Below are 42437 nucleotides of genomic sequence, written 5' to 3' on the forward strand. Positions count from 1 at the left end.
CTCCGCGTCCCCGCGTCCCCGCGTCTGGAGCGTCATTTCTCACCCTGCTCCTAATTTTCCCATCACTGGGAGTCGATCGCCACATTCCATAGTTGCACGTCGAAATTTTCCGTCAAGGCGAGGGTTTGGCTATCGGGACCGAAATAGAGGCTGCCGTAACTGTAGCGCGGTTTGACGATCGATTGATTTTTCCAGGTTTCCAGATTCCAAACGCCGATGCTGGAGTTGCCGTCGTCGATGGCGATGAAGCGAGAATCCGGGCTGAACGCCGCATCGTAACCATCAAAGGTGGAGACCGTCAAACCGTCTAAATGCCACAATCGCACTTGACCGTCGCCACCGGCAGTGGTCAGCCAGCGCCCGTCATTGCTGAACTCGAGGCGATTCACCCGGTCGTCGTGACCGTTAATCTGGGCGATCGCTTCTCCCTGGCGACTCCACAGAAAGATGGTTCCATCATCGCTGGTGGTGGCAATGCGATCGCCGTCGGGACTGAAGCGAACGCGAGTGATGGGGACTTCGTGGGAGATTTCGAGAATTGGGCGCAGAATCCAACCGCCGACCTGCCACAGGGTAACGGTTCCGTCGGTTCCGGTGGTGGCGATAGTGCGACCGTCGGGGCTAAAGCTGAAATCCTCTCCGGAAACAGTTTTGAGTTGCCAGCCGTTGAGATTCCACACTTTAATGGTGCGATCGCGGCCAACAGTGGCGATGGTTTTACCGTTGGGGGAGAACTCGACTTTTTCCACCCATTCTCCGTGAGGAAGGGATCGGAAGGGTTGGAGTTGTTCGCCGTCAAACTGCCACAGTTCGACAGTTCTGTATTCGCTGGTAATCAGGGAATCAAAAGATTCATCGGGGGTGTTCAAGGCGGCTGCAATCAGGCTGCCATCGGGACTGAAGCGAACTTGTTCGACGGGCAAACTGTTATCGTCAAATACCGAAGCGATGGGAGTTCCGTCTCGATGCCACAGAGACAGGGAATCGGAAGCGGTAGCGATATATTTACCGGTGCGATCGAAAGCTACATCGGAAATCGCATTGCCATCGGCATCGAGGCGATCGCCTTTTTGGAATAATACTGTTGGATCTAATGGATCTAAAGGTTCTTGAAGAAACGCACGATTAGTTTGAGAAAGCTGTTGGGAAAGGGTCGAAACCGTTGCCGAAAATGCCACTTCGATCGCACAAATTGCCGTCGCACAAAAGCCAAGAGAAAGACCTAAAATGAGAAGCGATGATTGTTTGGATCGATTTCGCATGATTGAGAGTTGGAGAAGTTTCTAGGATATCTCTAGAATACGAAGCATTTCAAATTCTCAGTGATTTTACAGTGTCAATTTCGCGATCGGCTACTTTATAGCGGTTTGCATAAACATTGACCCCATACAGAATTGCTATACAAAATGTAAGCATCAGCAAATATTTCAACTTGGGTCTACCTTTGTGAAAATTGTAACAATCCTTTCTGAATTGATTTTTAATTCGCCCTTTTAAAGTATAAAAAAATAATATATCGTTTCTTGAATCTAAAGCTTGTAAAAATAAGAACAGTTAATCGACGAACAAAAAAGTTGAATTATTTCCATAAAGAATGTCTACTCGAGCGTCGATTGCGATGGATTTACAACGTTCTAAAGATTGCTCTTCCAGCAGCCATCGAAAAATTGAGTTTGGGTTGATAGTTGAATACTTTTTTATCTCTACGATAGAATCAAGTTAATTTGTTTACACTAGTTAAAAACCCAAGGTCTCGAAAGTCATATTACAACTCAGATCGGTACCCATGACCTTTGCACTTGAAAAACGAACTTACACGACCCAGGAATACCTCGACCTCGAAATCCAAGCCGATACCCGGCACGAATACTGCAATGGAGAAATTCTCGAAATGACAGGAGGAACCCCGAACCATAACCGAATTGCAGTTAACCTTTGTACGATTTTGTGCTTCGGTCTCAAACGCCAGCCTTACGATGTTTTCGTTACCGACCAACGCCTTTGGATTCCTACAGTTAATCGTTACACCTATCCGGATGTAATGGTGACTCGCGATCCGCTGCAACTTCAAGAGGGACGTACTGATACGATTATCAATCCCTTGCTGATTGCTGAAGTTTTATCTAAATCGACTGGCAACTACGATAAAGCTGAAAAATTTAGCGCTTATCGGACGATTTCTAGCTTTGAAGAATACTTAACGATAGACCAATATACAGTTCATATCGAACATTATACTCGAACTAATGAGGGCTGGTTATTACGGGATTATTATGAGATGGAAACATCGTTTACGCTCAGTGCCATCGATCTAGAAATTACCATTGCCGATCTGTATGATAAAGTCGATTTTACTAGTTCCAACCCAAATTCAATTTAAATGCAAATTTAACAGACCCTAAAAGACTCCATGACAGGCAGTTTGATATGATTCTATTAAGTCACCGTTTTGGGCAATACAAATTTAATCGCTTCACCTTCGATTTCAGGCGATTTAATTTAAATTTCATCGATCGCCCGACGACACGCCCGCCGAAATTGGAGCATCTCTAAAAACTCATTTACGGTTTGCGCCCAATAGGTTCTGGGTTTCGCGACATTTTGCAGACCAGCGATCGCCTCATCCACCATCGCCGGATCGATAACATCGGCAAAATCGAGAAACGCCGATCGCAAACCCCAATTATAATTATCTTTACTCGTGGCAATTTCATTGGAGAACCGATCGAGAACGGCACGGGTCAGTGTCGCACTCCAGCAATGCTGACACCGGCGCAACAGGCAAACAGCTGGGTGATTTTTGCTGAGGCGACTACCATCGAATTTCACGAGATTGACGATCGCCCCTTCGAGAACTTCGACAGGGAGAACCCGCATCAACGCCTCGAGCGAATTTTCGCCACCGATGGCATACCCTTTCAAACCCGGTAACACCTTCAGCAACGCCCGCGCCCATTCTACATCTTGATGCCGCGCCGCTGCGATCGCCCATCCTTCCAGTAGTGCGTTTTCATACTCCTCTCCCTTCACCGCCTTTACCCACGCAGCCGGGGATGCAAACTTACCCCACAAATCTGGAGGAACCGCCGACACCATCTGTAACAGCCACCAAGGCTGGGCTTTAATCCCCGCCGGGGGTTGGGGAACGATGCCATCGCGGGTGGCTTCTTTCGGACAGGTTTTGGGCAGTTCGATCTCTAATTTGATATCTAGCTGTAGGGAGGGGTTTTGAGAAATCGTGACGTACTTCAGCAGTCGCTGGCGCGATCGATCGCAAAATCCTGATTGCGGCAGTCTCGCCAGCAAGTCCGCAGCCGCCGCGCGAACCAGTTTGCTTTTATCCGCCAGCGCCAATTCCAGTAGGGCAACGTCTGCCAAACTCAACCCTACCGCAAACGCCGCCAAAAACTTTGCTCGATCGGGGGCCTTATCCTTTTTCCAAGACGATTTTACCCATTCGGCAGCTAAACTCGGATCGGTGGCACGCAGCCGTTGCAACACCTGCTGGCGCATCCCACTCGTTCCCTGCTGCCACATCTGGGCTTCCGTTCCCGGTTCGATATTGAAATCTCGAACGTAGTCCCAATCGGGGTTTTGCTGTGCCAGCCAGCATCCTCGCTTGCCGAGAACCGGGAACAGAATCGCGCGAAATTGGGGATGTTGCCGTCCCCACTCCAGCAACGGCGGCAAGCATTCTGACGGAACCCGTTGTTGGGCTTTTGTCACCGCCTCCAGCCATTCGGGAAGTACTTTGGCAAACGCATTGGCAAATTCATTAGCCGACTCACCCGCGAGCATTTGTTGCAGGTGTTGCGCCGCGCGAGGAGAGCAAAATGGGAATGGATCGGGGACACAGGGAGCAATGCGATCGCCTGCTTTGACAGTTGGTACGTGCCCGGCTTGCTGGTGTAAGCCCAGAATTGCCGCCGCACTCAGTAGCGATCGTTCCGAATCAGCGGTGTCGAGTTGCCCCAAAAGCTTGCTAACGTTGCTCTCCGTCTTGGGTAAAAGGAGAGATTGGCGATCGAGTCCGAGGGATGCCAATTTTACGATATCGTGCCATCCATTCACAGCTGATTTTCTGGAGTTCAAACAAATTTTCGATAACTGTCGTTGATGAATTTTGGCATTTTACGCCATGTGCAACTTGTTTATCCAAAACCTGACCGCACGGGGGAATGGGGAATGGGGAATGGGGAATGGGGGATTTTTCGACTCGCTCACCATATGGCTTGACAAAAAGATTGCACACCGCGTACTCTTAAAAATCTTCAAAAAAGAAAATAAAAAATGTTGTTGTTAATACAGCGTTTCGTCGAAAAATGATTGATTTGAAAAATTCACGATCGAGATCTGAAAATAGATAATGCGCGATCGTCTATTTTTTCTGATAGTATCTACATCCCTGACACGGTCCTTCTGGATTCACCGCACAACGGAGTAATTCAGAACGAGCGTTGTAGAGACAATTCGCATCGCCAATCACCCAACGACCTTCGATGAGACTTTTCTCATCGGGACGGCGGGCGGATTGAACGTAGAGAGCAATTTTGTGGAGGCGGTAGCGACCGGCTTTAAACTGATATCGGTGGCGGCGTTCGAGAACGGTGTAGGTCTTGCCTTCGTGTTCGAGATAGTGACCCGGTTGGGGTTGCCAGTCGAGGCGCACTTTACCCAGAGACCGAGCGGACTTGGAGAGTATAATCTCCGTCGATAGCGAGTCTGGATCCATAGCGTTGATGTCGTACAATTTACATTTTAAATTACTGTACTCGATCGCGGCGGCTGGGAATTCTGAAGATGATATTAATAGATGGGGGTGTGAGACCGTGGCAGTGCTGCTTCTGCGCCCCCCTGTCTCCCGATCTCCTTATTCAAATCCATTTATCTCAATGACCGTACTTGTTTTCGCAACGGGTAATCCCGGCAAACTCAAAGAAATGCAGCCCTTTTTGACGGGACTCGATTGGGAACTACAACTCAAACCGGCAGATTTAGAAATTGAAGAAACCGGAGTCACTTTTCTCGAAAATGCCCGCCTGAAAGCCTCAGAAGTCGCTAAAGCCACCGGACAATGGGCGATTTCCGACGACTCGGGGTTATCCGTCGATGCCCTCAATGGCGCGCCGGGTATCTATTCCGCCCGTTACGGCAAAAACGATCGAGATCGCATCGCCCGCTTGTTGCAGGAGTTGGAGGGAGAAACCCAACGTCAGGCGCAGTTTGTTTGTGCCATTGCCCTGGCACGTCCCGACGGAGAAATTGCCCTAGAAGTGGAAGGGATTTGCCCTGGAGAAATTCTCGATGCCCCTCGAGGAACGGGGGGTTTCGGTTACGATCCGATTTTCTACGTTCCCCAGCATCAAATGACCTTTGCCGAGATGCCCCCAGAACTCAAACAGCAGTGCAGCCATCGGGGGAAAGCTTTTGAAATGTTGCTGCCCCAGCTTTCCCAACTCGCTCTCAAGTAACGCCACGTGCAACCGATCGCGGTTTTGGTTTTGGCTAAAGGTAGACACCTCTGGAGGGGTGGGTGGGCAGTTTTTGGTGCGGAGGTTGCACTTTTACTTTTATACAAGCGATCGAACTGCCCACCCTACCGATGACACTTGTGTCAGGCAGTCAGGATGACAGGTCCTAGATTTGAGAGTGGCAATAAATATTTGGGAATTTGATGCCAAAAAGCTTTCCCAATCAGGCTTCTAGCCTTTGCGATCGAAGTTGGGTCTCAACTCCAATCAGAAACAGAGGCAAGATTTGTATATTTAAGTTCATAAATCCAAGAGTGAAACTTTTTATAGGTTAAACTTTCATTTCTTAGTCTTGATTTCATTGCCTAAATTCACTAAATTAAGAATTGAAGCAAGTAAAGCTTCCCTGACAGATACCAAGCCACTTCTTGGAATCGTTAAAACAGGAGGTTTATCTAACTGTCTCATTCATATCTGTCTCGTTCACCAGTAGTAGCAGCACTCACGAAAACGCTAATATTTCCTAATTGGTAGAGAACGTGGGAGCAATGCACTGAAATAATATTCCTTCATATTATTAGGTGTAACTCTATTTAAAATTACGTTATCAAGGAAATTCCTTAGCTAGTATTGCCAGAGTGTTGCTATTACTAATTTAAGGGAGTTTTTCTCGCTCCACTCCTTTCTCACCCAAAAGAATCTAACGTCTCTCGATCTCAAGTACGCAAAGGTCACAAAGTGAAAAGAAAGGTGAGAAGAAACAGACACTTTTTTTCCTCACGAGACTACGCCCCCATTCCCGAATATTGCTTGAGTCCTTGCCGCCACAACCAACGATTCAAGACCCAAAAGATTGCCATCCAGGCTAAAATCACCAGCAACCCTCGCCCGAAATTCACCGGTAAGTCCATGAGTATTGAAGCGGGAAAATAGACAAAGTAGGGAAACGGCGTCCACATCACCACTTGACGAACTGCATCGGGAAACATTTCCAGCGGTGCGACCAAACCCGACAGAAAGAAATACGGTAACAGCCAAAATTGCTCGATGGCACTAGCCCGTTCGAGCCAAAACGCAAACAGAGCAAAGGTATATTGCACCAGAAAGCGCAGCAGAAACACTAGGGGGACGATCGCCATCAATCGGAAGACATTCTCCACCGTCGGGAACCACAACGCTTCGGGATAGAGGGTGAAGAATAACAACACCAGCCCGAAAATAAACGGTATCCGAGCGACTCGTTCTGCGCTATGACCGGCAAGATGGTGGGAAACGGGGTCGATGGGTTGCAGCAGTTTCGGGGAGAGTTTCCCTTCTACGACCTCTTTCTCGAAATCCCAAATCACCCAGACGACATTGAATTGCCGGACGATAAATGCGGCGAGGAAGTAGCGGGCAAATTCGATCGAGGATAGTCCGACCTGTCCCTGGTCTGCTGCTTTCATCCAAATCCCCATCAAAATAAACGGCAGGGAACCTGAGAGTACCCAGAAAAATAACTCTGCCCGATATTCGAGCATATAGGCGTAGTAGGTCGAGAGGAAGGTTGTGACTTTTTTGAGGATACGACGCATAGTGGATGGAGATAATTTTAGATTTTATAGCTGTATTTAGTGAGGTTAGGACATCTGACAATGCTACAAGGTCTCAGTAGCAAGGCTTTGCTGAAAGCTGACTGCTGAAAGCTGACTGCTTACGGCTATAGAGTTTAGATTTTAGATTTTAGATTTTAACGTCAGTTCGGGTTCAGGATACTTGAAAGTCGAGCGTACTGATGTGGATTCGAGTCATGAGTAGAAAAACCTTTCACCCCACTGGTTCTAATCGACTCTAAGCACTCGCGATCGCCCCCGACTCTACCCCCTACACCCTACACCCCACCCCCAACCGACAGTTTTTATCCCGAACTGACGTGATGTTAGATTCTCAAAATTGCCCTGACGAGCAATAGAGCTTTAGGATACGGGAAAAGAACTCATCAGCCCTCGGAGTCAACGACCGTATCGCCTGTCATCCCGGCTGCGCGCTAACCCCCACCCTGTATTTTGGCAGAGGTCGGTATTCGATCGCCGGAATTTCACCCATGGGGTTGGTTGCATCAAAGAACGTTAACCCTTCACAATGAAGAGCGGTCGCATTCTTAAAAATCTAATTTCAGACAACTATTCAAACAATTCTATTTCTCATCTCTCAATGTGCCATTTGGGTAACTGCACCCTGACCTCGATCTATCTGCAGCTCGATCGACCGAAGGTAAAACGCCTTGCGTCTAGGGGATTGGGAGCGATCGCGCGCTCGAACGCGATTTCCTCTAGCTCGGTAGACGATCGAGTAAGTTCGACGGTTTCCCCTTTTTTCCTCCGATCCCTACCGACACAATAAACCTAGACGAACGCAAGTTACCCCTCTCCATCCAATAAACTCATGATGACAAACAACGCAGTCCGCATTCACCTCACCGCTTTCGGCATTACCCTCCTCTCGGCCATCCACGCTTTGAGTCCGCTACCGGGAACCCCGGCCAACGCCCATCACAACCCCATCGATCCCCTCAATCCCGGAGATACTGAAGTCGCCACCATCAGCATCGACACGATCGCATATCAAAACGGTAATTCCGGGGACAGTAGTTCCCAACCCCCTGGCAGTTCTCGCCGCTAATCCCATCCGCTCTATTCGATATTTAGAGCGGCTGTGGGGTGTAGAGTGTGGGTAGAGTGTGGGGACAAATTGTCCCTTTCTCCCTTCCCCTCTTTTCCACGCCTAGAGCGAAGGCTCTAAAATTATTGCGCCAACCACTCGATGGTACGAGCATTCTCTGGTAAGTGCGCCTCTCGTTGCCCCTTCTCTCGCGCTCGCGCCGTAAATAGACCCAGGGGTCCGGCAAGTAACTGGGCACCACTGCCTCGACCGGCGATCGCTTTAAGGGTCTGTTTCGGTAACTCTTTGACAAACCACCCGGCCAACCGGAACCCATATTCTTTCGATGTTTTCTCAGGCATCAAATCGACACCGTGAAGTTGGTGCAAGTATCGATTCGATTCTCCATAGCGCCGCCATTGGCTTTGTAATTCTTTCAGGGTTGCCCGATGGCGGTGTTGCACCACGGCATCTTTAGCAAATTTCAGTTGCCAGTTGGTTTGTTTGAGGATGCGCCAGCACAAATCTGCATCCCCTCCAGTGGTGAGATAGGGTCGAAATAAACCCACTTCCAAGAGAGATTGTCGGCGCACTGCGAGGTTGGCGGTTTGACCGTACGCACAGAAGGGGTGATTGAGGGTATGTTTTTGGGAGAGAGTTTCTTGCCGTTCGGCATGGCGTTCGAGGAGAGTGCGCGCTGGCAGGGCTTGTATTTCCCCAGCAACTAAACCCACCAGAGGATTGCTGAAGGGGGCGATGAGGGCTTCAAGCCAATGGGGTTGGGGACGACAGTCGGCATCGGTAAACGCCAGCACCTCTCCTTTGGCGGCGCGAATTCCGGCATTTCGGGCAGCATAGGAACTTTGGATATTCACTTCGCGAATTGGATGCAGGGCGATCGAATTCTCTCGGGCAGTTGCTTGTAATATTTCCAGAGTTCGATCGCGACTGTTATTGTCTGCAATCAGATATTCGACGCATTCCTTGGGATAAGTTTGCGATCGCAGACAATCGAGCAAGTCGGGCAAATCGGATTCGCCGTTGTAAACGGGCACGATAACAGAAACGCGAGGATACATAGATTCTCAGATAAATTCTTGGGGGATTCTCGGGCAATGAGTCGGGGTAAATGCTGATTCGATCGGACTTGGCTCGATGGTTGTGGCTTCTCTTTGGAGACGATCGAGAAACGTTAGATCGCGCGCGATCGACCTCCCAAGTAAGGTAACGGTAGATTTATCGTCGACGGGGAAAGACTGATGCGTTCGCGAAGCCTCTCCTGGGGAGAATCGCGACCATCGCGCACCCGGCAGACGCTTCTCGATTGGAGTGGGCATCGATAATTGTCGCTTCTTTTTCGATGTTATTCGATCGAGTCGTTAAAGTTCGATGGGTGTTCCTGGATGCACCGGCGATCGCGCTCTGTTTTAGCGAGTATCGCGGTATTCAGACGGGTTAGAAGATTTTTCATTTTTTTGCGCGATCGATTGGTGATGCGAGCAAGATGTTTGCGATCGCGCGCACGCAAACGCACTAAATTGTCCTCACGTCATTTTCCTAACATCATTAGACATAGGCGCGAAAATCAAAAATCCGATCGATATCTATGGTTCAGTCATGAATTTCTTCCCCCTTAACCCTTAACCCTTAACCCTTAACCCTTTTCCTCCTCCAGGTCTATTGAATATAGCTATCTTTTCGGTCCGATCGCCGCACCCAATTCTTCTGCGAGCAATCCCGAATAGTTTCGGGTGCGCAATGTGATTTGATAAGATGGTAAGTCTGCAAATCGACGCCACCCCTATTGGAAGGAGATGCCCTATGGCCCGGATGTACTACGACGAAGATGCCAATTTAGACCTTTTAGCCGATAAAACCGTTGCGATCGTCGGCTACGGTTCTCAAGGTCACGCTCACGCTCTCAATCTCAAAGATAGCGGCGTCAATGTCATTGTCGGGTTGTATCCCGGCAGTAAATCTGCCCCGAAAGCCAAAGATGCGGGGCTGGTAGTACATACCGTTGCCGATGCGGCCAAGGCAGCAGATCTGATTATGATTTTGCTGCCGGATGAAGTGCAGAAATCCGTTTACCAAGAAGAAATTCTGCCCAACCTCGAAGATGGCAATATCTTAGCCTTTGCCCACGGCTTCAACATCCATTTCGGTCAAGTGGTTCCTCCGGCTGGCGTTGATGTGATCATGGTTGCCCCCAAGGGCCCCGGTCATTTGGTACGGCGCACCTACGAACAAGGGGAAGGGGTTCCTTGCCTGTTTGCCGTGTACCAAGATGCCACGGGTCAAGCGCGCGATCGGGCGATGGCCTATGCTAAAGGCGTTGGCGGCACCCGCGCCGGTATCCTCGAAACCACCTTCCGGGAAGAAACGGAAACGGATTTATTCGGGGAACAAGCCGTGCTGTGCGGTGGTTTGAGCGCGCTGATCAAGGCCGGATTTGAAACCCTCGTCGATGCGGGATACCAGCCAGAATTGGCTTATTTTGAGTGCCTGCACGAAGTGAAGTTGATTGTCGATTTGGTTGTGGAAGGGGGACTCGCGAAAATGCGCGATAGCATCTCGACAACAGCCGAGTACGGCGATTACACTCGCGGACCTCGAATCGTGGACGATCGCACCCGCGCCGAAATGAAGAAGATTTTGAGCGAGATTCAGTCGGGAGCTTTCGCACGAGATTTCGTCCTGGAAAATCAGTCTGGCAAGGCTGGATTTACCGCCATGCGCCGTCAGGAAGCCGAACACCCCATCGAAGAAGTGGGTAAAGATTTGCGGGCGATGTTTAGCTGGCTGAAGAAGAAGTAGGAAATTTTCATCGGTAATCAGGTGAAGGAGAAAAAGAGAATCGATCGTTCGTGAGTTGTGATTCTGCCTTCTTCTCCTGATCTGCCTGTTTCCGGAGTCCCCCTTCCTCACCAGAAGGGGGTTCAATTATTGATTTGGAAGTGCTTATCTGGCTGGTTGAAGGTTCTACTACCGTGCTGCAAAAACGGTCATTTTTTTATTCGTCGATCGCTAAATTTGGCTCGATCGTTTTACTGAGTCTTGTCGCTTGGAATTCCCCAGCATTCAGTCACGATAATCCATCTAAAAATGATGCCAAAATCTCGCTCGGTGATGTCGTCTCTACCATTGGTACGGGAATTGCCTTAGCAACATTTGCTCTGGGGGTGTATCAATATGCCGAAGCGCAAAAGTGGAAGCGAGCTGAGTTTGTTGCGGAGAAATTTAAAGAGTTTGAAGCCGATGCGCAAATCAAAAATGTCTTATTGATGTTGGATTACAACCGACGAAAAATTCGCTTTTCCGAGGAAGAATGGATTGAAGTGAGCGATGACGATCTGTGTCGCGCCCTGGATTTAGGAAACGGTCAATTTACGGAAAAGCAAGGCTATATTCGCGATGCCTTCAGCCAATTTTTCGATCGCCTCGAATATTTTGAATCGTTTATCGAAGCCGGACTTGTCACCCCAAAAGAGATTGCACCCTATTTGAGCTATTGGCTTAACATTATCGGCAATCCCAAATCCGGTCGAAAACCCGATCTATTTTATCAAAGTCTCGATCGATTTTTACGCGATTGGGATTATGTGAAAGTCCTAACGCTGCTCGGTCGCTATGGATACTCGCTGTCGGGAAAAAGATAAGGTCAAGTTCGATCGCAATTGTTTTCAAAGCGTAACGCAGGAGAATCGATCGAGCTAAAGATGTCACAATAATAAAGTCATCCAACCATCGAGGCATGACATGACCGATCGCCTTCGCTCTCGAATCTATAGCTCGATCGTTTGGGTTATCGGGCTGGTGCTGGCGATCGATTTGGGCGCGCACCTGGTTGCCGATAGCCTTTGGTTTCAAGAACTTGGGTATTGGAATACCTTTGTCGCCCGCGTCACCACCCAATTTTCCGTCTGGGCGATCGCTTTTGGCAGTACCCTAACCTTTTGCGCTAGCAATTTTTGGCTTGCCCGCCAGCAGCGATACGCCCCCAACGAATGGCCCAGAGAGAAACTCGATGCAATCGACCCGAGATCGGCCCCCCCGTCAAAATTAACCGAGACCGGCGATCGGGTTCCAGCCACCCCACCCCTGGCACTGAGGTGGATTTTAATACTTGGAATCGGCTTGGGATGTCTGATTGGCTCGATTTTGCTCCATTACGGTGGAGTGATGGCGAGTTTGTGGCATCCGGACCTGACGCAGCTCGATATTTCTGCCCCCCTGCCGCCGCGCCTAAACGCCGAAACCCTTTTAAATTGGGCGATCGCTCTCCCTCAAAACCCCTGGCACATTGCGGTTCTGGTGGCCGTTCCCAGTGCCTTTCTCTACTCCACCCGAGTGGGGGCCAGTGCGATCGCCTTAATTCTCAGTTTGGGCTTCGGGATGATTCTCTCGGCACATTGGGCTAAATTCTTGCAATTTCTCAATGCCACTCCCTTTGAAAAGGTCGATCCCGTTTTCAAGAAAGACCTAAGCTTTTATATTTTCAGTCTGCCCATTTCCCAACTCTTTGAATTTTGGCTGTTCGGGCTGACGGTTTGTACCTTGGCTGCGGTCACCCTCATTTACCTCTTCTCTGGCAATTCCCTCAGCGAAGGTCAGTTTCCCGGCTTCTCGCAACAACAGCAGCGACACCTGCAAGCCCTCGGAGGAGTGGTGATGTTGGCCATCGCCCTGCGGTACTGGCTGCGTCGCTACGAACTCCTCTATTCCACCTCCGGCATCATCTACGGGGCCAGCTATACCGATGTGAAGGTGCGCTTGCCGGTTTACGGTATCTTGAGTATCGCGGCATTGGTGGCGGCGTTTCTCTTACTGCGAGAAGCCATCTTCCCCCCCAACCGACCCCGAACGATCCTTCCCCTGCAACGACGCAAACCCAAACGCCCCATTTCCCTGGTTTACCCCATCGGCGGCTACTTCATCGCGGCGATCGTTCTGGGTTGGGGTGTGCCGGGTTTGGTGCAGCGAGTGGCGGTACAGCCGAACGAACTGGCGGTTGAAAAGCCCTACCTCGATCGCAGTATTCGTTGGACGCGCGCCAGTTTCAACCTCGATAATATCGAAGTTCAACCCTTCGATCCCACCGGAGAACTCACTCCGGAAGTCTTGAAGGCTAATGCCCCCACCCTGGAAAATATCCGCCTGTGGGATACTCGTCCTCTCCTCGATGCCAACCGCCAACTGCAGCAAATTCGACTGTACTACCGATTTAACAGCGCCCACCTCGATCGCTACACCCTCCGCCGCAACCCTACCCCAGAAAATCCGAGATCGGTCACTTCGCAACAAGTCGGAATTTCCGCCCGCGAATTGGACTTGAGCGCCTTTCCCGAACAAGCTCAAACCTGGGTAAACCAACACCTCATCTACACCCACGGTTTTGGATTTACCATGAGTCCGGTGAATGCGGTTGCCTCTAGCGGGTTACCTCAATATTTTGTCAAAGGAATCGGAACCGGACCGGCTGGGAACGAGAAGACCGATAGCCCCATCGAAACGGCCGATGCCAATATTCGATCGAGTATTCCCCTCGGTTTTCCCCGAATTTATTACGGCGAACTAACCAATTCCTACGTGTTAACTTCAACGGATACCCTAGAGTTCGATTATCCGGGGGGCACCGAAAATATATATAACACCTACAACGGAGAGGGAGGCATTAGCGTTAAAAACCCGTTACGGCGATGGCTGTTGGCGGAATACTTGCAGGATTGGCGATTGCTGTGGACGCCGGTGAAACCGACAACGAAGTTACTATTTCGACGTAACATTGCCGATCGCGTTCGCTACCTCGCCCCGTTTCTGCGTTACGACAGCCAGCCGTATCTAGTGGTAGCCGATGCTAATTTGGAGAACCCCGAAGAACGCAGCGCCTCCCCTCACTATTTATATTGGATAATCGATGCCTATACCACCAGCGATCGCTATCCCTATTCCGACCCTGGGGAGAATTCATTTAACTACATTCGCAACTCGGTGAAAGTGGTGGTGGATGCCTACAACGGAACGGTGAAGTTTTACGTTGCCGATCCCGACGATCCCATCGTCCGCACTCAGCAAAAAATCTTTCCCAACCTCTTCCAACCCCTCGACACGTTACCCACAACCCTGCGCAGTCATATTCGCTATCCCGTCGATATTTTTAAAGTGCAATCAGAACGGTTGCTCATTTACCACATGACGGATTCCCTGGTTTTCTACAATCGCGAAGACCAATGGCAGATTCCGAAGGAAATTTATCGCGACGAACCCCGGCAAGTCGAACCCTATTATCTCATCATGAAATTACCCACAGCCGGTTCGGAAGAATTCGTGCTGCTCAATCCGTTTACGCCTCCCAATCGCAGTAACTTAATTGCATGGCTTTCAGGTCGATCGGATGGTGAGAACTACGGCAAATTACTCCTGTATCAATTTACCAAACAAGAACTTGTTTACGGTCCCGAGCAAATCGAAGCCCGAATTAACCAACAACCCCCGATTTCCGAGCAATTTTCCCTCTGGGATCAGCAAGGTTCGCGGGTCGTGAAGGGGAATTTGTTGGTGATTCCCGTTGAGAGTTCTTTGCTTTACGTCGAACCGATTTACCTTGAAGCGGAACAAAATAGTTTACCGACACTCGTTCGCGTCATTGTTGCCTATAAAGATGAAATTGTGATGGCACCGACGTTGGAAGAAGCCTTGGATGCGGTGTTCGATCCTCAAACCATTTCCACTGAAGAAATTATCCGCACGACGGATACCCTCGTTCCAGCTTTGGAAACGGACTTAGACGCACAAGGTGAATGATATTTGAAAAATTGCGGGTTGTTCTAAGCTAAGTATTCAGGTATTCGCTGTCATACCGTTTCTCCATGAAGCTGCGCTAAATTTTTTCTGACCCAGTAAGCTTGTGAGCGCATTTTTTTGAGGCCGCTTCACATAGAATTGGTATCAGTCGTTTGCTGAAAACAACGCACTCGATTTTCCCATCTAAAAATTATAGCCGTTTGTGCTCTTTTTCTTAAAATTTTTGAGTAATGTGAAACGGGCAATGGGGAATTAAAAAGACCTATTTTTTTAAGTAAGTCTTCATGTCTCAGCCATCAGTCGCTGATTTCAGAGTGTTTTGCACTCAATATTGACCTCGATCTATTTTTTCGATCTACCCTCAATATTAGAAATATCTCATCTTAAGTTCACCTTCGATCATCTATTTTTCACTTGAAGTTCATATATAGATCTCATATTTAACAATAGCCTTAAGCTATCGAAGTGTTAAGTCGAGTATCAAGGTGAATTGCCAACTCAAAGAGGTGAATGCATGAAACCATTCCGATTCTTGTCAACCCTGCGAAAACAAGCTCAAACCCAATTACCTATGCCCCTCGATCGCGCACCTCCCGATCGAGCTTCAATTTGCGAGTCGATCGGGCTTTGAAAACGGGTAAGGTGCAGACTTTGTTCCTCTTGTCCCCTGACCCCAATTCAGTCATTCGATCGAGGCTAAAATCCTCAGTTCTGTAACCGAATGTAAATCCACCCAACTCATCATCTGGTGAAAACTGGGGTTGATTTACAAATCTCAATGTCATTCAGCTTTTCTGCACCCAGATCTTTAATGGGTGTACCCCACCAATCCAACCACTGCAAAATTCAATATCCGTGAGTATCTCAGATCGGTAATTTTCCTCACCAGAGAAACACGTGGGAATGCGATCGGGTTTCTTTACCCTTAAGAAATCACGATCGCCCTGCAGCCACCCGCACCGGAAAACTCGCCCAATCTCGATCGCCGATTTCCACTCATAGCAACAGTTCTGGGAAAAAAACTGGGGAATTTACGGGGGCGACCCCAAACTCGTAAAGACTACAGTGGAAATAGAGGTAGGCTAATGTCTGCACGCACCGCATTGGAATAATCCGGAGAAGAGAATACCATGCGAATTCTCAGCGTACACAACCGCTATCAAATTCGCGGCGGCGAAGATGAATCCCGCGAAGCAGAGGAGCGTCTACTTCGAGAGAGAGGACATCAGGTTGATGTCTACGAGCAAAATAACGAGAAAATTGCCGAACTGAACAAAGTGCAAGTCGCGGCTAGAACGATCTGGTCTCAAGACACCTATGGCTCGGTTCGCGAAATCCTACAAAAAGATCGATACGATCTCATTCACGTTCAAAACTTCTTTCCGCTGATTTCACCTTCGGTCTACTATGCCGCTTCCTCAGTGGGGGTTCCGGTCGTTCAAACTCTGCGAAACTACCGGCTTTTGTGCCCGAACGCCCAATTTTTTCGGGATGGCAAAGTTTGCGAAGACTGCATGGGGAAGGGAATTCCCTGGCCGGGGGTCGTGCGCGGTTGCTATCGAGGGAACCGGGCGGGGTCGGCAGCCGTCGCGGCAATGATAGCCACTCACCGAGGTCTGGGAACCTGGACGAAAATGGTCGATTGCTACATTGCCATCAGTCAATTTGCCAAGGCAAAATTGCTCGAAGGCGGCTTGCCAGAACCCAAAATGGTCGTCAAACCCAATTTTGTTGCCCCCGATCCGGGGGTCGGGACTGGCAGTGGCGGTTACGCGCTGTTTGTCGGTCGCCTCAGCCACGAAAAGGGATTGGGAACCCTACTCGATGCTTGGAAACGCCTGAAGGTTTCCGTCCCGCTCAAAATTGTCGGAGAGGGACCTTTAGCCGATGAAGTCCGACAACTGAGCCGAGATCTTCCCCAAGTCGAGTGGTTGGGTCGTCAACCTCTGCCCCAAGTGTATCGACTGATGGGAGAAGCCATGTTTTTGGTTTTTCCTTCGGAGTGGTACGAAACCTTCGGTCGCGTTGCCGTTGAGGCCTTCGCGAAGGGGACTCCCGTCATCGCGGCGAATATTGGGGCGATTTCTGAATTGGTCGATTCCGGTCGGACGGGGTTGCTGTTTCAACCGGGAGATAGCGCCGATTTAGCTCGACAAGTGGAATGGATGTTAGCCAATGTTGAAGAGGGCGCGAAAATGCGAGCTGCTGCTCGGCGGGAGTTTGAAGCTAAGTATACTGAAGAAGAAAACTATCGCCAGCTGATCGGCATTTATCGTACCGTTCTCGCATCTCGACAAAATCGAGGTTGTCGTGCACTCGAAGTTATTTCAAATTAAAGATTGCGATCGCATGACTCACGAGCGACTCACAACATAATTTATAGTGGGGTACATTCTACCAATTGTCTACCGGACGATCGTATCTCGTTCGGTGATGGTTTACCTTAAAACCGTTGGAGAAAAATTTTCAGATCCCATGAACGTTAAAACATTACTCCCACCTCCACACAAAACCAGTGTTTTGGGTATTGGAGTCAGCCGAACCAACTACCGAGACGCGACGGAATTCATCATTCAAAACGCAAAACTGCGACAATCTTGTACTGTTGCTCCAACTCCCGTCCACGGGATTATGTCTGGGTACCTCGATCGCAACCATGGTCGTTATCTGAATCAATTTACGATGGTGACCCCCGACGGACAGCCCGTGCGTTGGGCGCTGAACCTACTTCGCCAACCTGGAGATATGCCCTTGCGCGATCGCGTTTGCGGTCCGGTTCTGACCTTGCACCTGTGCAAGCGTGCCGCGGAGGAAAACTTGAGCGTCTTTTTTTATGGGTCGACCGAAGTGGTTTTAGAGAAGTTGCACAGCAACCTCCAGCGCCAATTCCCCAACCTGAAAATTGCAGGCACCATTTCTCCTCCGTTTCGTCCCCTGAGCGATGCAGAACAAGCAGAATACATCGATCGCATTCGCGATTCGGGCGCGAGTATTGTTTTTGTCGGCTTGGGCTGTCCCCGACAAGAAAAGTGGGCTTTCGAGCATCGCCATCAGTTAGATTGTCCTCTGATTTGCATCGGTGCGGCTTTCGATTTCCACTCTGGCAATCTTCCCGTCGCACCTGTTTGGATGCAAAATGCGGGTCTCGAATGGCTGTTTCGCCTCACCCAAGAACCGATTCGTCTGTGGAAGCGGTACTTGCTGCTCAATCCGCTCTACCTGATGCTTTTAGCGGCTCAGATTTTGGGTTGGCTTCCCGGTGGAGAATCTGAGGAGGAAGGCTCGCGACCCGAGCGACGCCGTCACGATCCAAATCTGGGCAAACGACAACTCGTCTCGACCTCTGTCGATTCCGGATCGCGACCCTAACATCATCGAGAGGTTTACAATCGATTGATGGGAGAAGGCACGCCCCAGTTTCCAATATAATTTAAAATGTTCAGTGAACTGCTCGACTTAACACACTTCAAACTTATGAATCCAGATGTCAAAGTTGTTCAACCAACAGGTCTTTTAGACGGTTCTAAAGCTAATCAGGTTCGTCGAGAAATTAATGACTGTTTGGAAGCTGGGGCGGAAATTGTTCTGCTTGATTTAAAAGATGTGACATTTATTGATAGTTCGGGTTTGGGGTCTTTAGTCTCCGCACTCAAAACGGTTCGTTCTTCAGGAGCGAAGTTATTTATCTGCTCGATTAGCGACCAGGTGAGAATTTTGTTCGAGCTAACCAGTATGGACCGCGTGTTTAAAGTTTTTGCCAATCGAGAAGAATTCGATCGCGAAGTGCATAAGGTCACCTAGTTCGATATTTTAGAACTCGATGCAGGGGTCGAGCGTACTGGGATTAACATCGAACCTTCTTAAAACGTGACTCTAATGCGAAAAAAGGAATCAACGAGAAAACGAGGTTTCTAACTCGTCGATCGAACTCTTTTTTTCAATTGAAAAATCATAGAACGATCGGCATCAATACACTCGACTCGGAGTCAATTCAGTTAGAGAAATGTGAGCTGAAGTAAAGAGAGATCGTCATCTAAAACATCGTTGGGATTTAGAGCGCGCACGTAACTCAGAAGTCGATCGAGAGTATCGCCATTACCGATTGGGTAGCTTGCCAGTAAATCTGTAAAAGCATTCAATCCCCAAACCGTTCCATCCGGTTGTTGAATTTCATAGACGCCATCGCTAAAAATATACAGCCGACTGGCTGCCGAAATTTTGCATTCTTGGGAAGAATACTCGGATTCGGGAAACATCCCGATGGGGATGCTTGGGGTTTTGAGTCGATCGATCTCAAGACCCTCGCCCACCGAAGGCATCACTAAGATGGCTGGGGGATGCCCCGCACTAGCGTATACTAGTTGACGGGATTTGATGTGATAAACGCCATACCAGATTGTAAAATACTTATCATCGTAAAACTCACTGTTGCTGCTCCTTTGAAAAGTTTGATTGAGCGCGTTGAGAACTTCACTTGGTTTGTAAAAGCTGGTATTGGGTAAAGAGCGCGAGCGTAAGATATTCAAAACCGAAATCGACAGCAGTGCCGAACCCACCCCATGCCCCGAGACATCGAGTAGATAGATTGCTAAATGATTCGGATCGAGCCATTCAAAATCGTAGCAATCCCCCCCTAGCTGTTTGGAGGGAATAAATCGGGCGTCAATGGTGACGGGAGCATCCTGGATCGAAGTCGGGAGAATCGAGCGAACGTAATCTGCTGCTTCGTTCAACTCCGTTTCTAGCATTTGCTTTTGTCGTTGCAGGTCTTGGCTGAGCTGATGGATGCGCAAACCTGCCCTGACCCGAGCCTGTAGCTCGTTAATTTCGATCGGTTTGGCCAAAAACTCATCAGCCCCCGTATCTAATCCCGTGACCCGATCTTCAATCGCTCCACGGGCAGTCAGTAGAATAAAGAAAGTTGTGGATAACTCCGGATTCGCTTTGACTCGCCGACAAACTTCTAGCCCATCCATAACGGGCATCATCCAGTCACAAATAATCAGACCGGGTCGTAATTCCTGGGCGGACGCGACCCCTTCCTCGCCATTCGGTGCTACGGCGACTTTATACCCTTGCTTTGTTAGCGCCCGCTTCAAAACTAGCCGAGTCGTGGGGTCATCATCGATCAGGAGAATTTGAGTCATAAAGCCAGAGAAGCTACCACAAGCAGATTAGCAAAAAAAGGATGTGAGCGAGTTGAAAGATTCGAGTAAGTTTCCATCTCACCACCAAGCATTCCTACGAGTTGGCACCAATCTGGCCGATCTCGCTCGCGTTTTATCCTGGTTCGATCGGTTCGAGTCTCCTTACGTCTCTCAACGAATTTGGTTGCAGTGTAAGACGGCTTTAGCAGAAGGTTTTACGAATGCCGTGCGTCACGCGCACAAGAACCAGCCTTCCGATCGACCCATTGAAATTGAAGTCACCCAGTCCCCACAATCTCTAGAGATTCGTATTTTAGACTACGGACCGCCTTTTAATCTAGAGGAAAAGCTCAAGACACTGCCGGCGGAGATCGACCTCGAAGCCACGGGAGGACGGGGTTTGAAAATTATGAATAGCATTGTCGATCGCCTCACCTATACTCGCATCGCACCCGATCGAAATTGTTTGTTGATGGTGAAGTATTATACCTAGTTTTCATCTCTATATTTTTATTCATCGAGCAGCCAAGAAAATACTAAAATTGCTACTGAAATCCCTAACCAATTTGGCAGACTGAGCCAGCTTAAAAACTGTAACGGAATAATTAAAAAAATATCGGTAAAAATCCAGCCGATAAAACTAATTACAATCACTATAACGAGCGCCATCTCGACTCCTTGACTGATAGGTTTTCGATTGCTATTTTTTTTCCATTTCCGTCATGCAACGGACTCAATTAGATGGCAATGGGTCAATGTGGCAGAGTAAAAATTGTCACTTTGACAACTCGATCGCCGCACCAACTTTAGTATGGTGGAGATACTTTCCTTCGGGTCTTACGACTCTTGATACTCGCCTCGTTGCCCGATGGCTACTCGTTTCTCAAGGCACCATCGCGATCGTGAACACTTCCTCCTCAACGGCTGTCAGATATTGTATAAAATATTGCATTTTGGGTTTGTCTGCTGCCTGGGTGGCGATCTTCCCCAGCGGGGCCCAAGACTCCCATTTTGGTTCGATCGCATTCCCCGAGCAGACTTCTGCTCAAGGATATACGGGAGGTACGACGTCCCTACCTGCGGTGTTGGGTAACAAAGATGAGAATGAGAATCTTTGTTTGGGATTTGGCGACCCGATGCCCGACTATATTCTCATTCTAGATCGCGATGTCGATCGACTCCAGCTTCAAGTCGATAGCGGTGGGCGCGACACCACTCTGCTGGTTCGGGATATTGAAGAAGAAACCCTCTACTGTGCTGACGATACCGATTCGGGGGTGGACGCGGGTATGACTCTCGACCATGGCTCCTCCGGTCGTTATAAAATTTGGATCGGGACTTCAGAACCTGGAAAACGCTGGGATTACACCCTATCCGTGCAACCGTAACGACATCATCACTCGATGGCTTCTGTCCCCTCTGATGAGACGATCGTCCGTAAGTTTGCAATATGTTAAGCTATACTGTGACTCTCTATACGAAGTCGTTACGAGTTTAAAACAATGAGCGCTCCAACCGTCGAAAATCTAGTCATTATCGGATCGGGTCCAGCGGGATATACCGCAGCCATTTATGCCGGACGTGCCAACCTCAAGCCCCTCGTCTTTGAAGGTTACCAAATGGGAGGAATTCCAGGGGGTCAGTTGATGACGACCACCGAAGTGGAGAACTTTCCCGGCTTCCCCGAAGGAATAACCGGTCCGCAGCTCATGGATCGGATGAAAGCCCAGGCATTGCGATGGGGAGCGCAATTAATCACCGAAGATGCGATCGCCGTCGATTTGAACCAGCGTCCCTTCATCGTTCGATCGGAAAATCGAGAAGTGAGAGCGCACAGTCTTGTTATCGCCACTGGGGCAACGGCGAAACGACTGCACCTGCCTAGCGAAGCGCAATATTGGAATGCGGGAATTTCCGCCTGTGCGATTTGCGATGGGGCAACGCCGATTTTTAAAAACGTCGAATTAGCCGTCATCGGGGGAGGGGATACCGCTGCTGAAGAGTCCCTGTACCTGACCAAATACGGCTCGAACGTTCATTTGCTCGTCCGCAGCGACAAAATGCGAGCCAGCAAAGCCATGCAGGATCGAGTCCTCAACCACCCGAAAATTACCATTCACTGGCAAACTGAAGCCGTTGACGTTTACGGTGAAAGCGGCTTTCTGCGAGGGCTGAAAATCAAGAATAACCTCACCGGCGAAACGGGAACCCTAGAAGCACGCGGTCTGTTTTATGCCATCGGACACACCCCCAACACCCAAATTTTTCAAGGACAAATCGAGTTAGACGAAACGGGGTACGTTGTCGTAAAGCCCGGTTCGGTGGAAACGAGCGTTGAGGGGGTTTATGCTGCCGGAGACGTGCAAGATCGCGAATTCCGCCAAGGGATTACAGCAGCTGGGACGGGATGTATGGCAGCTATGCTTGCCGAACGCTGGCTGTCAGCACGGGGGTTAGCCCAAGAGTTCCACCAATCCCCCGAGTCGGAGAATTACACCGACCAGACGGATGCCCAAGAAGCCAAAGCCGATACGGAAGCCACCTTCGATCCAGCAGTGATGCGCCATCGAGGTAGCTATGCCCTGCGCAAGTTGTATCACGAGAGCGATCGCTTGCTGGTGGTGAAGTACGTTTCTCCCACCTGCGGTCCCTGTCATATGCTCAAACCGATTTTAGATAAAGTCATCGACGAGTTCGACGAGCGGATTCACTTTATCGAAATCGATATTGAAGAAGATCCAGACATTGCTGAAGCAGCGGGTGTGATTGGAACCCCCACCTTACAATTTTTCAAAGGGAAGGAAAAAGTGAGCGAACTCAAAGGGGTGAAACCCAAAAGTCTCTATCGGCAGACTATTTCCGAGAACTTGTAGATATCTTGGAGAAGGGACATGGATCGGCGGATTGCTACAATTCAGAAGACTCAGCCGGACAGGACGGCCGCTCGTTAGCATCCTTCGGAGGTGCAGGCATTTCTGGGGGAGTCATCGAGGTTGTGTCCGTTTCGCAAATAATGGAAATGGTACTACCAGTCTCAATGACGAACACAGCTCCCGTATAGCTTCGCAGACCTTCTTCCTTGGCACGAGCGGTTGTCATGACGCTGAGACCAGGATCTGGTTGAGACTCGATCGCGTAACTGTAGAGATAGGTTTCTGAAGGCAGTCCAACTTGTAAGTCTTCGAGGGTTGCGGCAAAGTCTATATTCTCTAGTCGATAGGCTTGCTGAGCGCGATTGATGGCTCCGATCCAGCTCTTAGCTTCCGATTCCCGGGATCTGGAGGCTTGACTTCGAAAATATCTCGCCTCCCCAACGCGAAAATCGCTCCCCGCCCAAACGGCGGAGGCTTGACTCCTAAAATCTCTCTCCACCCGAACGGTAAGTTGCTCCAACAAACCCGCCACATCGTCCACGGTTCGCAACGCACCCTCCCAGGTTGTCGAACTTGCTTCCGGAAGCTCGGCATCCAGCAGAAGAGCATAACTCAGGTCGGCATTATTCAGCTGAGTGCCGGTTAAAGTCGCCCCTCTCAAATCCACGCTACTCAAGTCCGCACCATCGAGATTTGCACCGCTGAGATTCGCACCTCTGGCTAAAGTTCGGGAGCGTCCCAGGAGAACGAGATCGACTAGCATCGGGGAAGAGCATAACGTCAGCCAATTATTTTGAGCCGTCGCCGCCTCACAAAAGTCGAAACCCATCAGTTTTCCTAATTCGATCGAATCCGATACAAAACAGAGCGCGGAGTCATCAAACTCTCGTATCTCCCATTCTTCATGGCTCTGGTAAATTTGGCTGCAAGTATCTCGATTGAGGGCATTTGTGAGATCGGCATTGGTAAGATTGGCTCCGGTTAAATTAGCGCCGGTTAGGGTGACCCCTTGGAGGTTCGCACCGGCAAGATTGGCTCGCAGCAGAGTCGAGTTGCTCAAATTCGCACCTGCCAGGTTCGCACCACTTAAATCAGCTTCCGTTAAATTGAGATCGCGCAAATCGGCATCGGTGAGATCGCAACCGGGACAGCCATTGGTTTGCAAAAGTTGTCGGATGAACTCGGGATTGGCGGCTTTTGTTGGAGATGTTGCTCCGAATGCGATCGCCACGATCGTTCCCACGATTTTAAATTTTCTCATTGTTGCTCGAAGGTTTTGCCTCCGATTGTAGTTGAACGATAAGTTGGCGATCGCTACACTAAGAATTAGGTCACCTGAGAGTTACTTTCTTCGTTCTCTTTCACGAACCTCAAAGCTTCTGATGGATGAAGGTTGGTAAGATGCTTTGCGAGTTCGCGGTTTAATCGTTGGCGTGGAAATTCGCGATGGCAAAATCTGGATTCAGCGTGATGGCATCGAAGACGGCATTACCCCCGAACTCCTCGAAGCTGGAATTCCCAAAGAACAAATCGTTCTTGGCGTTCAACCCCCCCACCGTCGCCAATATACAGAATTCGCGGTAAGTTAACAGCAGCAACCCTTCATCTAACAGCTTCATGCCGATCGCCCTTTCGATCGCCTGCTTGGTGGCGATCGCTCTCTACTACACCAAACTGCGCCGCCTCGTCCGCAACGCCCCAGAACTGCCATCGGGGTCTGCCAGCGAAGAGATTCCCTCCGTCACCGTTATCGTTCCCGCCTATAACGAAGCGGTGAATATTCGAGATTGCATCGCCAGCATCCTCGATAGTACCGATATTGGGTCAGATCGATTGCAAGTGCGGATCGTGGATGATGCTTCCACTGACAATACCCTAGAGATTGCCCGTACTTTTGCTCGAAGCCGCAACGACGATCGATTGCAAGTCATTGCCGGTAAACCCCGACCGGAAGGGGAAGTGTGGGTGGGGAAAAACTGGGCTTGTACCCAAGCAGCCGAAACCACCCAAAGCGAGTTTATCCTGTTTATCGATGCAGACGTGCGTCTGGAAACCGGGGCGATCGAAACGGCAGTTCAAGCGGCAAAAAACGGGCAAATCGACCTGCTGACAGGATTGCCGAAATTAGTCTGCGGATGTTTGGCAGAGTGGACGGTGCAACCGGTTCTCTTCAATACCCTTACTCTCTCGTTCGATTTTGCCGAAGTCAACGATCCGAACAGCAATACGGCGTTTGCGGCGGGACCGTTTATGTTATTTCGTCGGTCCGCTTACGAAAAGTTGGGGGGACATCGAGAGGTTGCCGCCGAAATCGTGGAAGATGTGGAACTGGCCCGACGCACCAAACGGGGGGGTTTGCGACTTTTGTTCGTGCCGATTCCCCAGCTCGCTCGCGTGCGCATGTATCGATCTTGGGGAGAACTGTGGGAAGGGTGGACGAAGAATTTCTATCAGGGAGCCAATCGCAATTTCTCGGCGATGGCATACACGGCATTCATTATGTTTCTAGTTTATTTCCTACCTTGGTTTCTGGGAGGATGGGAACTGTGGCGCGGTATTGCTGGCTATTTTGGCTGGTGGGATATTGGGGTTACCGCTATTGCGGTGGCAGGCACGATCGCGCACTATAACTGGCGACGTTTGGGAGCACAATTGTACGGCTGTCCCTCCCGCTACTGGTGGCTGTCGGGGTTGGGTGGTTTGGGGGTAGCAGCGATCGCTCTGGGATCGGCGATTAAAACCGAGACGGGTTGGGGTTGGACGTGGCGGGGACGCGCTTTAAGTCATGATTGAAATGTCCTTGCAGCGATCGTCTAACCTTTCAAGCACTAGTGCACCGTAGCAGAAAGAACTGACCAGCTCTCAACCACTGAAAGCTATGAACAGTAAGCATTTTTAATTTTGCGACACCGCTCGCGGTGTCGGTCCCCGTCCCGTTCAACTTTTCAAGACGCATTTTTAATGACCCGTAGCGGCACTGGCAATTACCCCGATCGCAGATTGTCGGTAATTTGCAGGGCGACGAGTTGAGCGCGCGCTTTTTGCAGGGATTCGTACCATTCCCGTTCCGGATCGCTGTCAGCGACAATTCCAGCCCCCACTTGTCCCCAAACCATTGCCCCATCCTCACTATCGGTGTAGAGTAAGGTGCGAATTAGAATATTGAGATCGAGATTTCCCCGCCAGTCCAGGTAGCCGCAAGACCCGTAAAACAAGCTGCGGCGAATGGGTTCGAGTTCTTCGATAATTTCCATACAGCGGACTTTCGGACATCCGGTAATGGTTCCCCCCGGAAACAAGCTGCGAATCAAATCCACGGCATCGCAAGTGGAGTTGAGGGTTCCGGTAACGTTGCTGACGAGGTGCATAACGTGGCTGTAGCGTTCGACGGTCAAAAGTTCGTCAACTTTCACCGATCCCCACTGGCAAACTCGTCCGAGATCGTTGCGTTCGAGATCGACGAGCATGATGTGTTCGGCATTTTCTTTGATATTGCCACGCAACTCCCATTCTAGAGTTCGATCGTCCTCTGGGGTTTTCCCGCGCGCTCGCGTCCCGGCAATGGGGCGAGTTTGGGCGATACCGTCGTGCAAACTCACCAATCGTTCCGGCGAACAACTCATCATTACCCCCCAAGGCGTTTTCCAGTAGCTGGCGAAGGGAGATGGATTGATACGTTGCAGTTCTCGATAAATCGTCCAACTCGTTGCCGAGGTGGGAACTTGAAAGCGCAGGGAAAGATTGGTTTGAAAAATATCTCCGGCGCGAATGTACTTTTTAGCTTGGCGAACGGCCCCCTCGTACTCGGCTTGGGAACTGAGGATGGAGAGTTGGGGGGTGTGGGAGATTGGGTGTGGGAGATTGGGTTTGGCAGATTCTTGCAAACGCTGCTGCATCTCGTCGAGTTGTTGGGGTTCCGTGGCTGCCAGCCAGAGTTCTCCCGAGAGGCGATCGAGGATGGCAAAACACTCGGGTTCGTACCAGTACGCGACGGGGAAAGGAAGCGGATCGCGATTGAGGTGGGGAAGGCGTTCGATTTCCCACGCCAGATCGTACCCCAGCCAACCCAGCCAGCCACCGGTGAAAGGGAGATGTGTGGGTGCGTTGATATCGGGTAATCGAGCTAGATTCGACTCGAGAAGCGCGCGCAAATAAGGGAGAATTTCACCTACCGGCGGCATCCAGAGTTGCGGTTGTCCGTTAATGATGCGAGGGGAACCGGCACAGATGGAATAGCGGGCGAGTTTGGCCGTTTCGGGAGGGACGCGATCGGGACTTTCGAGGAGAGTGGCGATCGGATCTCGATCGAGAAAGAGGGCAGCGAAGACTTGGGAATCGGAACGAGATTGGAGGGGAAGCGATCGCCAGTGCCAGGGTTGAAGAACGTTCATCCAATTATTTTAGGCGATCGCGATCGAGTATGACGCAAGAAAGACTCTCGATTGCGATCGCTAAATTTTTGCTCTAATTCTCTCCCCACGCTCCCGAAGCCCCCGAAGCTCACTTTCAGAGCAATTGTAAGTGTTTAACCGAACTTGATATGAGGGGATAGTCTCTGACAAGAAGCATCCGACTCGGTCACGAGATCTAGCCGGACTCGCTTTGTGATGCCTCGCTGGGGAGGAGAGTTTGAATCCAAAAAATTAATGGCAGTCCGACGAGAAACGTCAGTATCCACCCCAAGGGATGAACCCACGCACCGATAATCGCCAGTAGGGCAACGGTCGGTTCGGCATAACTTTCCCGGCGAATTTGTTGAATCGTGCGATCGGGTAAGTCCGGATCGACTAATCGCCGCTGTTGAGTGGCGTAAATCCAGGCAGCGGTCGAAAAGATACCGACTCCGGCGACGGATAGACTGTAGAAAACTTGAAGGATAAAAACGCGATCGTAGAAGGTCACCAGATCGTTCGCGTAGGGTAAAACCGCAATAAACATCAAAGAGAGTAAGGTCAGCCACAGATGAACCGTATCTGTTTTCCGGTAGTGCTGAAATTGGTGGAGATGAGCAAACCAATAGTACGCAATAACCACGAAGGTCAGGGCGTATGCCCCCAATGATGGTAACTGTGCTTGCAAAAATACACTCACTTCTTGCGATGTCATTTCTTGAAGTGGCAGAGGCTCAAACGTCAGGACCATGAGAGTCATTGCCCCAGCAAAAATTAAATCGCTCAGCCGAGATAGGCGTTGAAGTTGCATCTAATTAAATCTCGCTCGATATTAAAACAGGATTGAATGGAGAGAGTCCGAGGGACTCAAGAGTGATTCGACAAGCGAAATCTTAGCTGATTAAAATATGAATTAAACTCATGTTTAATATATACGAGTTTAACTCATGTTTTGTCAAGGAGAGGTTGATGAAATGACTGAAACATCTTCAGAAGGTACCGCTCGCAAGTGGCGCAAGCCCAAGCAGGCTCGTAGTTTGAAGCGGGTTAATCGGATCTTGGCGGTGGCAGAAGAAATGTTGATCGAGAAGGGGTATGCCGCCACAACAACGAAGGCGATCGCCTCTCAAGCGGAGGTTCCTATCGGTTCGCTGTACCAGTTTTTTCCAGATAAAGCTGCGATCTTACAAGCACTCGCCGAGCGTTATACCGATTTGCTCGATCGACGTTTAAAAACGCTCGAACCCCTCGAAACATCCCAGCTTTCCCTTGCGAATTATGTCGATCGACTCACCGATCTCGTGGAGGAATTCTTTGATGAATATCCGGGCTATCGCGCTATTTTCATGGAAGTTCAAGGGACGATGCCAGAGCTAGATGAAGCAGGCGACGTTCAACTGATTCAGACCTTGGCAACCCTGTTACCCCAATCTGATGCATCGTTAAGCCAGGACGATCGCGAAGCGATTTCTTTCGTTCTAGTCAAGGCGATCGGTAATTTACAGTGGCTGTCTCTGGGGCAAACGCCAGAACTGCGCCAACGCCTTGCCCTCGAAGCCAGGCGGCTGGCATTACACTACCTACAAAGTTACTTGGTTTAAGGTGAGGAAATTATAGCAGTCCCGGCCGGTATCATTACAAATGTTCAGTTATGGGGAATGGGGAACGGGGAACGGGGAATGGACAATACTTATTTCTTCGATTTGTGTAAATCAACTGATGACGAAGCGCTATAGAAACAAAAATCATTGACAAACACAAGTCGCGATCGCATCTCTGTTTGGGAAAAATCGCGCGATGAAAATTAGGAATATCGCTGATTGCGGGAGACGATTGCGATGGGTTGGGTTGAGACAATTGATTTATTCGTGCTCTTCTAAATTCATCACCATCAAAGCCGCCCCCACTGCCGGTTCGTACCGGGGTTCGATAACTCGGGCATTCGGGGCAACTTCCCCCAACTCGGCGATAAAACCCGATCGCAACTTCGACTCTCCTCGCCAGGTTCCCCCCACCGTCACGACTTCAAAGGTTTCATCGGGACGAAAAAGCGCTCGTCCCACAACTTCTGTCGCGAGCACCAATTCTCCCACCGCCTCCTCGATAATCTCCTGGGCCACCACATCTCCAACTGCCGCAGCTCGATCGACCACCACAGAAAGGGCGGCAATTTCCTTCACCCCCCACCCCCGTCGGTACACCGCCTCCACCAATTCTTCCGGGCGATTTAGCCCCAAATACGCTCGGAAATCACTCATGAGGCGAGTTCGATCGGATCGCCCATCTTCAGACCGTACCGCCGCTTGCAGACCCCGCAGCGCGATCGAATAACCGCTGCCTTCATCCCCGAGGAGGTATCCCCAACCCCCCGCCCGTCTCGTTTCGCCCCGTTCGTTGCATCCATAAACGATCGAACCGGTTCCGGCAATGGTGACAATGCCCACTTCTCGCCCCGTCCCCCCCACTAAGGCGATAACGCAATCGCTGGCGACTCCTAGGGTTTCGGGAGTGCCGCACCACTTGAGCGGTAGTTTTTCGCTGGCGAGCAACCCCTGTAAAAGTTGCCGAATTTGGCGAATATCCTCAGGACGGCCCGCACCCGCCAAACCAATACCAATCCCCTCGACAGAAATAGTTTGGGTGGGTGGAAGCGTCAAAGATGCGATCGCCTGTTGAATCGCCGTGGCGATCGCATCTTCCGTCGCTGCCAGTCCCCGGCTTTGGTAGTTCGAGGCGCTACCGATTCCGCGTCCGCAAAGGGTTCCGCTGCGATCGAGGACAACACAAACGGTCTTTGTCCCGCCGCCATCAATTCCGAGCACGTAACCATTTTCTTGGAATTCAATCGTCTCCATCTTCACGACTCTCCCTCTTCTGTCAGACTCTGAAAAATGGCAGTCAAACCTCAATCTCTCCTTAAGTATCGTTGGCTGTAATGACGGAATTTCATCAGAATTTGGGAAAGTGACAGAAGAGGCACATCTAACCAATTGTCCATTCCCCATTCCCCCTTCCCCAAAAACAAACACCTACCCAAAATTTAATTTTGGATAGGCGTAGGGTGCAAAAAACAGCGAGTCAATTAGTTGGATCTAAAAGAAGAGCACTTTATTTGCATACCTTGAGTCATTGACCATCGGCGGCGATCGCGATTGGAAAAGTCATCGAGTATCGCACCAACGGAACTGGAATTTCGATCGAGTTCGAGATTCTCTAAACTTCAACGGCAACTTTGGCTTTCGTTTCAGTTGAGGTTAAATGCTCGAAGGTTTCCCGCATTTTCAGACCGACCAATAACTGGAACAATCCCGTACCGTTGTTGGCACCGGGATAGTCTTTGTGTTCGAGCAACAGATGAGTCAATTCGCCGTAGTATTTAGCGGAAGTATTACTCAGATGTCCTTCGACGTAGATCATCTCTTCCAAGTTATCGAACTGGCCGTCGACTTCGAGGATGGAAACTTCATTTCCGTAGAAAGCATCGGGACCGTAGTACATTTTGATTCCTGGATAGGAACAGGTCAGTTTGCGACCGCAAGGGGTCCAGTGAATCGTCGAACCTTCGTCGAACAGATAGGCCGGCGAGAAGTTCTCCACTTCGTAGCGTTGAATCATCCGCACCCGCAGAACTTTATGTTCTTTATCGTCTTTAATCAAGTTGGTGGGAAGAATTTGAATCACCACATCGGCATGTTGCTTTTGGGGATCGATGTAGGCCTCAAAATCCGGACGGCGGGCTTCAATAGAAGCCAAGACATCTTCGTAGGTGTGACCGCGTTCGGCCATATCTCGCTGGATCTTCCAAGCAATCTTCACCTCATCGCTGATATCGAGATAAACGCTAAAATCTAACAGACCGCGCACTCGCTCGTCGTAGATCGGATGTAATCCTTCAATCACCACAATATGATTGGGTTCGATTCGCTCTGGCGGATCGAGTTCTCCCGTTTCGTGATTGTATATCGGCTTGTCGATCGCATTACCTTCTTTAAGGGATTTGATCTGCTCGTACATCAGATCGAAATTATTGGCTTTGGGGTCTAATGCCGTAACCCCGGCTGCCTTACGTCCTTTACGATCGAGACTGTGATAGTCATCCAAACAGATGACGGTCATCATATCTTCACCAAACACGTCAGACAATCGACGCAAAAATGTCGATTTTCCACATCCCGAATCTCCGGCGACGCCGATTAATACCACGCGATTAGGGTTATTGCTCATATGTTCCTTTATCTTGCGAAATCGTATTGGTTTACTAACTGCCAGGTTCCCACACAGTTCGATAAATTCGCCTGGGGGATGTTTGCTCGGGCTTGCTACCGGGCTGTCTCGATCGGGATGCCGATTGATTGCCATACAACTCTTTGGCTACCCAACCTTGACGACAGTAGCAGCAATTTTATCGCCGCCAACCTGAAAAGACTTTGGTGTTGTCCGTCAAGTATTTATTACTACCTGTTGGCATAAATTCTACCAAAAGGGGATCGCCCCTACAAGACTTTACAGTACTCCGATCCCCATGCAAAGGGTAGGATGGGTAAGAGCACGTAAAGGGACGATTCTATACGAGCAATAATTTCAATCGAGTGAGATAATTAAGTTCGCGTCATCGAGCCGGAGATTCCCGATTTGAGAAACGATTTTCGAGAAAAATTTAACAGACGATTGCGTTTGGATTGGATTGAAGTCGCTTTAAGAGTGCCTTTAACTTCCATCGAGCGTTTCTTAAGTCTAACTCGATCGTACCTTCGGGACGCTTGCCGTTTCGCTCCTTTCTCCGTCACGGTTAACTTCTATGTCTGACCTTCCTTTTACCTTAGATCAGTTACGAATTCTCAAGGCAATTGCGTCGGAGGGTAGCTTTAAACGAGCAGCCGATAGCCTCTACGTTTCTCAGCCAGCCGTGAGTCTTCAAGTGCAAAACTTAGAGCGTCAGTTGGACGTTCCCCTGTTCGATCGCGGGGGGAGGCGGGCGCAATTGACCGAAGCCGGGCACCTACTTCTTAACTATGGTGAAAAAATTCTCACCCTCTGTCAAGAAACCTGTCGGGCGATCGAAGATTTACAAAATCTCCAAGGGGGAACCCTCATCGTCGGCGCATCTCAAACCACGGGTACCTACCTACTGCCCCGTACCATTGGTTTGTTTCGCCAGTACTATCCCGATGTCGCCGTCCAGCTACACGTTCATTCAACTCGGCGTACCTCTTGGAGTGTTGCCAACGGTCAAGTGGATTTGGCGATCGTTGGGGGGGAAGTGCCGGCGGAGTTGCACGACTCCTTGAATATCGTTCCTTACGCTGAAGACGAACTGGCGCTGATTCTGCCGGTGTTCCATCCCCTCGCAGAAGCCCAAACCGTCCAAAAAGAAGATCTCTACCAGCTTCAGTTCATCGCCCTGGATTCTCAATCCACCATCCGCAAAGTCATCGATCAAGTTCTCACCCGCTGCGGTATCGACACGCGCCGTCTGAAGTTGGAGATGGAACTCAACTCCATCGAAGCGATTAAAAATGCCGTCCAAGCCGGATTGGGGGCAGCTTTTGTTTCGGTGTCGGCGATTGAAAAAGAACTCGAAATGAACGTTCTCCACCGCGCCAGCGTCAATGAAGTGGTGGTCAAGCGGGAGCTTTCGGTGATTTACAATCCCAGTCGCTACCGTTCTAAAGCGGCCGATGCTTTTATTAAAGAAGTGCTGCCCAAATTTGCCACCCCATCCCTGGCCGATCGGCTCGTAGAAACCCTGTTGCTCGACTCGAATTCGATCGAAACAACGGCCGCCAAAAAAGCCGCTTCATCTTCATCGGCGCGATCGGAAAATAAGTAGACTCATGGGCGCACAAGACTTAGGGGAAAAGATTTCAGAGGGAAAGCAAGAATCAATTTATGACTTCAGCATCGATATCGACTTGATTTTTTCTGTCTCCGAGATGTCTTATGAAAACCCATGAATGTAACGATACAATGAGAGCAATCTTTGCTCTTGAAGTCGGGGCGAGATCGCACCGGTTCCGTTTCCGCAAGTCTGTTTCAAGTACTCTAGCGTTTTTGAAAACCCTCGACGGATTTGGGGCAAGTTAAGCGTTTATCCTCGATCGTCAATTCATGGAGATTCACTGCACTCGTCCGGACTGTGCCCGTCCTTTAAACCATTTTCGAGACCTCGACGATCGCAACATCCTCAAAACCACCCAGCAAAAATACTGCACTGCTTGCGGAATGGAGTTGATTCTCGCCGGACGCTACATTCCGTCGAAACTACTCGCGCGGGGGGGATTTGGCACGGCATACCTGGCTAAAGATCGCTACACCCCAGCCATGCGGACCTGCCTGGTGAAACAGTTTCAGCCCGAAGGGAATTTAACCCCCGACCAACTCGAAACCGCCCGCAACTTATTCGATCGCGAAGCGGAAGTTCTCGAAGAACTCGGCAGCCAACATCCCCAAATTCCCAACTTACTCGCCAACTTCCAAATTACCGCCCCAGCACTCGTCTCTGGCGCACCCCAAGAATTCTTCTACCTCGTACAGGAGTTTATCGACGGCGAAAACCTCGAACAAGAACTCGAATGCAAAGGGCAATTTAGCGAAGCCGAAGTCACCGAAGTCCTCAAAGAAATCCTCAAAATCTTGCAATTCGTCCACGATCGCGGTTCCATTCATCGCGACATCAAACCGGCCAACATCATGCGCCACCGCAACGGACGGTTGTATTTGCTCGATTTTGGTGCGGTGAAGCAGGTTACCACCACCGGAACCCCCAAAACCCGCTCGACGGGTATCTACTCCCTGGGATTCGCCCCCCCAGAACAAATGGCCGGCGGTCAAATTTACCCCTCGACGGATTTATACGCCCTGGCGGTGATGGCGGTGAACCTGCTGACGGGAAAACCCCCCCAAGATTTGTTTGACTCCTACAGCAATCAGTGGAATTGGCGGGGGTACGTTCCGGTGAGCGATCGCCTCGAAGGAATTCTCAATCGAATGTTGAAAGCCGCACCCGCGGAACGTTTTGCCTCGGCCGCCGAAGCGATCGCCGCCCTAAGTACGCCCAACCCAGCAACCCCTACTGCCTCCTCCACCACAATTCAACCCCCGGCATCCGCTCCAGTCCCCGCCCCGACTCCCGCGCCCGCCCCAGTTCCCGCACCCGCGCCCAGGTCGGCACCCATCCCCCCCACAGCCACCCCAGCGCCATCGGGTTCGAGCTTTTCTACCCTCGAACTGTTAGCAGGAGCGGCTTTTACTGGGTTTGAAGGCGGTTTGGTGGGAGTGGCGTTGGGCAGTCTGCTGGGTCTCTCCGGCTTGAGTGCGGGGATTTGGGGTGCGATCGTTGGGGCACTTGCATTCATTCAATCTCGTCGTTGGATCGAAGGGAAGGATCTTCCCATTATCGGGGTGTTGAGTTTAGCTTTGGTCCTATTCGTTCCGGGACTGCGAGTTTATCCCATTGGCTCGGTACTGGCGATCGCATTGTTAGCCGGACTCTCGGCGATCGCGGTGACTACCCTATTTCGCCTCATCTACCGATTGATTTCTAGTATTTTGTAATATAACTCCGGTCAACCGGTGGCTCCGGAGATATACGCCAAAAGGGACTATGACTTTGGTATCTCCATAACGTCTGTTTTGGTTAAGCGATTGGCTGATGCGATCTCAATCACGACGATAACTGATGACTCAAATTTCTCAGGAGACAAGCAGATGAAACGGCAAGCAACTCGACTCTTCATATCTCTTCCGTTAAGTATGGCAGTGGGGTTAACGGGAGTCTCGGGAAAATCTCCCGCACGTTCTCACGTTGGCAGCATCCCGAAATCCTGGCATGCCCCAGAGCTTGTGAGTCAGTTTCGCCCCAGCACTCGCAGCGCGCCATCGGTTTATACAGGAGATACCGTGCGCTGTGGTTGCCACGAACCTGAAGTTACGCCGCTGATGCCGAAGGATACCGGTAGCGATTTGACGTTATCTCCCTACTTTGCGGTGAGCGTTGTCGAGCGTCCGGCGTTTTTCTGGCACGTCGAGAAGTCCCAGCAACAAGAAGTGTATTTCGAACTGCGCGAGTTCGAGGTGGGTCAAGAAAATGGAGAGGGAACCCTAATCTACGAAATGAGTTCCACGTTGCCCGAGTTTTCCGGTGTGGTGGAGATGAGCTTACCACCGACGGTGACTTTGAAAGTCGGCAAGATTTATCGCTGGTATTTGGACTTCACCTGCGGTTCTCCTGAAAGTACCACTGCCGAGATTACCTGGATGTCCGGTTGGCTCGAACGCATCCATGCGACTCCCGCACTCCAACAGCAATTAACTCAAGCGCGCACCCCCGAAGCCCGTTCCCGAGTCTATGCCGAAGCGGGTGTGTGGTTCGATGCGATCGCCATTTTGAGTCGGGCGCGACGGAGGGCCGATACGCCAGAACTGACGGCGCGATGGGAAATGTTGTTGCGATCTGTGGATGTCCCGGAGTCGATCGCCTCTGCTCCCCTCATGGATTGCTGCAACGAAGCGAGCAGTGCAGATTCCACCGCGCCAACGAGTTTCGCTCCCGCAACCGGTCATCTGAAGTGCAGTTAAGATTTAATATAACCTCAGTTCGGGATCAGACAGTTTCGAGTGTGGGGGTGTGGGGTGTAGGGTGTAGGGTGTGGGGAAAGGGGGTTCGGTGTTGCTACTTCATACCTGGATCGAACCTCCCCGGTATTGTTCGACCTCTTTCAACCCATTGCTGGAACTGACACGATCTCCCCAGCTCGCTGAATTTCCTTAATCCGCGCCTCACGTTCATTAATTCTCATGCCAAATTCATAAATTCTCAAGCCCGATCGGTCGTTCCCCGTTCCCCATTCCCCATTCCCCATTCCCCATCCTCGCCAGAGTTGTAGATCGTTCACATCAGACATCATTTAATAGCAATACTTCCCATTGGAGGGTTTGGCTTGGTTTTTCGACTGGCGCATTGCCCCCAGTAACGTCGAGACGATCGTACAGCGTTTGACGTCATTCTCATTTTTACTCGATAGAGTCAGTCGTCCCAGTTGACCGTTGGTGCGTCCGCGATGGTTGAAGCGCACTCGCCGAACTCCGCCCGCTTCTCGCAACGTCGTTTCTTCATCCATCCGCACGGTGGGATTGAGGGATTGCCAAATGGCGGCACTGGGGTCGCGGTTAGTGGGGTGAACGGCCCACTGGACGATACCGTCAGTTTCCCGAAAACTCGCTTGCCAGGTGCTTTTGGTATGGATGGCTTTGCTTTGAGCTTGGCGCATCGCTAGCAATACTTCATTGTTGGCGGCGTTGAGTGCGTATCGATCTTTGAATTTCAGCCAACTTGGAGCGCCGATTGCTGCTAATGCTCCGATGAGTACCACAACGCTGAGTGCTTCGGCGATCGTAAAGCCTTGGATCGAAGGTTGGGACCTTGAGGAGATTTGATGGGGAACGAGGTTTATCTTGGGCTGTGATGCTGGCACGATCGAGTATCTCAACCTTTTGCAAAAGTGGCGAGTTGATGGGATTTTGGGGTTTCTCCTCGATTTTACTCGCGCAAAAATTAAGGTTCGATCGAGATTGTTTAAAGTTGCTGTTTAGATCGCACTTGCTAAGACTGAGGTTGACGCGGTTTTGCTCTCAACCCAACCGACATTTGCCGTTTTGTCAGTGGGCTTGATGTTGCTGTGCGGTCTCCTACAGAACGCGATGGTTGACGCTGAAGTCTTGATGAATTGGAGTTTAGACAAATTTAACCGCTCGAACCGTCAAACCCTTATCCTGAGAAATTTGAGAGTTTCAAGAGCGACGAGAGGATCGATCGCCCAAAATGCTGACCCGGTCGTCGGTTGTAGCCTTTGCAATCGAAGTTTAGTCTAAACTCCAGTAATGAATCATTGTCGCGCATTTATTTTGGCATCGTCGCTTCCGTGAGTCGCTTTGCTCCGGAAAGACTCGCTTTTGTTTCGACTTATCCAACCCAATAATATCAATAACCCAAAAGGAACGGATACTCTCGGTTCTGGTACTGGCTGTGCTTGTTGTAATGTTTCTAAAGCAAACTCTCCTAAAATGGCATGAGTGGCTGTGGTGGGATGAATGCCATCCCAAAACTCATATTCCTCGGGGTTATCGCAAATCATCAAGGTGGTGGGATCGGGGACGGCGAGATTTGGAAATAAAGATGGATCTGGAGATAAGCAGGGATCTGTAACGTTCGTAAAACCAAATTCTTCCGGATTATTCAGGGTTCGATCGAATAACGAAAAAACATCCAAGGGAATAATATTTAAATCCGAGTTCGATCCACTCAAGTTATTCAGCGTTGTTGCTAACAGCGCATTATGGATTTGAGTCACTTGAGAGAGGGGTTCCGAGGGAATCGGAGCAAAGGGACTGTTGGCCCGTGGTGTTTCTCCTAAATCTGGCAGATTGGGAACCAGGAGATTGCGAGCGCCTAAATCGTAGAGGGTTTGTATCGCGGCGGCAATATTACCGACGGTTTCCTCGGGATTCGGGTCGGGAACGGTTTGATAATCGTTAGGACCCGACCAAACGATGTAGAGTGCGTTGGGGTCCGCGGTTTGGCCCGATTGCGTCAGGTCATTGCTAAACCAACCCACTTGTGCGAGCAATCCTGGGATTCCGCTGTCACCAATAAAGCCACTTTGAGCGCCACCATAGGCAAAGTTCACACTGGTTGTTGCCGTTGTGCCATTGAAGAAGGGACTAATAATCGGTGCACCGGTATTGGGGTCAAATGCCAGTGGAGATAAAACGTCCGAACCGGGAAAAAGGACGGATAATTCAGTGGAAGGGGTGAGGGTAATCCCCAAATCCTCAGCCAAATAATCTACCCAAACCAGACCATTCGAAAAACGTCCATCCGCATCGTAAGGCGGTACGAATGGAATGACAGGGGGAATGTCTATGCCAGGAGGAATAAGTTCGGGTGGTAGTTGATTAAAAGCAGTGGTGACGTTAAAAATATTACCGGGACTGGAGAGACTTTCGCTGAAAGTATAGATGTTGCTAAAAGAGACGGCTGCTGCTGGCGTGGATAAGATCGAAGCAAATAGGGTAAATCCGGTTGAGAGAAGAATTTTTTTCATCGGTCGAACTCTAACAGTAAGTTGCAAATACTAGTGCGCGATTCCCCCAGAGGAACCTCCAAAGAAAGACGATAAAGTACTCGATCGAAAATCAAATCTGAAGAGCGAGCGGCGAACACCGCCTACCGCTGACGCGCGATCGAGGATTGTAAAAATCTTGACGATGAATTATGTGAGCGGCTCGATCGCGATCGCTTACTAACCATTAGTTCCCAGGGTTCTGCGAGCAATTTAGAGCACCGCATCGTCATCTCTTCGGGTTGGGATCTCGGTGCTTTTAGCTTTCGGATATCATTACGCGACCGTAATAGCTGCCATGATAATTCTCTTCAGCCACTCTCTATTCTCAAACCTATTCAGTGCTTCAGCAGTTGAAAGGCTGAGTCGATTGTTATCAGTCGTCTAAGAGTTTTTTACTTTATCTTATAGATGTACGGCAGCATCGTATCAAGTTGAATCGTTAAAATCAAGATTGTTTTTAGTTTTTTAAATATTTTGTAAAGAGTTGATGAAGATCGGATCGATGCTTCCGTTTTTTGAGGGTGTAGCGGGTCGTTGAGACTGAATATAAAGTATCTAATACCCGATCTAGGATGGGGAAAGGAGAATAGTTCGCCAAAAGTAACGAGTTAATTTTGAGCTTTTAGATATTTAGCTTGTAACTTTTTTAATACACATTAAATGTAGTTAAATAAGGATATATCCGAAGGGTGGACAGTGTTTTATCGAGAGATTTTTTACTTCTACACTCTCCATAAAATGACCCACCCCATCGGAATCTTATCGTTGGTTAAAAATGCGATCGATTCTCTTAAAAACTGGAGTTTAAATTGGACGATTACAATCCCGTAGTATTATTGGAACTCCAGCCGGTTGCTGTAGCTCCGATCGCCGTTTTCAAATCTCCCGACAGCAAGAGGGTATAAGCATGGGGAGAACCGCCCGTACCCTCTTGAGTCATAGCAGAACCATCGGTATTGCGTGGGGAAAACCAGGAGTTCGCCGTTACCTTCAAGTTGCCATCCACATTCTCGATATCGGTAATCTCGAGGGAGTTAGTATTGCCATTACTCAGGCGGGCAGAGATGTACGCGGCATCGAGGAGGTTCCCCATCGCTAAATCGATCCGACCGAGAACCGCAATTTTCGCGCCACCCCCCGCACCGTAACTCCGCAGCCAGGACTGGGTCGCATCTCCACTGGCGCGCCGCCAATCTTCACTCGCTGTCCCCTGAGTACCATCGGTACTGAAGGTGGCGTACAGGTTCGTCCCATCCCAGAACAACCCATATCCCCGTCCGTCTGCACCCGTCATTTCGTAGTCGGTTTTCACCCAGTTATTGTCGGGGTTGGCACTGTCGAAGCTGGCGATAATCGGGTCTTGGTTGATGCCCGTTTTCTGCCAAGTGCCGATATATAGAGTTTGCGTACCCAGGGTAATCTTTTGTCCTCCTTTGCCAGCAATGGTGGCTTCGTCGTCGCTGGGGGTGAATTTTACCACCGTACTGTTAATGGCTGCGGGTTGGGCGGGGGGTAGCGATGCAGTATCGTCGTCGGTAATGGTGAGAACGGCGCTATCTTCCGTTCCCAAATCGGCTCCAATGGCATTGGTAATCGAAATCTGCACCGTTTCGTCGGCTTCGACGTCGCTGTCGTTGTTAAGGTCAAAGGTAAAGGTTTTGCTCGTCTCTCCAGGGGCAAAGGTGAGGGTGCCACTGGCTGCGGTGTAGTCCTCCCCGGCAGTTGCCGTGCCGTCGCTGGTGGCGTAGTTGATGCTGGCGTTTGTGGTGGTGTCTCCGGTACGCTCGATGGAAATGGTTGCGGTTCCGGCATCCTCATCGAGGGTATAACTGGTCGTGGCGAAGGCGATGGTGCTGCTCGTACCACTACCCGTATCGGTGCCACTGCCAGTGTCCGTTCCCGTATCGGTGCCACTGCCAGTGTCCGTTCCCGTATCGGTTCCACTTCCGGTATCGGTTCCCGTATCGGTGCCACTGCCGGTGTCCGTTCCCGTATCAGTGCCACTGCCGGTGTCCGTTCCCGTATCGGTGCCACTGCCGGTGTCCGTTCCCGTATCAGTGCCACTGCCGGTGTCCGTTCCCGTATCGGTTCCACTTCCGGTATCGGTTCCCGTATCGGTTCCACTTCCGGTGTCCGTTCCCGTATCGGTTCCACTTCCGGTGTCCGTTCCCGTATCAGTGCCACTGCCGGTATCGGTTCCCGTATCGGTTCCACTTCCGGTATCGGTTCCACTTCCAGTATCAGTGCCGGTATCCATACCCTCGATCGCAAAATCACTGGCATCGATCGCACCCACTTCAGTATCTTTGAGAATGGCTAAAATGCGATCGCTATCAGTTTCCCGGACGATGGCATCTCCAGCAAAATCTCCTGTGCCTTGGAAAATGTCTAAATCCTCAAAGCCCAAGCCACCGCGCAATAGCAAGGAGTCTTGAACATCAGTAAAGTCTCCGACCACCCGAGCATCTTCGATGGTACTGCTGCCATGACTGGGGTCGAGAACGAAGGAGTCGCTTCCTTCCCCTCCCCAGAGACTGTCGGCACCGGAACCGCCATCGAGGGTATCGTCCCCAAGGTCTCCATAAAGAACGTCGTCACCGAGTTCGCCAAAGACTAAATCGTTATCTTTTCCACCCCAGACGGTATCGTTATCCCGTCCTGCATATACCGTATCTTCGCCGATATTTCCGAAGATGCGATCGTCTCCTAAATTGCCAAAAAGAAGGTCTTCGTCTTTGCCACCAAACAGCCAATCGTTCTCTTTGCCACCGGCTATTAAATCTTGTCCTTGATTGCCAAAAAGATAGTCCTCTCCCTGATTTCCGTAAAGACTGTCACGTTCTCCCAACCCCATGACGGTATCCTGTCCGCCAAAGGCTACAATGACATCTTGCTGTTGCGTTCCGGCAAACAGATCGGTTTCGGATGTCAGGAAAGTAGGTTGTGGTTCGTTGAGTTCGATCGAAAGCATGAGATTAATCTTTTTTGATGCAACTTTTATGAATTGACGCGAATAAAAATTATCTAGAATGCGTTACAACGGCAAAATAATCTGTTAAAAACTAGATTTAAAAATCCGTCGTAACGCATCCTTTTCGGAGTCAGTGAAGAAGTTCTAAATTTATACTTCTCACACCCCAAAAATCATGAATCCTTTACGATTACCTGGGCTGACCGAACTTCTGAGTCCAGTAGATGTAGTAATTTGTGTCTCCCGTATCGTTGGCTAAGAAGTGGTACCCCACGCCGAGTTCGGTGAAATTCGGGTTGAGGAGATTCTCGTTGTGACCGGGGCTAGCAATCCAGGCATCTACAACTTGCTGAGGGGTAGACACAGAAAGACCCGCTGCAATATTTTCCCCAGCGAAGGAGTAGTCGTAACCCGCAGCGCGAATGCGCTCGAAAGGAGTATTTCCTTCTACGGGGTTGTTATGCTCGAAAAAGTCCTGGTTCGCCATATCTTCGCTATGCTCTTCGGCTGCGGCTTGGAGTTGTGCGTTAGCAGTCAGAGGGGGCAGTCCATTGTTGGCGCGGTGTACGTTGGTAAGGCGCAAGACTTCATCGAGAAATTCCTGGTCTGGAGACCCGCTTCCCGTATCGGTGCCGCTGCCAGTATCGGTTCCGCTGCCGGTGTCCGTTCCGCTGCCAGTATCGGTGCCGCTTCCCGTGTCGGTGCCGCTGCCAGTATCGGTGCCACTTCCCGTATCGGTGCCACTTCCCGTATCGGTGCCACTGCCGGTATCGGTGCCGCTGCCAGTATCGGTGCCGCTTCCCGTATCGGTGCCACTGCCGGTGTCCGTTCCGCTTCCCGTATCGGTGCCAGTATCGGTGCCACTGCCGGTGTCCGTTCCCGTATCGGTGCCGCTGCCGGTATCCGTTCCCGTATCGGTGCCGCTGCCGGTGTCCGTTCCCGTATCAGTGCCGCTTCCCGTATCGGTGCCGCTGCCGGTGTCCGTTCCCGTATCAGTGCCGCTTCCCGTATCGGTGC

36 protein-coding genes are annotated in these 42437 nt (G+C 50.3%); 18 read left to right on the forward strand and 18 right to left on the reverse strand.

What is annotated here, in order from left to right:
* Positions 1–62: 62 nt before the first annotated feature.
* Positions 63–1262 (reverse strand): WD40 repeat domain-containing protein, encoded by a 1200-nt coding sequence (locus tag AC2215_RS09855; RefSeq protein ID WP_486809814.1) that lies wholly within the window; start codon positions 1260–1262, stop codon positions 63–65.
* 524 nt (positions 1263–1786) lie between these two features.
* Between AC2215_RS09855 and AC2215_RS09860 the strand changes: the two genes are divergently transcribed.
* The gene (locus AC2215_RS09860) at positions 1787–2380 is read left to right on the forward strand and encodes a Uma2 family endonuclease (protein WP_486809815.1); all 594 of its coding nucleotides are present in this window, start codon (positions 1787–1789) and stop codon (positions 2378–2380) included.
* Positions 2381–2499: 119 nt separating this feature from the next.
* Here the strand turns inward: AC2215_RS09860 and AC2215_RS09865 are convergent, their stop codons facing one another.
* Together AC2215_RS09865 and AC2215_RS09870 are read right to left on the reverse strand one after the other, a co-directional pair.
* Positions 2500–4071 (reverse strand): DUF5691 domain-containing protein, encoded by a 1572-nt coding sequence (locus tag AC2215_RS09865; RefSeq protein WP_486809816.1) that lies wholly within the window; start codon positions 4069–4071, stop codon positions 2500–2502.
* A gap of 307 nt (positions 4072–4378) precedes the next feature.
* Positions 4379–4732, reverse strand: a complete 354-nt coding sequence (locus AC2215_RS09870; protein WP_486809817.1) for a DUF6464 family protein — start codon at positions 4730–4732, stop codon at positions 4379–4381.
* 160 nt (positions 4733–4892) lie between these two features.
* Here AC2215_RS09870 and rdgB point away from each other — a divergent pair, with 160 nt between their 5' ends.
* Complete coding sequence (gene rdgB / locus AC2215_RS09875) at positions 4893–5471, forward strand: RdgB/HAM1 family non-canonical purine NTP pyrophosphatase (RefSeq protein ID WP_486809818.1); 579 nt, start codon at positions 4893–4895, stop codon at positions 5469–5471.
* Positions 5472–6256: 785 nt separating this feature from the next.
* Here rdgB and AC2215_RS09880 read toward each other — a convergent pair.
* Positions 6257–7045, reverse strand: coding sequence for an ABC transporter permease (locus AC2215_RS09880; RefSeq protein WP_486809819.1), 789 nt, complete (start codon positions 7043–7045; stop codon positions 6257–6259).
* Between the two features lie 850 nt (positions 7046–7895).
* Here AC2215_RS09880 and AC2215_RS09885 point away from each other — a divergent pair.
* Positions 7896–8132, forward strand: a complete 237-nt coding sequence (locus tag AC2215_RS09885) for a hypothetical protein (protein WP_486809820.1) — start codon at positions 7896–7898, stop codon at positions 8130–8132.
* 122 nt (positions 8133–8254) lie between these two features.
* On the opposite strand, the gene AC2215_RS09890 is transcribed toward AC2215_RS09885, so the two are convergent.
* The 3 genes from AC2215_RS09890 to AC2215_RS09900 are packed head-to-tail and all read right to left on the reverse strand — an operon-like array spanning position 8255 to position 9645.
* Positions 8255–9190: a glycosyltransferase family 2 protein gene (locus tag AC2215_RS09890; RefSeq protein ID WP_486809821.1), complete on the reverse strand. Its 936-nt coding sequence runs from the start codon at positions 9188–9190 to the stop codon at positions 8255–8257.
* A 6-nt stretch (positions 9191–9196) separates the two neighbouring features.
* A complete protein-coding gene (locus AC2215_RS09895) occupies positions 9197–9448 on the reverse strand; it encodes a hypothetical protein (RefSeq protein ID WP_486809822.1) in 252 nt (83 codons plus the stop codon).
* Between the two features lie 26 nt (positions 9449–9474).
* A complete protein-coding gene (locus AC2215_RS09900; RefSeq protein WP_486809823.1) occupies positions 9475–9645 on the reverse strand; it encodes a hypothetical protein in 171 nt (56 codons plus the stop codon).
* Between the two features lie 287 nt (positions 9646–9932).
* On the opposite strand from AC2215_RS09900, the gene ilvC reads away from it, so the two are divergent.
* The 3 genes from ilvC (at position 9933) to AC2215_RS09915 (ending at position 14915) form a co-directional block, all read left to right on the forward strand.
* Complete coding sequence (gene ilvC / locus AC2215_RS09905) at positions 9933–10928, forward strand: ketol-acid reductoisomerase (RefSeq protein ID WP_486809824.1); 996 nt, start codon at positions 9933–9935, stop codon at positions 10926–10928.
* A gap of 140 nt (positions 10929–11068) precedes the next feature.
* Positions 11069–11770 (forward strand): hypothetical protein, encoded by a 702-nt coding sequence (locus AC2215_RS09910; protein ID WP_486809825.1) that lies wholly within the window; start codon positions 11069–11071, stop codon positions 11768–11770.
* Between the two features lie 100 nt (positions 11771–11870).
* Entirely contained in the window at positions 11871–14915 is a 3045-nt protein-coding gene (locus tag AC2215_RS09915) for a UPF0182 family protein (RefSeq protein WP_486809826.1), read from the forward strand.
* 569 nt (positions 14916–15484) lie between these two features.
* Here AC2215_RS09915 and AC2215_RS09920 read toward each other — a convergent pair.
* Positions 15485–15700, reverse strand: a complete 216-nt coding sequence (locus AC2215_RS09920) for a hypothetical protein (protein WP_486809827.1) — start codon at positions 15698–15700, stop codon at positions 15485–15487.
* Positions 15701–16045: 345 nt separating this feature from the next.
* On the opposite strand from AC2215_RS09920, the gene AC2215_RS09925 reads away from it, so the two are divergent.
* From AC2215_RS09925 to AC2215_RS09935, 3 genes are all read left to right on the forward strand, one after another.
* Complete coding sequence (locus AC2215_RS09925; RefSeq protein WP_486809828.1) at positions 16046–17251, forward strand: glycosyltransferase family 4 protein; 1206 nt, start codon at positions 16046–16048, stop codon at positions 17249–17251.
* Positions 17252–17390: 139 nt separating this feature from the next.
* Positions 17391–18284: a WecB/TagA/CpsF family glycosyltransferase gene (locus AC2215_RS09930; protein ID WP_486809829.1), complete on the forward strand. Its 894-nt coding sequence runs from the start codon at positions 17391–17393 to the stop codon at positions 18282–18284.
* Positions 18285–18389: 105 nt separating this feature from the next.
* Complete coding sequence (locus AC2215_RS09935) at positions 18390–18716, forward strand: STAS domain-containing protein (RefSeq protein WP_486809830.1); 327 nt, start codon at positions 18390–18392, stop codon at positions 18714–18716.
* A gap of 194 nt (positions 18717–18910) precedes the next feature.
* Here AC2215_RS09935 and AC2215_RS09940 read toward each other — a convergent pair whose 3' ends face one another.
* Positions 18911–20062: a PP2C family protein-serine/threonine phosphatase gene (locus AC2215_RS09940; RefSeq protein ID WP_486809831.1), complete on the reverse strand. Its 1152-nt coding sequence runs from the start codon at positions 20060–20062 to the stop codon at positions 18911–18913.
* 43 nt (positions 20063–20105) lie between these two features.
* Between AC2215_RS09940 and AC2215_RS09945 the strand changes: the two genes are divergently transcribed.
* From AC2215_RS09945 to trxB, 3 genes are all read left to right on the forward strand, one after another.
* Positions 20106–20555: an ATP-binding protein gene (locus AC2215_RS09945; protein ID WP_486809832.1), complete on the forward strand. Its 450-nt coding sequence runs from the start codon at positions 20106–20108 to the stop codon at positions 20553–20555.
* Positions 20556–20784: 229 nt separating this feature from the next.
* Positions 20785–21450, forward strand: a complete 666-nt coding sequence (locus tag AC2215_RS09950; RefSeq protein ID WP_486809833.1) for a hypothetical protein — start codon at positions 20785–20787, stop codon at positions 21448–21450.
* 114 nt (positions 21451–21564) lie between these two features.
* Positions 21565–22935 (forward strand): thioredoxin-disulfide reductase, encoded by a 1371-nt coding sequence (trxB, locus tag AC2215_RS09955; RefSeq protein WP_486809834.1) that lies wholly within the window; start codon positions 21565–21567, stop codon positions 22933–22935.
* Between the two features lie 34 nt (positions 22936–22969).
* On the opposite strand, the gene AC2215_RS09960 is transcribed toward trxB, so the two are convergent.
* The gene (locus tag AC2215_RS09960) at positions 22970–24196 is read right to left on the reverse strand and encodes a type IV pilin-like G/H family protein (RefSeq protein WP_486809835.1); all 1227 of its coding nucleotides are present in this window, start codon (positions 24194–24196) and stop codon (positions 22970–22972) included.
* Between the two features lie 172 nt (positions 24197–24368).
* Here AC2215_RS09960 and AC2215_RS09965 point away from each other — a divergent pair, with 172 nt between their 5' ends.
* Complete coding sequence (locus AC2215_RS09965; RefSeq protein ID WP_486809849.1) at positions 24369–24524, forward strand: element excision factor XisI family protein; 156 nt, start codon at positions 24369–24371, stop codon at positions 24522–24524.
* A 28-nt stretch (positions 24525–24552) separates the two neighbouring features.
* Positions 24553–25728 carry a glycosyltransferase family 2 protein gene (locus AC2215_RS09970; RefSeq protein ID WP_486809836.1) on the forward strand — a complete coding sequence of 392 codons (1176 nt, stop codon included), beginning with the start codon at positions 24553–24555 and terminating at the stop codon, positions 25726–25728.
* 191 nt (positions 25729–25919) lie between these two features.
* Here AC2215_RS09970 and AC2215_RS09975 read toward each other — a convergent pair whose 3' ends face one another.
* Together AC2215_RS09975 and AC2215_RS09980 are read right to left on the reverse strand one after the other, a co-directional pair.
* A complete protein-coding gene (locus AC2215_RS09975) occupies positions 25920–27326 on the reverse strand; it encodes an anthranilate synthase component I (protein WP_486809837.1) in 1407 nt (468 codons plus the stop codon).
* A gap of 196 nt (positions 27327–27522) precedes the next feature.
* A complete protein-coding gene (locus AC2215_RS09980; RefSeq protein WP_486809838.1) occupies positions 27523–28137 on the reverse strand; it encodes a TMEM175 family protein in 615 nt (204 codons plus the stop codon).
* Positions 28138–28300: 163 nt separating this feature from the next.
* On the opposite strand from AC2215_RS09980, the gene AC2215_RS09985 reads away from it, so the two are divergent.
* Positions 28301–28927 (forward strand): TetR/AcrR family transcriptional regulator, encoded by a 627-nt coding sequence (locus tag AC2215_RS09985; protein WP_486809839.1) that lies wholly within the window; start codon positions 28301–28303, stop codon positions 28925–28927.
* A gap of 261 nt (positions 28928–29188) precedes the next feature.
* Here the strand turns inward: AC2215_RS09985 and AC2215_RS09990 are convergent, their stop codons facing one another.
* Both AC2215_RS09990 and AC2215_RS09995 read right to left on the reverse strand, forming a co-directional pair.
* Complete coding sequence (locus tag AC2215_RS09990) at positions 29189–30181, reverse strand: N-acetylglucosamine kinase (RefSeq protein ID WP_486809840.1); 993 nt, start codon at positions 30179–30181, stop codon at positions 29189–29191.
* Between the two features lie 358 nt (positions 30182–30539).
* On the reverse strand, positions 30540–31550 hold the full coding sequence (locus AC2215_RS09995) for a phosphoribulokinase (RefSeq protein ID WP_486809841.1): 1011 nt from the start codon (positions 31548–31550) through the stop codon (positions 30540–30542).
* Positions 31551–32124: 574 nt separating this feature from the next.
* On the opposite strand from AC2215_RS09995, the gene AC2215_RS10000 reads away from it, so the two are divergent.
* The 3 genes from AC2215_RS10000 to AC2215_RS10010 all read left to right on the forward strand — a co-directional run bounded on the left by AC2215_RS10000 (position 32125) and on the right by AC2215_RS10010 (position 35903).
* Entirely contained in the window at positions 32125–33156 is a 1032-nt protein-coding gene (locus AC2215_RS10000; RefSeq protein WP_486809842.1) for a LysR substrate-binding domain-containing protein, read from the forward strand.
* Positions 33157–33434: 278 nt separating this feature from the next.
* Positions 33435–34880, forward strand: coding sequence for a protein kinase domain-containing protein (locus tag AC2215_RS10005; RefSeq protein WP_486809843.1), 1446 nt, complete (start codon positions 33435–33437; stop codon positions 34878–34880).
* 153 nt (positions 34881–35033) lie between these two features.
* Entirely contained in the window at positions 35034–35903 is an 870-nt protein-coding gene (locus AC2215_RS10010; protein ID WP_486809844.1) for a DUF928 domain-containing protein, read from the forward strand.
* Positions 35904–36232: 329 nt separating this feature from the next.
* On the opposite strand, the gene AC2215_RS10015 is transcribed toward AC2215_RS10010, so the two are convergent.
* The 4 genes from AC2215_RS10015 to AC2215_RS10030 all read right to left on the reverse strand — a co-directional run.
* Positions 36233–36799 (reverse strand): GspH/FimT family pseudopilin, encoded by a 567-nt coding sequence (locus AC2215_RS10015; protein ID WP_486809845.1) that lies wholly within the window; start codon positions 36797–36799, stop codon positions 36233–36235.
* 411 nt (positions 36800–37210) lie between these two features.
* Positions 37211–38428 (reverse strand): SGNH/GDSL hydrolase family protein, encoded by a 1218-nt coding sequence (locus AC2215_RS10020; protein ID WP_486809846.1) that lies wholly within the window; start codon positions 38426–38428, stop codon positions 37211–37213.
* A gap of 838 nt (positions 38429–39266) precedes the next feature.
* The gene (locus AC2215_RS10025; RefSeq protein WP_486809847.1) at positions 39267–41420 is read right to left on the reverse strand and encodes a Calx-beta domain-containing protein; all 2154 of its coding nucleotides are present in this window, start codon (positions 41418–41420) and stop codon (positions 39267–39269) included.
* A 190-nt stretch (positions 41421–41610) separates the two neighbouring features.
* The coding region (locus tag AC2215_RS10030) for a CAP domain-containing protein (RefSeq protein ID WP_486809848.1) at positions 41611–42437 on the reverse strand (827 nt) is incomplete at its 5' end.

The organism is Zarconia sp. (assembly GCF_057467645.1).

Excerpts from the sequence above, each read along its gene's own strand:
- AC2215_RS09950 (WP_486809833.1), top strand. The coding sequence starts at position 20,785 with ATGCAACGGACTCAATTAGATGGCAATGGGTCAATGTGGCAGAGTAAA.
- AC2215_RS09895 (WP_486809822.1), bottom strand. The coding sequence starts at position 9,448 with ATGCCCACTCCAATCGAGAAGCGTCTGCCGGGTGCGCGATGGTCGCGA.
- AC2215_RS09960 (WP_486809835.1), bottom strand. The coding sequence starts at position 24,196 with ATGAGAAAATTTAAAATCGTGGGAACGATCGTGGCGATCGCATTCGGA.
- AC2215_RS09855 (WP_486809814.1), bottom strand. The coding sequence starts at position 1,262 with ATGCGAAATCGATCCAAACAATCATCGCTTCTCATTTTAGGTCTTTCT.
- AC2215_RS09860 (WP_486809815.1), top strand. The coding sequence starts at position 1,787 with ATGACCTTTGCACTTGAAAAACGAACTTACACGACCCAGGAATACCTC.
- AC2215_RS09880 (WP_486809819.1), bottom strand. The coding sequence starts at position 7,045 with ATGCGTCGTATCCTCAAAAAAGTCACAACCTTCCTCTCGACCTACTAC.
- ilvC (WP_486809824.1), top strand. The coding sequence starts at position 9,933 with ATGGCCCGGATGTACTACGACGAAGATGCCAATTTAGACCTTTTAGCC.
- AC2215_RS09975 (WP_486809837.1), bottom strand. The coding sequence starts at position 27,326 with ATGAACGTTCTTCAACCCTGGCACTGGCGATCGCTTCCCCTCCAATCT.
- AC2215_RS09970 (WP_486809836.1), top strand. The coding sequence starts at position 24,553 with ATGCCGATCGCCCTTTCGATCGCCTGCTTGGTGGCGATCGCTCTCTAC.
- AC2215_RS09885 (WP_486809820.1), top strand. The coding sequence starts at position 7,896 with ATGATGACAAACAACGCAGTCCGCATTCACCTCACCGCTTTCGGCATT.
- AC2215_RS09870 (WP_486809817.1), bottom strand. The coding sequence starts at position 4,732 with ATGGATCCAGACTCGCTATCGACGGAGATTATACTCTCCAAGTCCGCT.
- AC2215_RS10025 (WP_486809847.1), bottom strand. The coding sequence starts at position 41,420 with ATGCTTTCGATCGAACTCAACGAACCACAACCTACTTTCCTGACATCC.
- AC2215_RS09925 (WP_486809828.1), top strand. The coding sequence starts at position 16,046 with ATGCGAATTCTCAGCGTACACAACCGCTATCAAATTCGCGGCGGCGAA.
- AC2215_RS09890 (WP_486809821.1), bottom strand. The coding sequence starts at position 9,190 with ATGTATCCTCGCGTTTCTGTTATCGTGCCCGTTTACAACGGCGAATCC.
- AC2215_RS09930 (WP_486809829.1), top strand. The coding sequence starts at position 17,391 with ATGAACGTTAAAACATTACTCCCACCTCCACACAAAACCAGTGTTTTG.
- AC2215_RS09995 (WP_486809841.1), bottom strand. The coding sequence starts at position 31,550 with ATGAGCAATAACCCTAATCGCGTGGTATTAATCGGCGTCGCCGGAGAT.
- trxB (WP_486809834.1), top strand. The coding sequence starts at position 21,565 with ATGAGCGCTCCAACCGTCGAAAATCTAGTCATTATCGGATCGGGTCCA.
- AC2215_RS09990 (WP_486809840.1), bottom strand. The coding sequence starts at position 30,181 with ATGGAGACGATTGAATTCCAAGAAAATGGTTACGTGCTCGGAATTGAT.
- AC2215_RS10020 (WP_486809846.1), bottom strand. The coding sequence starts at position 38,428 with ATGAAAAAAATTCTTCTCTCAACCGGATTTACCCTATTTGCTTCGATC.
- AC2215_RS09940 (WP_486809831.1), bottom strand. The coding sequence starts at position 20,062 with ATGACTCAAATTCTCCTGATCGATGATGACCCCACGACTCGGCTAGTT.
- AC2215_RS10000 (WP_486809842.1), top strand. The coding sequence starts at position 32,125 with ATGTCTGACCTTCCTTTTACCTTAGATCAGTTACGAATTCTCAAGGCA.
- AC2215_RS09915 (WP_486809826.1), top strand. The coding sequence starts at position 11,871 with ATGACCGATCGCCTTCGCTCTCGAATCTATAGCTCGATCGTTTGGGTT.
- AC2215_RS09920 (WP_486809827.1), bottom strand. The coding sequence starts at position 15,700 with ATGACATTGAGATTTGTAAATCAACCCCAGTTTTCACCAGATGATGAG.
- AC2215_RS09985 (WP_486809839.1), top strand. The coding sequence starts at position 28,301 with ATGACTGAAACATCTTCAGAAGGTACCGCTCGCAAGTGGCGCAAGCCC.
- AC2215_RS09935 (WP_486809830.1), top strand. The coding sequence starts at position 18,390 with ATGAATCCAGATGTCAAAGTTGTTCAACCAACAGGTCTTTTAGACGGT.
- rdgB (WP_486809818.1), top strand. The coding sequence starts at position 4,893 with ATGACCGTACTTGTTTTCGCAACGGGTAATCCCGGCAAACTCAAAGAA.
- AC2215_RS10005 (WP_486809843.1), top strand. The coding sequence starts at position 33,435 with ATGGAGATTCACTGCACTCGTCCGGACTGTGCCCGTCCTTTAAACCAT.
- AC2215_RS10010 (WP_486809844.1), top strand. The coding sequence starts at position 35,034 with ATGAAACGGCAAGCAACTCGACTCTTCATATCTCTTCCGTTAAGTATG.
- AC2215_RS09980 (WP_486809838.1), bottom strand. The coding sequence starts at position 28,137 with ATGCAACTTCAACGCCTATCTCGGCTGAGCGATTTAATTTTTGCTGGG.